This is a genomic window from Kitasatospora sp. NPDC002965 (assembly GCF_040611255.1).
In the GTDB taxonomy this organism is placed as follows: Bacteria; Actinomycetota; Actinomycetes; order Streptomycetales; family Streptomycetaceae; genus Kitasatospora.
This window is the reverse complement of the sequence record NZ_JBEXNT010000071.1, coordinates 1-48,344: the sequence shown is the minus strand read 5'-3', so window position 1 is coordinate 48,344 and position 48,344 is coordinate 1. Positions and strand designations below refer to the sequence as shown.

The window sequence follows — 48,344 nt, the reverse complement described above, 5'->3', positions numbered from 1 at the left end:
CACCTTGTCCAGGGCGACCGGCACGCGCTCGGCGGCCTTCTTCCCCGCCTTGTCGTCCGGCTTGCCCTCGGTGGACGAGCCCGGGCCGTCGAAGCCCAGCGGGCCGTTGCCCGTGGCGCCGGCGCCCGTGGACCACTCGCCGGCCTCGGAGCGCTGGTGGGCGAGCACACCGTCGATCAGTTTGCCGAAGCGGCGGCACTCGTCGGCCAGCCGGCGCAGGGTCCAGTTCGCCTCCGGCCAGAGCTGGCCCGCGGGGTCGGCGGCGAGCGTGTCGATCCGGCGGTGCAGCGCGGTCAGCGCGCCGCCCAGTTCGCTCTCCAGGACGGCGGTGAGGTGTTCGTTGCGCGCGACCAGGGCGAGTTCGCGGCTGCGGTCGGTGAAGGTCATCACCGCGCCGACCAGCTGGTCGCCGTCCCGGACGGGGGCGGTGGTGAGGTCGACGGTGACCGGCCGGCCGTCCTTGCGCCAGAGCACGGTGCCGCGCACCCGGTGCTTGCGGCCGGAGGTCAGGGTGTCCAGCAGCGCGGACTCCTCCAGCGCCAGCGGGGTGCCGTCGGCCCGGGAGTGCTGGATCAGCGGGTGCAGTTCGCGCCCGCCCAGCTCGCTGGCCCGGTACTCCAGGATGTGCGCGGCGGCCGGGTTGACCAGGACGCAGCGGCCTTCGAGGTCGACTCCGAGCACGCCCTCGGCGGCGGCCCGCAGGATCATCTCGGTCTGCTTGTGCTGGCGGCGCAGTTCCGCCTCGACGCCGAGCCGGCTGGAGAGGTCGCGGACCAGCAGCAGGAGCAGGTCGGAGGAGCGCGAGCCCTCGCGGTAGGGGTCGTAGGGCGCGAGCGGGGAGAGCGCGTAGCTGCGGCTGTCGCCGGTGCCGTCGTCGGCGAAGTCGTTGCCGGAGACCTCGACGGGGAAGGTGCTTCCGTCGGTGCGCCGCGCGGTCATCCGGACCGGCCGGTCGAGTGCGTCGTCCTCGCGGGCGGCCGGGCGCATCGAGCCGGGGATCCGGCTCGGGTCGAACTCGGGCAGGAGGTCCAGCACTCCCATCCCCACCAACGACGTGCCGGGCGTCTGGAGCGCGTGCACGGCGGCGTTGTTGGCGTCGACGACCGTGCCGTTGCTGTTCACCAGGAGCAGTGCGTCGGGCAGGGCGTCGAGTATGGCGGCGAGGCGAGCAGCGCCTCGGATCGGCCTGCTGCTCACGTCGACAGGTCTCCTCGGCTCAGGGCAGCTCTCTCCGGAGAAGGCAGTATCTCATTCTTCTTTGCGGCGGGGACGACCCGCCTAGTAACGTGGTCGGCGGTTGGTGCCGGGCCCCCGGGTTGTGGCATCATCACAGGCACAGGGAACGGGTCCGCGCACGCGGGCTTGGTCCATGTGGAGGAGGCTTCGCCTAGTCCGGTCTATGGCGCCGCACTGCTAATGCGGTTTCGGGGTTATTCCTGATCGAGGGTTCAAATCCCTCAGCCTCCGCCAGACGAAGAGCCCCGCCGACGGATCCGTCGGCGGGGCTCTTCGCGTCTCCCGGTCCGGGTCGGTCCGGTCCGTCCGGCCCCGGCCGGGCTCGCGGGAGGGCCCCGACGTGCCCGTACCCCGGTGCCCCGCTGCGGCGCCCGGATCAATCGATTTCGCCCCGCGTCGCAGGTCATGTAATGTTGTCCCCGCACCGCCCCGCTGGCACGTTCACCAGGGCGAGCGCTCATAGCTCAACGGATAGAGCACTTGACTACGGATCAAGAGGTTGCAGGTTCGAATCCTGCTGAGCGCACCAAACCCCGCAAGACCGGGTCCGCCCGGCACTTGCGCTCATAGCTCAACGGATAGAGCACTTGACTACGGATCAAGAGGTTGCAGGTTCGAATCCTGCTGAGCGCACCAGAGAGAAGCCCCCGGCCCCAGGCCGGGGGCTTCTCCCGTTCCACGGCGGGCCGGGCGGTCGGCAGGGGCGCTCACCCCAGGTCGGTCCGGTTGATCCAGGGGACGTCCCGCTGATCCAGGAACCACTCCGAGGAGGTCAGCGGTCGGGCCCGGTTGAAGGTCACCGGTGCCGGGTCGTGCCGGATCAGCGCGGGATCGGCGCCCAGTTCGGTGAGGAGCGCGGTCAGCGAGGGGGCGAGGCCCGGCGGGCCGCTGAGGTGGACGTCCCAGCCGGACCAGTGGCCGTACCGGGCGAGTGCGTCGCGGACCGGGGCGTCGGCGTCGGCGTCGTCGCGGCCCTCCCCCCGCGCCGGGGCGGTCGGCAGCACCCGCAGCCGGGCGCACCGGGCGAGCAGCCGTTCCACCGCCGGCAGGTCGTACTGCTCGGCCTGCGAACGGGCGGCCAGCACCACGGTGACGTCGCGGTCGGCGGGGCCGGCGGCGAGTTGCTCCAGCAGCGCCCGGGTCTGTCCCCAGCCGGTGCCGGCGGCCACCGCCAGCAGCGGGCGGCGTGAGTGCGGGTCGAGCACGGCGTCGCCGAGCGGGTGGCCGAGCCGCAGCAGTTCGCCGGGGGCGGCGTCGTCGACGAGTGCGGTGCTGAGCAGCCCGCCGGGCACCCGGCGGACGTGCACGTCCAGGGTGCCGTCGGAGCGCGGCGCGTTGGCGATCGAGTAGGGGCGCCAGACCTTCGGCACCCGGGGACTGCTGAGCGTGAGGTACTGGCCGGGGACGAAGGGGTACGGGCGCATCGGCATCAGGGTGAGGACGACGATGTCGGCTGCGGCCCGTCGGCGGGTGGCCACCTCGGCCTCCCACCACGCGGGGACCTCGGGCGGGACCCCGGAGGCCGCCCCGGTCATCGTCCGGGCGATCACGGTGTAGGCCTCGGTCCAGGCCTTCTCGATCTCGGGCGTCCAGGAGTGTCCGGAGAAGTGCCGCAGGGCGGCGATCAGACTGGCCCCGACGGCGGGGTAGTGCTCGGGCGCGGCCTGGAACTTGCGGTGGTCGCGCCCGAGCGCCCGCAGGTACCCGGTGAGCTGCTCGGGGTTCTCCATGCGGAGGACGATCTGGGTGAGTGCGGCGAAGAACCGGTCCCGCTGCTCGGTCATCTGGGCGGGGAAGAACGCCCGCACCCCGGGGTTGCGGGCGAACAGGTGGGCGTAGAAGTACTTGGCCATGTGGTCGGCACGGCGCTCGACGACGGCGAAGCTGGCGCGGATGACCGCGGGGTCGAAGGGCACCGCGTCGCGCCCTAGGAGTGCTGTGCGGTGGTGAGCGCCTGGCCCATGGTGTCGCTGATCACGCCGTAGACCGCGGTCCAGGACGCCTCGGTCTCCTCGGTCCACGCCTCGCCGGCGAAGTGCGCCAGGGTGGCGAGCAGGCTGGCGCCGACGGCGGGGAAGTGCTCGACGAGCGCCCCGTACCGGGCGTGCCGGGCACCGAGGTCGCGGAGGACGCCGACCAGCGTGTCGGTCTCCTCCAGATGGGAGACCACCGTGCCGAGCGCCGCCCAGAGCCGGTCCCGCTGCTCGTCGATGTGCTCGGCGAACAGGCCCCGGACCCCGGGGTGGTGCTCGAACAGGTGCTGGTAGAAGTACTCGGCGACGACGGCGCCGTGCGGTTCGACGACCGCGAAACTGCTCGTGATGAGAACGGGGTTAATGGTCACGGGCCCCGACTCTACTGAGCGGGCCGGTAATTCGAACAGAGTTGTCTGATGAATGGTCAGATACTGGTCCGTGGGAACGGGTCGGATTCGCCGGGATTCCCCGCGATACGCCGCCTAATGGATGAAATGCAGCCCTTTCGGGTACATCCCGTCCTGCCGGTCGGAGGGCCGCCAATCGGGTGTCATGCGGCCAATAGTGCAGGTGTCGCAGTATGACCGGCCCAGGATCGTGATTCCGTTTTGTCAGATCTTGTGTCCAGACTGCCCAGAGATCCCGGTGAACCCGGCGATGCCGGCAGCCGATACCGAAGGAGAGCCGGATGAGCCGACAGTTCCCGGCCGTGGCCGGCACCGCAGCGGTCCTCGCCGCCGGGCTGCTGATCGGCTGGAACCCACCGCCCTCGGCCGCCCAGCAGTCCCCCGGTACCTGGTCGGGGGAGCAGCGCGCGGTGCTGCCCTCCGGACTCTCCGTCCACCTCGATTTCGCGGCCTCCCCCGGGGCGGCCGTGATCGCCGAGCCCGGGGAATTGGCGGACCGCGCCGGCGGCGGCCGGTCCGCCGCGCTCTACACGGACGGAGTTCGGCCCGGAGATCCCGCCCAGACCTTCCGGATCTCCGAGAACCGTCCGCAGACGGACGGTTCCTGGAGAACCGTCGGGACGCTCCGGCTGACATTCTCCCGGGCCGTCCGCAATCCCCGGCTGCACGTCAGCGGACTCGCCGTCGTCGCCACCGGGAAATCCGGCTCCACCAGTACCGCGGCCCGGCTGACCCTCACCGGCGGCTCGCCCGGCGGGCCCACCCTGGTCAACCGCACGGACTGGCCCGGCTGGACGGCCGACGGCAACGTCCTGGCCCCCGCCGGTGCGGACGGCACGTCGGACGGCACGGCCGGGTCCGCCGCGGAGGGCAGCCTGGAGCTGGCCGGCACCTTCACCTCGGCGGTCTTCCGGGTCGAACAGCGCACCACCGCCCGGGCCGGTTCCACCACCGCACCCCTCCCGCTCACCCTGGCGTCCACCGTCACCCTGGACGAGGGCGTCGGCACCGCCCCGCAGGGCTACGGCAACGCCTCCCACCTGCTCTCCGACCTCTACCTCGGCGGCGACGCCGCCCAGGCGGCCCGCGCCGACCGGCGGCCGGCCTGGCTGTTCCGACGGCCCGACGCGGGCCGCGCGGGGGAGCCGACGGGAGAGCCGACGGGGGAGCCGACTGCCCCGGCCGGCGAGTCGCAGGTCCGCACCGGCCGCGGCGAGGAGGACCGCAGCGTCTGGTCCAGCCCGCCGCCGCCCCAACTCCAGCCCGGGCGGGGCGAGTACCAGGGCGCCGACCCGGCGGTCAGCTACCCGGCCGAAGCGGCGATCGGCCGCTACTACCGGCTCGCCGTCCCGGTCGCGGTCGGGGACGCCCCCGCCACCCTGGCGGGCTGGATCGACTTCGACCGCAACGGGCGGTTCGACCCGGTCGAGCGCGTGCAGGCCGAGGTCGCCGCCGGGGAGCGCAGCGTCACCCTGGAGTGGACCGTCCCCGGCAAGGCCGCGTCCGGGGAGACCTGGGCCCGGCTGCGGATCGGCCGGGACGCCACCCAGCTCGTCGAGCCCGGCGGGTTCGCCGACTCCGGGCAGGTCGCCGACCAGCGGATCCGGCTGACCGTCGGGGCCTCCCGCCCGGAGATCGCCGAACCGGTCGACGGCACGGCGGTCACCGAGACCCGCCCCCGGATCTCCGGCGACGGCGCGGTGGCCGGCGCCACGGTGGAGATCCGCGAGGGCGACACGGTGATCTGCCGGACGAAGGTGCCCCGCGGCGGCGGCTGGTCCTGCCGCCCGGACACGGCCCTGTCCGGCGGCGCGCACAGCCTCACCCCGGTGGAGACCACCGCCGGCGGCCTGGTGCTGCGGGGCGAGCCGGTCCGGATCACCGTGAGGACCGCGCCGCCCGCCGCCCCTCTCCTCGCCCTTCCCGAGTTCACCAACGACCCGGGACTCCAGCTGACCGGCACCGGCGAGCCGGGCAGCACCGTGACGATCACCGACCAGCCGGCCGACGGGCACGCCGCCGACGCGGCCGACCTGTGCAGCACGGCCGTCCGCTCCGACGGCGGCTGGTCCTGCCTGCCGGTGGAGAACCTCGCCGACGGGCGGCACCGGCTCACCCCGGCCGCCGCCGACCTCGCCGGGAACCGGACCGCCGGGAAGGCCGTCACGCTGGTCGTCGACACCGTCTCGCCGGACCGCCCGGTGCTCACCGAGCCCTCCGCCGGGGAGACCCTCCGGACCGCCCGCCCCCGGCTCGCCGGGAAGGCGGAGCCCGAGGCGCGGGTGATCGTCACCGCGCGTGCGGGCAGCGAGGCCTCGACGGAGCGGATCGTCGCCTGCGGGGCCACGGCCGCCATCGACGGCAGCTGGATCTGCACGGCCAACCGCGACCTGCCGGACGGGGACCAGTGGCTGGTCGTCACGGCGACCGACCGGGCGGGGAACGGGACGGCGGGTGACGCGGTGGCGGTGCGGGTGGAGGCGGCGGCCGTACAGCCGCCGACGGTGCCCGTCCCGACGGCGACACCGACGGCGACGGTCGCACCGACTGCTGCGCCGACCGTCGCGGTGACCGCCACGCCGACCGTCGCGCCCACCGTCGGGGAGACGGCCGTGCCCGCCGGCGGGCCGACGACGGTTCCCCCGCAGGTTCCGGCGGTCCCGGCCGTCTCCCCCGGCGCGGAGACATCGGCCTCGGCCTCGCCGTCGGCGGCGGGCTCGGCCGTCGTGCCCTCGGCCGCCGCGTCCACGGCGGTGGCCGCACCGGTGTCACCGACGCCCGCGGTGTCCACGGCCTCGGGTACCGCGTCGGCGGCCGTGCCGACCGTCGGGACTCCCGCGTCCGGCACGCCGAGTGCTTCCCGGTCGGCCGCGGCCTCGCCCTCGGTCGCCGTTCCGTCCCCCTCCGCTCCCGCTGTCCCCTCCACTCCCACCGGCTCCGCTTCGGCGGTCGCGTCCCCGGGTGCTCCTTCGCCTTCGGCCCCCGCCCCGTCGGGGGCGGCCGGATCGCCTCCGGCTGCCCCGTCGGCGGCCTCGCCCGAACCCGTCCCGGACCCCGTCTTCGACCCCGTCCCGCCGGGGCTGCTGCCGATCGTCGTGCCGCCGGTCACCGGTGTGGCCGTCAGGCCGGTGACGCCGTCCCCGACGGCCTCCGCGACGGCGGTGCCGCCGACGGCCGCCGGTGCCACCGGAACGGCGAGGACGAGCCCGACCGCCGGTCCGTCCCCGACCGCGCCCCGCCCGTCCTCCTCTCCGACCTCCCCGACCTCGCCGTCCGCCGGCCTGTCCCCGTCCCCGTCCCTGTCGCAGGTCCCGTCCCCGTCGCCGTCCTCGCTCTCCTCTCCGCTCCCGTCCCCGTCGCAGGTCGCGTCGCAGGCCCCGTCCCCGGGCCCGTCCTCGCCGTCGTCCCCGATCCCGGCCGTCACCCCGGCGCCCGCCGACACCCCGTCCGCACCTGCCACCGCGTCGGCTCCGGCCGCCGGGGCTGCGGTGGCGCGGTCCGCCGGGCAGGCGGCCACCGGGGCCGACACCACCGTCGAGGCCGGTCGCGCACTGGCCGCGCCTCCCGCGCCGGAGCAGCAGCCGTCGGCCGAGGCAGGTGGGTCGCCCGTGGCGTCCGACCGGCACCGGTCGGACGGCTGGCGCGGTGCGCTCGCCGGTGTCCTGCTGGTGCTCACCGGCATCGGACTGATCACCCGCCGGGTGCTCGTCCGGGGTTCGGGTACCCGGCGCCGCTGAACCGCTCACACCATCCGCTCATGTGCCTGCGCGTCAGGTCCGGCTTTAGATGATTCGTCAGTAAATGTCGACACGCACTAGCTCAAATGTCGCATTTGATGACGTATGAACTTAGCCTGACTCTGGCACTGCCCGTCAGATCCGGGCCGCCCGTTGCGCGACACACTGAACCTGAGGATCCGTGCATGGACGTCACCCGCGATTCTTCGCAGCGACCCGACAACCCGCCCAAGACGCTTCCGCCGGTGCTGGCGGAACGTTCCGCCTCCGGCTCCAGCCCGCTGGTCAGGGCACCGAAGCCGCCCAAGCCCGCCAGGCCGGTCGACAACGGTCCGGCCACCACCCCGCTGGCGGTGGTCCCCGGACCGGTCGGCGCCCCGGTCGACCTGCGCGATCCGCTGGAGGCCGCCGAACCGGCGGGACCGGGCGGCCCGCCGGAGACGGAGACGGTCCCGGTGGGCGCGCTCACCACCGCCACCGCGCGCCGGCCCCCGCGCGCCGACCAGGCGCTGCGCGAGCACGCCGCCGCCGCGCTGCCCGGCTGGGTCGCCCTCTTCGGGCTCCTGGCCGGTACGGCGGCCGTCCTGCTGGTGCTCCTGCGCGACGGTGTCATCCCGCACTGGGACACGCTGCCCGACCTGCGCACCGCGGCCGTCCGGGCCGCAGGCACGGCCGAGGTGACCGCCCGTTCGGTGTCCGCCGTCACCGCCGCCGGACTGCTGGTGGTCCTCGCGCTCGCCGGACTGCTGGTCAACGCGGGCGGCGAGACCCGGGTGCTCACCCGCTGGGGCCGCTACCGGGGCACCGTCCGCCGCACCGGCCTGGTCTGGGTCAACCCGTTGCTGCGCCGCCGCCGGGTGGACGTCCGGCTGCGGCACTGGCGCAGCGAGCCGGTCAAGGTGGTCGACCGCACCGGCACCCCGATCGTCGTCCGGCTGCTGATCGTCTGGCGGGTGAAGGACACCGCCCGCGCGATGCTGTCGATCGAGGACCACGAGAGCTACCTGCGGGAGCAGGTCCAGGCGGTGCTCACCCGGACCGCCTCCATCCTGCCGTGCGACAGCAACGCGGGCCCCGGGCCCGCGCTGCGCGACGGCCAGTGGTTCGCCGACGAGCTGACCCGGGCGCTGGCCGCCGAGGTCGCCCCGGCCGGGCTGGAGGTCTACTCGGCGCAGCCGCTGGCGCTGGACTACGCGCCCGAGGTGGCCGAGTCGATGCGCCGCCGGAGGCTGGCCGATCTGGACGCGGGCCTGCGCACGGTGCTGGTGGACGACGCGGTGGAGGCGGCGGCGCTCGCCGTCCGCCGGCTGGAGCGGGCCACCGCGCACGAGCTGGACGAGGCCGCCCGCAGCGCGCTGATGGAGCAACTGCTGGTCGCCTTCGTCGCCCCGGCCGGAGTCGCCGCCTCGGTACCGTCCCCGGCCGCCCGGGCCGGGCGAAAGGAAGGACGACCGGCATGAGGATAGCCACCGGCCCGGACACCGGACTCGCGTTCGACTCCTCGTTCGCGCCCGGCCAGGAGTTCGTGCCCGGCCAGGAGTTCGCGGGCGAGGCCGAGTTCGCGTTCGACCCGGACGCGGCGCTGATCGGTTTCGAGGAGGGCCTCGGCAGCACCGCCTCGATCGCGGCCTGCTCCTGCCCCGACTGCGCGGCCGCGCGGCGCACCGTCCGACCGGCGGGGCCGTCCGGTGGCGGGCGAATACACCGCGCGGTCCGGAGCACCTGCCTGGCGACCACCGTGCTGGCCGGTGCCGGGGTGGTCGGACTGACCGCCGGTGCCGGGTCCGCGCAGGCGGCGCCCGGCAAGCAGGGCTGGGACGGCTCGAAGTACTGGTTCAAGGGCAGCGGCGGCGAGTGGCGGTACACGAGCCACTACGACGTCTACCTCGGCCGCACCCGCCAGACGGGCGGCTCCGGAGGGGCGGCGCAGACCGGAGCGGCGCAGACCGGAGCGCCCCGGACCGGGGCGGGGTCCGGTTCCGGCCCGGCCTCCGGTGCCAGTGGCAAGGCGGTCGTCTCCAACGGGTCCGCGGCCGGCTCCTCCGGGACGCGGCAGGGCTGGGACGGCTCGAAGTACTGGTTCAAGAACGGCAGTGGCGAGTGGCGGTACACGAGCCACTACGACGTCTACCTGAGCCGCACCGGCCAGTCCGGTGGCAGTCAGGCGCAGGTGTCCGCGCCGCCGGTCACCCGGCCCGTCCAGGACGCCGGTCCGGCCTCGGGGCGCCTGGAGACGGCGATCGACTACGCGCTCGCCCAGCTCGGCAAGCCGTACGTCTGGGGCGGCAACGGGCCGTCCGGGTACGACTGCTCGGGGCTGGTGCAGCAGGCCTACCGGCGGGCGGGCATCAGCCTGCCGCGGGTGGCCGACGACCAGTACGCGGCGACCACGCCGATCACGGCGGGGCAGCTGCGCCGCGGTGACCTGCTGTTCTGGTCGGACAGCGGCCGGGCCTCGGGCATCCACCACGTGGGGATCTACCTGGGCGGCGGCAAGTTCGCCGAGGCACCGAGGCCGGGCAAGCCGGTCCGGGTGTCGACGATCACCAGCGGCTTCTACCCGACCCACTTCGGGCGACCCGGCGCCTAGAAGTCCCTCCCCGTCGTCCACAGGCTGTGGACGGACCCGCCGCCCCCGCGCGGGTCCGTCCACGGCCTCCGTGCTGACGGGAGAGCGCGGCGCTCAGGCGGAGGCGGCGTCCAGCAGGGCGGTCTGCGCCGGGGTGAGCTCCAGTGAGGCGGCGGCCAGCAGCGGCGGGAGCTGCTCGACGGTGCGGGCGCTGACGATCGGGGCGGCGACGGTGGGGCGGGCGGCGAGCCAGGCCAGGGCGACGGAGGCGAGCTCGACGTCCTGCTCCGCGGCGACCGTGTCCAGCGCCTCCAGCACCTTGGGTCCGCGCGCGTCGGCCAGGTAGCGGCTGGCGCCCTCGGCGCGGGCGCTGTCCACACCCTCGCCGCCCGGGCGGTACTTGCCGGTGAGGAAGCCCGAGGCGAGCGCGTAGTACGGCACGGTGGCCAGGCCGCGCTCGGCGACCAGGTCGGCCAGCGGGCCCTCGAAGGTGCCGCGCGAGACCAGGTTGTAGTGCGGCTGGACGGCGACGTACGCGGCCAGGCCCTCGCCCTCGGCGAAGGTGAGCGCCTCGGCCAGCCGCTCGGCGCCGATGTTCGAGGCGGCGACGGCGCGCACCTTGCCCTCGCGCACCAGCTCGTCCAGCGCGGTGACGAACTCCTCGACCGGGGTGTGGTCGTCCTGGTGGGTGTAGTAGAGGTCGATGTGGTCGACGCCGAGGCGGCGCAGCGAACCCTCGGCGGACGCCTTGATGTTGGCCGCGCTCAGGCCGCGGGCCTCGGGGTGGAGACCGACCTTGGTGGCGATGACCACGGAGTCACGGTTGCCCCGCTTGCGCAGCCAGTTGCCGAGGATCGTCTCCGACTCGCCGCCGGCGTTGCCGGGCACCCAGGAGGAGTAGGTGTCGGCGGTGTCGACGAAGTTGCCGCCGGCCGCCGCGTAGACGTCGAGGACGGCGAAGGACTGCGCCTCGTCGGCGGTCCAGCCGAAGACGTTGCCGCCGAGGGAGATCGGGAACACCGAGAGGTCGGACGTGCCGAGCTGCACATAACGGGGGGCGTCACTGTGGATTCCGGTCATGATCCGAGTCAACCGGATCGGCCGGGCCGGAATTCCGCGGTCCGGGCAGACTTCACAGGCTTTTCGCACGCCCGTAGCGCTGGGTTCGGCCGGAGTCCGGTACGGGCCGGTCGGGGGCCGGGGCCGGCCCGGTGCCCCTCCCGGCGTGAGCCGGGGAGGGTGCACCGGGGTGTCGGCGCGGTGCCGGGATTCGTTAGAGTCCGTGCCATGGCTGACAACGACTACGACCCCGCCGGCAGCACCCAGATGTTCCGGGCCTTCGTCGACGAGACCCCGGCACCCCAGGCGCCGGGATCCGTCAACACCTACAGCACCAACAGCAACCGCACCGGTGTGATCGCGCTGGTCGCCGTCGTTGCCCTGGTCGTTGTGGGCGCCGTCATCTGGCTGGCTGTCAAGTAACCCTCGCGCCGGAACGCCTGGCGGCTCGGCGGCCCTCCTGTCTCAGCAGGGCTTCCGCCAGGCGTCCAGTTCGAGCTTCTTCTGCATCGAGCTGAGACCCAGCGACTTGGACTGGGCGCAGAACCGGTCGGTGCCGAGCTTGTACTCGACGTGGAACACCGCCTTGCCCGCCTGGATGAAGGGGGAGAGACGGGCGCACTCGTTGAACTCGGCGCACTCCTCGTTCACGGCGAAGTCGAAGTCGGCCAGCAGGGCGGGGATCTGGTCCAGGTCGTTCTTCAGACCGATCGCGAGGCCGCGCTCGTGGGCGAGCGAGGCCAGCATGCGGTTGTAGCGGAGCTGGTCCTCGGCGGTCAGCGGGAAGCCGCTGTTCTGGTTGTACGCCTCGATGGTGTCGGGTTCGACGGCGTCGAAGCCCTTCTGCTTGCACATGTCGAAGCGGGCCGCCATCAGCGGCTTCAGCTGGTCGAGCTTGCGGATGTCGAACCACTTCTCGCCCTTCCACCCGTTGCCGGCGCCCTGCAGGGCCTTGGTGAAGGCGGCGGCGTCGGGGCGGAAGTCCTCCCAGGAACCGGCGTTGATGTAGCAGATCACCTTGCGGCCCTTGGCGTGCAGTGCGGCGACCACCGAGGCGTCGGTCTCGAAGCCGTCGATGTCGTAGACGGGGACGTCGACGGACTGGTCGACGCCGCCGCCGAGCTGCCACTGCCAGGCGAGGCCGGGGGTGGGCTGCCAACGGGCGCCGTTCGAGGTGCCGTTCGGCGTGCCGGTGCCGCCGGTGCCGCCCGTACCCGTGCCGGTTCCGGTGCCCGTACCCGGGCCGGGCGGCGTCCCCGGTGCGGTGCCCGGGGTGGTGCCCGGTGTGGTGCCGGGCTTGCCCGTCGGGGTGCCCGGCGTGCCCGGGGTGGTGCCGGTCGGGGTGCCCGGTGCGGTGGTGGCGGTGCCGGGCGCGGGCGGGGTGGTGGCCGCCGTGCCGGTGGGGGCCGACGACGAGCTGTCCGGGGCGGTCGGGCTGCCCGGGACCGGGTCGGCGGTGGCCGCCGGGGGCTGGGCGCCGGTGGCGTCGGCCGAGGAGGTGTCCTCGTCGTCCGGGCCGGAGCTGCTGCACGAGGTCGCCAGCAGGGCCGTGGCGAGGGCGAGGGCGGCCAGGAGTGGCCGGGTACGACGGGTCACGGTGCTCGAACTCCGGGTCTGGTCAGGTCCGTTCGGCAACGGGCGGGTCGGTGGCGATCGGTGGGTGTGCGGGCCGGGCGGCAGTCGGCGATCCGCTGACTGCCGGTCCGGTGGTCGGTCGGGCGGCCGGTCCGGTGGTGCCGGGTCGGCCGTGCGCGGCCGGGACCGTCACGCCGGCGACGCCAGGTCGGGGGCGGTCAGGTCGTGCGGCAGGGTGCTCCAGGGGTTGTCCCCGGCGCCCGGGACCGCGCAGCCCGCGCCGGCCCGGCGGGCGGCGATCAGTGCGGTGGCCTCGCGGGCCCGCTCGGCGGGCACGTCGTAGACCAGGTGGCAGAACCGGGCGGCGGCGTGCCGGCCGGTCCAGAGCGGCAGGGTGAGCGACTGGTAGGCCGTCCAGTCCCCTTCGAAGGTGACCAGCAGGTCGGCGAGCCCCACCTCGGCGTACCCCGGGTCGGGGTGGTCGCCGTGCCCGAACACCACCGTGGAGCACCCGGCGGCCCGGGCCGCGGTGGCGAGGCGGCGGTAGTGCGGCAGGGCGCCCGGCTGGGTGGACACCTGGTCGAGGTAGACGCCGGTGATGCTGTGCCGCTGGCGGTAGGTCAGGACGTCGTTCACCACGGCGGCGTGCGACCGCCGACCGTAGTCGGTGTCGGCGTAGCCGAGCAGCGGCAGACCGGCGGCACGGAGCTGCTCGGCGGCGTCGGAGAAGACGTGGTCCGGATCGCCGGGGCCGTCGGCGAGGTTGAGCACGACGGCGGCGATCCGCTTCGGGTCGGCGGCGGCGACCGCCTGCCAGGCCGCCGGGTCCACCGCGGGGTGGACGTACAGCGGCACCAGCAGGCGGCCGTCGTGGTGGCTTGCGCCGGTCATGCGGCGACCAGCGGTTCGGTGGAGAGCCAGAGGTCGCGCAGCGTCTCGTCGAGCCCCGTCTCCGGCCGCCAGCCGAGCGTCCGGGCGGCGGCCGACACGTCGGCCTGCTGCCAGGAGACGGCCGCGGACCGCTCGGAACCGGCGCCGCTCTCGTCGATCCGTCCGGTGAATCCGGCCGCCGTGACCAGGCCGTCGGCGATCGCCCGGACCGGCCTGGCCGTTCCGGAGGCGAGGTTGAGCACCCTGGGCAGCGGGCTCTGCGCGGTGACGGCCAGGCCGACCGCGCGGGCGATGTCCCGGGCGTCGACGAAGTCGCGGTGGGCCGAGAGGTCCCCGACCTTCACCACGCCCTCGGCGCCGTCCGGGGCGGCCCGGCGCAGTTCGGCGGCGAGCCGTCCGGGCAGCGAGCCCGCCGGGGCACCCGGGCCGACCGGGTTGAACACCCGCAGCACCACGGCGTCCAGCGGCGAGCCGGCCACCGCGAGGGAGCCGGCCAGCTTGGTGGCGCCGTAGACGCCGACCGGGCGGGCGTCGGCGTCCTCGTCGAGCGAGCTGCCGGGCGGGCAGACGCCGTACTCGCCGGCCGAGCCGATGTGCACCAGCCGGGCCTTCGGGGCACCCTGTTCGAGCGCCTCGCAGAGCACGGCCGGGCCGCGGGCGTTGACCTCGGCGAGCTTGACGGCGCTGCCGGCCACCGCACCGGCGAAGTTGACCACCGCGTCGGGGGCGAGCGCGGCCAGCTCCTCGCCGAGCGGGCCCGACCCGGCGGCTGCCAGGTCGAGGCGCAGGTCGTGGTCGGGCCGCCGTCCGGCGGTCAGCACGGTGGCCCCGGGCAGGGACCGCAGGACGACGGCGGCGTGCCGGCCGAGAAAGCCGTCGGCACCGAGCAGAAGGATTCTCACGCGGCCCGTCCGTCGTTCTCTGAACCGGCCTGGCCCACCGCGGCGGGCTGGTCGGCGACGTCCGGTGCGGTACGGGCGGCCGGGATCGGCAGCTCCTGCTCGCTCGGCACGGCGTACAGGCCCTCCGCGGCCTCGCCCGGGAGCAGCAGCGACCGGTTGAGCGCGAACTCGGCGTTGGCCCGGTCGTAGTCGTCCGGGCGTCCGATGTCGAGCCAGTAGCCGTCGAACTCGTAGGCGGCCGGCGGCGTCTTGGCGGCGAGCAGGTCCAGGACCAGTTCGTCGAAGCCGAGGGGCAGGCCCGGGGTGTACTTGGCCAGCGCCGAGCGCGAGACGCCGTACACGCCCATCGAGACCCGGTAGTCGATGGTCGGCTTCTCCTGGAAGCCGGTGATCGAGCCGGACTCGGTGGTCAGGACGCCGAAGTCGATCCTCACCTGGCGGGCGTAGGTGGCGATGGTCAGCGGCGACCCGGACGCCTCGTGGTGCTTGAGCACACCGGCGAAGTCCAGGTCGGTGAGGACGTCGCCGTTCATCACCAGGAAGTGCTCGGGCAGCCGGTCCTGCAGGGTGAGCAGCGGGCCGAGGGTGCCGAGCGGGCTGTCCTCGACGGCGTAGCCGACCCGCAGGCCCCACTGGGAGCCGTTGCCGACGTAGGCGCGGATGATGTGGCCGAGGTGGCCGATGGCCAGGGTGACGGTCTTGAAGCCCGCGGCGGCGAGCTGACGCATCACGATCTCCAGGATCGCGTGCTGGTCGCCGATCGGGACGAGCGGCTTGGGAAGGGCGGTGGTGTACGGGCGGAGGCGGACGCCCTTACCGCCGGCCAGGATCACTGCGTGCATGGTGTTTCCCCCACGGAAGTCGGTGCGACAGGGGCCTTCGATGCCGGGAGCGGACGGAAGGCGGGCTGGGTCAGACGTTGTAGATGTCGGTCTTGTAGCGGGCCAGGTTGGCCGGGTCGCGGAAGAACTCGATGGTCTGCTCCAGGCCCTCTTCGAGGGAGTACTGCGGAGCCCAGCCGGTGGCGGTGCGCAGCCGGGTGGCGTCGGCCACCAGGCGCATGACCTCGGAGTTGGCCGGACGGATGCGCTGCTCGTCCTCCTTCACCGTGACGTCGACGCCCATCAGCTTGCCGACCAGGATCACCAGGTCGCCGACCGAGATCTCGCCGCCGGTGCCGGCGTTGAAGGTCCGGCCGACCACGGTCTCGGCGGGGGCGGTGCCGACCGTGCGGAAGGCCAGCGCGGTGTCCTTGACGAACATGAAGTCGCGGGTCGGACGCAGGTCGCCGAGGGTGATCTCGGTCTCGCCGGCGGCCAGCTGGGCGATCACGGTCGAGATGACGGCGCGCATCGACTGGCGCGGGCCGAAGGTGTTGAACGGGCGCAGCGTGACGACCGGCGTCTCGAAGCTCGCGTGGTAGCTGTCGGCCAGCCGGTCCCCGCCGGCCTTGGAGGCGGCGTACGGGGACTGCGTGTTGATCGGGTGGTCCTCGCTGATCGGCACGGTCTGCGCGGTGCCGTAGGTCTCGCTGGTGGAGGTGTGCACCAGGCGGGGGATGTCCAGGTGACGCACCGCCTCCAGCACGTTGAGGGTGCCGGTCACGTTGGTCTCGATGTACGAGTGCGGTGCCTGGTAGGAGTACGGGATCGCGATCAGGGCGGCCAGGTGGTAGACCGCCTCGGTGCCCTTGACCAGGCCGTTGACCGACCCCGGGTCGCGGACGTCGCCGAGGACGATCTCGACCGAGTCCAGCACCTCCTTGGAGAGGGTCTCCAGCCAGCCGAACGACGAGAAGGAGTTGTACTGGACCATCGCGCGGACGTGGTGGCCGTCGGCCACCAGGGCCTCGACGAGGTGGGAGCCGATGAAGCCCTCGGCTCCGGTGATGGCGACGCTGCTCATACGGTGATTCGCTTTCTTCTCTCTGGGGACTGGCTTTCTGGGACCGGGCCGGGTGTGTGAACGGTGGTGACCCGGCCGGTGGTGGTTCAGCGGTGCTTGGTGGTGCGGCCGAGCACGGGCCCGGCGATGGCGGTGAGGAGCGCGGCCGAGGCCCCGCAGCCGATCAGCTGCAGGAGGGTCGGGTCCACACCGGTCAGCAGCCCGGCGCACTCGGCACCCGCGGCGGCCAGACAGATGAGGGCGGTGCTCCAGCTGAGCCCGAAGGCGTTCAGCAGCAGCGCCAGCCAGAGCGAGCCGCCCAGCAGCAGCAGCGCGCCGAGCTCCGGGACGCCCAGCGCCGGGGCGCCGGGCCAGAGCACGGTGGCGGCGGCGTCGAGGGCGGCCACGGTGGTGAGGTAGATGAACAGGCATCCGAGCAGCACGCCGCCGGTGCGGCGGACGAACTGGATCGGCGTGTGGCTGGTCCGCAGCGCGGCCACCGCCATCGCCCGGTACCGGAAGAGCAGCCACTCGGCGAGGCCGAGACTGAGCGTCAGGGCGATCATGGCCGGCCCCGTCGGGCTGGCCGAGGCGCCCTCGGCGGCTCCGGTGCGCACCGCCTCGTGCACGGTGACGCCGAGGCCGGCGATCATGGTCAGGGTGCCGACCGCCAGGCCGAACAGCAGGTGCGGCACCTCCTTGACGAGCGGCAGCCGCAACGGCACCGGCTCCGGCTCGCTGCGACGACAGCGCACCAGCTCCCGGGCGGCCAGGCCGATCGCCAGGCCGAGGGAGGCCAGCAGCACCGCGGTGCGGACCACCTGCGGCACGTCGACGGCGAGCACCACGCCGGCGCCGAGCGCGGACGGTGCCAGCGCGAGCAGCAGGAACTTCTCCCGGCCGAGCACCAGCAGCACGGTGGCCGCCGCCAGGTAGCCGGACTGCCCGGCGGCGAAGCAGAGCGCGCCCAGCGGCCCGCCGACCACGTACCCGGCGGTGGCGGAGGCCACCGCACCCAGCGGTGCCCCGATCGCGAGGCAGGCGGCGGCGGACCGGCGCCGGCCCCGGCCGAGCCAGGCGTACGAGCGGTGCGCCAGTGCCTGGTTCCAGGCCCAGCTGGCCAGGGTGGCGACGGAGAGCGCGAGCATGCCCGAGGGCAGCCCGAACCGCATCCGGTCGGCGGCGAACAGGTTGGCGCCGAGCAGGTAGCCGAGGCCGGGCAGGGCGAACACCAGGCCCCGGACCACGCAGCGCCAGGGGTCGGCCCGCCAGGGGTTGGCGAACTCGGCGCTCGGGCCGGGGTAGCGGCGCTCGACCTTCTCGAACAGCTCCGCGGCGACGGTGAAGGAGTCGGGGCGGCCGTACAGCAGGGCCGCCTGCTCGTCGGAGAGGCCGTCGGACTCCAGGAAGGCCGCGATCTCGTACGGGTGGACGGCGTCCGCGCAGACGTCGCGCAGCCGCTCGGCGAGCTCGTCCAGCGGGTCGGGGGAGAGGTCGAGCGGGTCCTCGGCCGGTTCGGGGCGCTGCTCGGGCAGGACCGGGCGGCGCCGCCCCCGCGGCGGGAGGGTGCGCAGCTGCACGGTCTGCTCGGCCCAGTCGGGTCCGGCCTCGTCGGGGACGAGACGGAGGGGACCGCTCATGCCTCCACCTCGCTGCGCTCGGCGGCCGCTTCGCGGCACGCGCACCTGCCGATGATTCGCTCGCTGCGCTCGCTCATGCCGTGACCTCGCTGCGCTCGTGCTCGGACGGCTGCTCCCAGTCCGGGTCCGGCGGGCCGTCCGTGACGGCGACCACGCCTTCCGGCAGCCAGCGGGAGGTGCCCAGCAGCTCGGTGTAGATGCCGCGGAAGCCGTCGATGTTCTGGCGGAGCGTGAACTGCTCGATCACCCGCAGCCGGGCCTGCTCACCGAGCCGGGCCCGCCGCTCCGGGTCGCGCAGCAGCTCGATCGCGGCGGCCGCCATCGGCTCGGGCTCGCGCGGCGGAACGACCAGGCCGGTGTCGCCGACCGCCTCGCGCACACCGCCGACGTCGGTCGAGACGGTGGAGCGGCCGCAGGACATGGCCTCGATCAGGGTGAACGGGAAGCCCTCGCTGATCGAGGAGAGCATCACCACGTTCCCCGCGGCGTACGCGTCGGTGATGTCCGCGACGCGGCCCTCGAAGGCCACCGAGTCGGCGACGCCGAGCTCGGCGGCCAGGGCTATGCATCCGTCGCGGTACGCCTCGCCGCCCTTGGGCGTGCCGCCGAACAACCGCAGCCGTGCCTCGGGTATCTCCTGCTGGACGATCGCGAAGGCCCGGATCAGCGTCTCCAGGTCCTTGATCGGGTCGACCCGGCCGGCCCAGCTGAGGGTGGGGGTCTCCGGCTCGGGTCCGGCGGGCGGGAAGGCCGCCGGGTCGACACCGTTGTAGACGGTCCGGATGTGCGCGGAGGGCGTGCCGCCGCGCTCCTCCCAGCGCCGGTTGTACCGGTTGCCGGGGGTGACCAGCGCGGCCCGCCGGTAGCTCTCCTCGGCGAGCATCCGGTAGAAGCCGAGCAGCAGGGCCTTGACCGGCCAGCGGTACGGGCCGGTGCGGTAGCCGAGGTAGCGCTCGCGCAGGTAGATGCCGTGCTCGGTGAGGAGAAACGGTACGCCGTACTGCTGGGAGGCGATCAGGCCGGGCAGGGTGGCGAGGCCGCCGCTGGCTGCGTGCGCCACACCGTCGCGGGGCGGCTCGACCGAGAGCGGCCGGAGGGCGTGCTCCAGCAGGTCGGTGGCGTTCAGCGCGTCGTGCAGGGTGGGCCGGGAGACGGCGGTGGAGAGGTAGTCGCGGGTCCAGACGTGCTGGAGGGTGCGCAGGGCCCGCTCGCTGCGCAGCGCCGGGCTGAGCAGCCCGCGCCGGGCGAGGTCGGCGAAGCCGTACAGCTCGGTGCCGAAGTGGGTGGTGTAGACCGGGTCCAGGATGGAGTGCAGGAAGCGCTCGTAGGCGTTGAGGAAGCGCCGCATCTCCTTGCCGCGCGGTGCCCGGCCGTCCGCGGCCGGTGCCCAGAGCGGCGCGGTGGTGACGGACCGCACGTTGGCGGGCAGTTCCCAGGCCAGTGGTTCGTGGCCGGTTCCGGTGACGGCGATGATGTCGAAGTCGACGTCCGGCATGCCCTGGACGAGCTGGTCGCACCAGACGCTGACACCACCGTGCTGGTGCGGGTACGTCCCCTCGGTGAGCAGGGTGACGCGCATCTCTGTCCCCCCTCCTGTTCTTGCGTCAAGCACCCGGCCGTGGTGGCCGGGTCGGGTGGTTCCGGTGGCGGGCCGGGAGGACCGGCCCGCCACCGGGTCACCGTTTAGCGGGTGCCGGTCTTGCCGGCGGTCTTCTTGGCGGGTTCGGCCTTCCCCCCGGAGGCCTTGCCGTGCTGCGGGGTGGTGCCCTTGCCGGCGGCCTTCCCGGCGGTACCGGTCGTGCTACCAGCAGTGGTACCAGTGACCGCGCCCTTGCCGGCCACCGGGGCCCCGCTTCCGGGGACCAGGGTCGGCGCGTCGGTGCGGTCGGTGTCGCCCGGGCCGGCCGGGACGGCGTCCGCCGTGCCCTGCGGCACGACCTTGGTGTCGCTCGGCGCCGGGGCGGTGACCGACTTGGCGGCGACGCTCGGGCTGGTGCCGGCCGGGGCGGCCGGGGTGCCCGCGGCGGGCAGCTTCAGCTGGATGCCGCTCTGCAGCTGGCCGGGCTTGACCCAGCCGGAGAGCGAACCGGCGTAGGCGGTGCCGAACGCGGTGCTGCCGATGGCGAGCTGCTGGACGGTGCCGGTCGGCATGGTGGCCTGGACCTGGACGCCGGCCGGGGCGTTCACCGTGACGGTGTCGCCGGTCCGGTAGGCGGTGACCTGGCCGGAGGAGAGCGCCGTGTTCCAGGCCGCGCGGCGCTGGAACTCGACGCCGAGGTCCTTCTGCGCCAGGTTCACGATCGGGGTGTTGTCGGCGTGCAGCGACCGGTAGGTCGAGAGGATCCGCTCCAGCACCGGGTAGACGATCCGGTCCTCGGCCAGGTTCGACTGGTGGATGAAGTGCGGCCGCGGGTCGTTGCTCAGCACGTGGCCGAGGTCGATCCGGGCCTCCAGCGGAACGATGTACGAGAGGTAGCCGGTGTTCACGTCCAGCGGCGTCGGCAGGCAGGTGGAGTTGGCGTTGTTCTCGCAGACGCCGCTGCCACCGTTGGCCGCGCTGGTGTAGATCCAGTTGTACTCGTCCGTCTGCTCCTTCGCCGTGGCGGCGTTGTAGAAGACGTTCATCGGGTAGCGCGGCACGGTCAGCGTGGACGAGCCGACGGCCCGCTGGGCGGGCTCGCGGGACGCGTCGCTGGCGGTCCACTTGACCCCGTTGGCGGCCAGCGCGGGAGCCAGGAACGGGTTGTCGCTGGTCTCCTGCGGGGCGGTCAGCAGGCCGGAGTGCTCGCCGGTGACGAGCTCCGTCTTGTCCAGCGTGAGGCCCCGGGCGGTGGCCCAGTCGAGGTTGTTCTTGATCTGCGAGCTGATGGTCGCCTGGTCGATCCAGACGGTGTTGCCCGCGCCGTCCTTGGAGCACTTCCACGGGACCACCGAGACGTCCTGGAGGCAGCCCAGGTACGGGTGGGTGTAGGTGTGGTTGACCCAGCGGTAGCTGGTCTGGTCGGCGATCATCTGGTCCACCACCGGGTCGGTGGTGGTCTCGTGGTCGACCTTCCAGTCCTCGCTGCCACCGCCGTTGAACACCATGTCCATGGTGAAGTTGTTGGTGGTCTGCCACTGCTTCGCGAACTGCGCGTCGGCGACCGACATCCGGATCGGGTTGGCCGTCTCGGGGGTGCCGGGCGGGCAGGTGACGTCACCGGGGGTGCACTTGAGGACGGTGTCCCAGCGGTCGTCGGCGAGGAAGACGTCGTCGACGTGGGCCGCGAAGTAGTTGCGGTCGTACCCGAGGTGGACACCCTGGGTTATCCAGTCGACTATGCCGCGGGCCAGCAGGCGGTACTGCTGCTGGTACTGGTTGTAGACGAAGGTGACGACCAGTTCCTTGCGGCCGTCGTGGCTGTACTCGCCGACCAGCGAGCCCTTGGCGGTGCTGCCGGGGATCGGCACCTCGACCAGCGGGGTGAAGCTCGATCCGGCCGGCAGCGTGGCCAGCGGGGTGGCCAGGTAGCCGTAGCTCTCGGAGACGCTCGGGTCGTTGTCCTCGAACGGGACGGAACCCTTGAGGTACCCGAACGGCCCCGTCAGGCCGGCCGTGGAGACCTGTCCCTGGAAGCCGTCCAGCGTGCCCATGTAGCCCGGGTTGACGGCCCAGTTCAGGCCGACCTCGGGCCGGGCGTAGGTGTAGGCGTCGACCTGGCGGACGTTGAACGCCGCCTCGTACGTGGCGATCGCGGTCATCTCGGCGGAGCCGGCCGCGAACGGGTTGTCGTTGGGCAGCACGATGCCCTGGTACTTGCCGCGCGGCTGCCCGTTCAGCGTGTCGCTGAGGAAGGCGGCGTCGATCACCGGGCGGTTGGCGTCGTTCAGGTCGACGATCTTGTACGGGGTGCCCTGGCTCTTGAGCTCGGCGGCGATCGCCGCCGTCGCCGGTCCGCCGTCACTGATGACCAGGACCGTGAGGTCGATCCGGGGCGTGGTGGTGGCACCGTGTGCGAGGGACGACTGCAGGCCACCGGCCAGCAGAACGGCTGCCGCGCAGGCGGCAACTCTTCGGGTCGCTCGACCCATGTTGTCTTTCCTCCCCTGGGCAGGGCGCTCCGCTGCTCGGCGCTCGCCTGCCCTGTCGCTGTTCGCAGGCAGCATGCTGCCCGGCGCCCATCCTGGTGGAGAGTCCGTTCCAGGTGGGACCAAATGGGCAGGAGTGCAGCGAATCTGTTACCAACGTTCATGGTCGGGCCATGAAAGCGCTGATTGTGGCCGGAACGGCACCGGCTGCGCAAATAATCAATTAAAAATTAAAACCCGAAGCCTGAGCGTTACCGCTGCTCACCCACCGTGTGGTCCGGGCGGGCGAGGTGGACCCTACACTGGCGGCGTCGCGCCTCACACTCTCGCACACCCTGCCGTTTCGATGGGCAGGTTCATGCAATATCGCGCAGGGTTGTGCCACGTCACCGTCCGAATATCCAATGGAGGCCGCCGCGTGACCGAACAGCAGACCGAGACCGCCGTTTTCCAGGCCGCCCGCAGCCTGGGTCTGTTCGGTGCCGTCAATGCCCGCGACCTCGGTGGCTATCGGACGGCCGGCGGGCGGCTCCTCCGCCCCGGTGCCGTACTGCGCAGCGACGGGCTCAACCGGCTCACCGACGAGGACCTCGCCCTGCTGGCCGCGCTGGGCCTGCGGCAGGTCGTCGACCTGCGCAGCCTGGAGGAAGTGCGCGAGGCGGGCCCCGACCGGGTGCCCGGCCTGCCGGTCGCGGTGATCGCCGACGCCGAGCACTCCGCCACCGCGATCACCGTGGAACGCGCCGCGCCCGACGGCGTGACCCTTCATCACCTGCCCGTTTTCGCGGCGGACTTCGATATTTTCGCGGCACTGCGTGAAGCGCTCGGTGACCGTAGCCCGGAGAAGCAGCGCGCCCTGCTCGGTGACGGCCGGGCCGGCGCGATGATGACGGGCCTCTACCGGTGGTTCGTCACCGACCGGATCGCCCGCGAACGATTCTCGGCCGTCCTGCGCCTGCTGGCCGCGCCGGGCGGTGCGCCGCTGCTCTTCCACTGTTCGGCCGGAAAGGACCGCACCGGCTGGACGGCGGCCGTGCTGCTCACCGCGCTCGGCGTGGACCGGGAGACCGTGTTCACCGACTACCTGCTCACCAACGAGCGGTCGGCCGCGATCGTGGCCTCGATCGTGGAGAGCTTCCGCGCCCGGGGGCTGATGCACGAGCCGGAGCTGCTGCTGCCGGTCTTCCGGGCCGAGCGCTGCTACCTGGAGGCGGCGTTCGAGGAGGTCGAGTCCGGATGGTCCGGTTTCGAGGCGTTCTGGACGGACGGCCTCGGTCTGGACGACGAGGTGCTGGCCGGTCTGCGCGCCAACCTGCTGGAGCCGTAGGGCCCGCCCGGCCCCGGCCCGCCCGGCGATCCGCCGGGTGTTCGGTCCGACCGGCGATCCGCGGGTGCCCCGGCGCCGGGTGCGCGTCCGGCGGGTGCGCGTCCGGCGGGAGCCGTCGGGCACGCACCCGGTCGGGACGGCGGAGTCACCCCTCGCTGATCAGGCCCTCGCGCAGCTGGGTGAGGGTCTTGGTCAGCAGCCGGGAGACGTGCATCTGGGAGATGCCGATCTCGTCGCCGATCTGCGACTGGGTGAGGTTGCCGAAGAACCGCAGCATGATGATCCGGCGCTCGCGCGGCGGCAGCTTGGCCAGCAGCGGCTTGAGCGACTCCCGGTACTCCACGCCCTCCAGCGCGAGGTCCTCGTAGCCGAGCCGCTCGGCCAGGGGTCCGTCGCCGTCCTCCTCGCCCGGGCTGGAGTCCAGCGAGCTGGCGGTGTACGCGTTGCCGACCGCCAGGCCCTCGACCACGTCCTCCTCGCTGACGCCGAGGCAGACGGCCAGCTCGGCGACGGTGGGGGAGCGGTCCAGCCGCTGGGAGAGCTCGTCGCCGGCCTTGGTGAGTGCCAGGCGCAGCTCCTGGAGCCGCCGGGGCACCCGGACCGACCAGCTGGTGTCCCGGAAGAAGCGCTTGATCTCCCCGACCACCGTCGGCATCGCGAAGGTCGGGAACTCGACCCCGCGCTCCGGGTCGAACCGGTCGATCGCCTTGATCAGGCCGATCGTGCCGACCTGGACGATGTCCTCCATCGGCTCGTTGCGGCTGCGGAACCGGGCCGAGGCGTACCGGACCAGCGGCAGGTTCAGCTCGATCAGCGTGTCGCGGACGTACGTGTGTTCGGCGCTGCCGGGGTCCAGGGCGGCCAGTCGCAGGAACAGCGAGCGGGAGAGCGTCCGGGTGTCCAGCCCGGCGCCGGACGGCGCCGGGGCGGCCTCCGGGACCGGTTCGGGGCCCGCCTCCGCGGTGCTCGGCCCGGCTGCCGCCGGGCCCGCCCCGGGGGGTGCTCCCGCTTCGGCGCCGGGTGGCGCGGCCGGGCCCCGCCGGAACGGGATCCGGTCGACGGCGAACGTCGCTCCTTCGGCCTGACCAGCGTGGATCTCCGCAGTGCCCAGCTCTCCGGACATGCACCCACCCCCTTGTGACTGACAGTTGAACGGGTGCCGTCGCCCGGCGGTTCCCGAGCGATGCCTTCCCCCTCCATACCGGAACACGGTCTCCGGCAAACCAGGGGGTCGCAAGACGTCACGCGCCGGTAACGCGGAGCGATCCCGCCGTCGCACGGAGCGCCGTCCTGCTTTGTCGGGGAATGTGACGGTCAGTCTTCCCAGGAGTTGCCGGTCCGAAGCCTGGTCAGGATCCGGGAGAGCAGCCGGGAGACGTGCATCTGGGACATGCCCAGCTCGGTGCTGATCTGGGACTGCGTCAGGTTGGCGAAGAACCGCAGCATGACGATCCGTCGTTCCCGCTCCGGCAGCTGCACCAGGAGGTGACGGACCATGTCCCGGTGCTCCACCTCGGCCAGCGCGGAGTCCTCGTAGCCGAGCCGGTCGAGGAGGGCCAGCCCGCCCTCGTGCTCCTGCGCGGCCTCCAGTGACGCCGCGTTGTACGCCCGGCCGGCGTCCAGGCAGGCGCGGACGTCCTCCTCGGGGATGCGCAGGCTGGCGGCGATCTCGGGGACCTTGGGGGCCCGGCCGTGCGTCACCGTCAGCTCCTCCATCGCGCCGCTGACCTGGACCCAGAGCTCCTGGAGCCGGCGCGGGACGTGCATGGTGCGGACGTTGTCCCGGAAGTAGCGCTTGATCTCGCCGAGGATGGTCGGCAGTGCGTAGGTCGGGAACTGCACGCCCCGGGTGGGGTCGAACCGGTCGATGGCGTTGATCAGGCCGATCGTGCCGACCTGGACGACGTCCTCCATCGGTTCGCTGCGGCTGCGGAACCGCGTGGCGGCGTACCGCACCAGCGGGATGTTGACCTCGATCAGTGCCGCCCGGACCCGCTCCCGCTCGGGGGCGTCCGGGGGCAGCTCGGCGAGCCGCTCGAAGAGCACCCGGGTCAGGGTCCGGACGTCCACCGTCGGACGGCCTCCGGGGCCGCGCAGGCCGTCCGGGCGGAGTTCGCCGGCCGGGCTGATCACGGTGGCCAGCACCTCGTCGTCCGGCACGCTCCCTGGTGTCCGCACGGACACGTCACCCCTCCCAAAGTCGACAACGGTGAGACCTGTGGACCGGGTGTCGTCGGGTTTCGTGCACCACCTAGCGATGTCCGGCAAAACCGGTCATAGCATCACAAGGCGGGCGCACGTCGGGCAAGCACCGCGCGGAGGTGTGTTGGTGCCGCGCCGGAGGATCCGCCGGGCCCTCCGGTGGCACGGCGGCGGATCGTTCCGGGACAGAGCAAGGCGCCCCGTCCGGGTTCCGGGCGGGGCGCCGCGGCCGTCCGGGGGACGCGCCGGGGGTGCGTCGGGACGGCCCTCCGGGCTCAGACCTCGATGTCGGCGATCACCCAGGTGGCGAACTCGCGCCACTGGCCGGCCGCGGCCTGGTGGGCCGGGTGGGTGAGGTACGCCTGCAGGGCCTCGCGGTCCTCGACGAGGCTGTTGATCGCGTAGTCGTGGGCGATGTCGCGCTCGGTGGTGTTCCAGCCGCACTCCCACTCGCGGAGCTCGGGAACGACCGGGCCGAGCTCCTCGAAGGCCTTGGCGCCGGCGAGCGCGCGCTCGTCGTCCTTGCTGACGCCTTCGTTGAGCTTGAACAGGACCAGGTGCCGGATCACGATGCCGCTCCTCGCGGACGGGGGGTGAGAGTCAGGGCCCACCGTAGCCGGTGGGGTCCGGGCTACTTCACCAGCCCGGACATGAAGGTGCCGACGGCCTTGGCGGCGTTCGAGATGCCTTCGAAGCCGAGCTGGACCAGCTCGGCGGCGCGGGCCGGCGAGGTGATGATCGTGTAGAGCACGAAGACGAGTAGGAGGACCATTCCGATCTTCTTCGCCTGTGCCATCCGGTGACCTTCCTCCTTGCCGTGGGCCGCCGCCATCCGGTCCCCGAGCGGTCCTCTGCACTGGGCAGCTTATCCACCCGGACGGCCCATCAGGTGTGCGACGCGTTCACCCGGTGGGACGAAGGTCCCCGTGACAGGGGCCTTTCTCCGGGTGCCCGCTCGCGGATCGGACGGCAGGATGGGGAACGTACCGAGGATCTGGCAGGAATCCCCGGTGCGTGGATCCGGAGCTCCCCGCTGTGGGACCGGGTGTCGCGACTTCCCCCCCGACGCGACCCCGGTTGTGGGACTCCGTCGGGGGAGCGGTCAGTCCCCCCGAGCCGCTCCCCCCTTCCAGGCTCCGTACTCGACCGGGCGTTGGTGGTCATCGGCCCCCGAGTGCGGAGCCCATTTCCGTGTATGAGGGTGCGCGGAAACGCCGAGGGCCCGTCCGGACTTCCGGACGGGCCCTCGGGCTTTCTGGCGGTAGCGGTGGGATTCGAACCCACGGTGAAGTTGCCCCCACACACGCTTTCGAGGCGTGCTCCTTTGGCCGCTCGGACACGCTACCGAGGGGAACTCTACCGGACGGGTGGCACCGTCACGAAATCTTTGTCGGGGAAGGGCCTGCGGCGGTCCGCGGCGCGGTGCGCGGGGGCCTTCGGCGGTGCGCCGGGCGGTGGTGCCGACGGCGGTGTCCGCGGCGGTGTCCGCGGTGGTGTCAGCGGCGGTGTCAGCGGTGGCCGTCGAAGAAGGCGCGGAGCTGTTCGCCGCACTCGTCGGCGAGGACGCCCGGGACCACCTCGGGGCGGTGGTTGAGCCTGCGGTCGCGCATCACGTCGAAGAGGGAGCCGGCCGCGCCGGCCTTCTCGTCGAGGGCGCCGTAGACCACGCGGTCGATCCTGGAGAGCACGATCGCCCCCGCGCACATGGTGCACGGCTCCAGGGTGACGACCAGGGTGCATCCGCCGAGGCGCCACTCCCCGATCTTCCCGGCGGCCTGGCGGATGGCGACCACCTCGGCGTGGGCGGTCGGGTCGCCGACGGCCTCGCGCTCGTTGTGTCCGCGGCCGAGGACCTCGCCGTCCGGACCGAGGACGAGCGCCCCGACCGGGACGTCTCCGGTGGCCGGCGCCAGCGCGGCCTCGGCGATGGCGAGGCGCATCGGCGCCGCCCAGCGGTCACGGACCGGGTCGGGGCGGACGGGGGCGGGCAGCGGCGGGATCGGGCGGGCGGACTGCATGGCATCCAGTGTCGGGCATGGCGGGCATCCGGCCGTCCGGACGGCGGACACGGACCGTTACCGGACCGCCTCCAGGACCTCGCCGCAGCCGAGCGCCTCGGCGATCTCCTCCAGGGCGTCGCCCGGCACCGCGCCCTCGCCGCTGAGGGCGAGCAGCCGGTCCGGGGCGAGGCCGAACTCGGTGAGCAGGTGGGCGTCGCCGAGCGGGCCGACCGGGACGCTGCCGCGGTCGCCGGACTCCTCGTCGTCGTCCTGCTCCCCGGCCTCGCCGCCCTCCTCCAGTTCGGCGACCAGGTTGTCGAGGTCGCCGAACTCGCTCTCGCCGGCCTGGTCGACCAGCTCGTCGGTGAGGACGGACCCGTAGGAGCTCCGGGCGGCGGCGGCGCCGTCCGACACGAAGATGCGGGGATCCTCCTCGCCGTCCACCCGGACGACGGCGAACCAGGCGTCCTCCTGTTCGATGAAGACCAGGACGCTGTCGTCGTCCTGGGTCGCCTCGCGGGCCAGGTCTGCCAGATCGGCGAGGGTTTCGACGTTGTCGAGTTCCGTCTCGCTCACATCCCACCCGTCCTCGGTGCGAGCAAGCAGTGCAGCGAAGTACGCCACCAGGGACACTCCCAAGATCTCGGTCTCGGCTGTCGGCGCTCTCGGGCAACGCGGAACTGGCCGCCCCCGCGCCAGAGGCGGTCCGCCGTTCGGACCGTCCCATCGGAATCGTGACAGAAAGCCCGGCTCTGCGGGGGGTGTTCGGCAGCGCGTCTTTGCAGGTCGTGTCGGAAGGGTTGGCTGCCGGACGGCGAACGGGGGACGGGGTGGGAAGAGGCATGTGGAGAAGCCGTGGAGGGCTTGTCAGATCCGGAAGGTTCGCATCCGCATCGCTTCGCGCATGCGGCGTTCCTTGGTCCGGCGTGGCTGGACCCGCTCGCGCAGTTCGCGCGCCTCGGTGAGCTCGCGAAGGAAGACGGCACGCCGTTTGCGGCGTTCCGCCTCGGTCTCCGGGCGGTCCGGGGGCGGGCCGAAACGGCCGTCCGACGAGGTCGCGGCCTCGTCCGCCGAGCCGTCCCCGGTGTTCGGGTTGCTCGTCATAAGACGTGACCTTCCCAGATCGGCCCGGTTGATACCACAGGAAGCGCATCCGTCCGGACGTTCGCGGTGCGTCACGGCGTGTCACTGTCCGGCAGGGGGCGGACGGAGGGCGGCGCGCCCGGGTCTGGCACGGCGTGTCGTACGGGCGTCCGGGCGCGGGCTAACCTCGATGCATGCGGACCCACGTCGTCGACCACCCCCTGGTCGCCCACAAGCTCTCCACCCTGCGCGACGAGCGCACCGACTCGCCGACCTTCCGTCGCCTGACCGACGAGCTGGTGACCCTCCTCGCGTACGAGGCCACCCGGGACGTCCGCACCGACGAGGTGGAGATCACCACCCCGGTGGCGGTCACCACCGGCACCCGGCTGTCCTACCCCCGCCCGCTGGTGGTGCCGATCCTCCGGGCCGGCCTCGGCATGCTGGACGGGATGACCCGGCTGCTGCCGACGGCCGAGGTCGGCTTCCTCGGCATGGTGCGCAACGAGGAGACCCTGGAGGCCTCCACCTACGCGACCCGGATGCCGGACGACCTCTCCGGCCGCCAGGTCTACGTGCTCGACCCGATGCTGGCCACCGGCGGCACGCTGGTCGCGGCGATCCGGATGCTGATCGAGCGCGGCGCCACCGACGTCACCGCCGTGGTGCTGCTGGCCGCGCCCGAGGGCGTCGCGGTGATGGAGAAGGAGCTGGCCGGCCTGCCGGTCACCGTCGTCACCGCCGCCGTCGACGAGCGGCTGAACGAGAACGGCTACATCGTTCCGGGCCTCGGCGACGCCGGCGACCGGCTGTACGGCACGGCCGGCTGAGCAGCCCCGTACGTGCGACGAGAGCCCCCCGGCACCGCGCCGGGGGGCTCTCGTCGGTCGACCGGGCGGGCGGCCCGCCGGCTGTCGGTGGTTCAGCAGCTGCCGGTGGTGCTCGGAGCCGGCGTGGGCTTGGTGGCCAGGGCCAGCGCGGCGGCGGCCTGGGTCTCGTCGAGCAGCGCGTTGTAGCTGTCGCCGATCACGAAGTCCACGGTGCCGTCGGTGCGGGCGTCGGCCGTGCTGGTGGCACCGGCGATCACCGAGCCGACCAGGGTGGACGCCCCGGCGCCGGCCGGGCCGGCGACCACCTGGGCGGTACCGGGCACCTTCTTGTCCAGTTCGGCGGGCGCGTTGCCGACCTTGCCGATGGTGAAGCCGCGCTTCTTGAGCTCCTCGGCGGTCCGCGCGGCCAGCCCCGCCTTGGCGGTGGCGTTGTAGACGTTCACGGTGACCGACGCCGGCTGCGGGATCGCCTGCGGGTCGACGGGGGCGCCGGGCGCTCCCGGGGCGGTCGCGGCGCCGTCCGGGGTGGGAGCGGCCAGTGGTTTGCCGGAGGGGGAGGCGCAGGCCTGGGCCGAGGCGTGCTTGCCCTTGCCGCTGAAGATGTCCCAGAGCTGGACGCCGCCGAGACCGATCAGCGCCAGCGCGAGCAGCGCGCCGATCAGGGCGAACACCTTGCGGCTCTTCTTCGGTGGTCGGCCAAGCCGCGGATAGGCGTTGCCGGTGATGCGGTACTGCTTCCCCTTCAGGCCTTGGGGAGTCAACATGCTCACGGTTTGTCTCCCCCTCGTGCCGGGGCGGGGATCGGGTGACGGGCCGGCCGGGGCGCGGTGTCGGAACGGGGCCGCGGCCGTAGTCAGCAGATTAGTGCCGTACGGCTGCGAAGGTACTAAACGATCATCATCTGGAGTATCCCGGCACCCGAAAGGGGGTATCCGGGTGCGAACGGACCGCCCTCCGGGTGGTGACCGGAGGGCGGTCCGACGTCGCGTGAGGGGCCGGCTGCCCCGACATCTCCGCCGGCGTTCCGGTCGACTCCGTCGACTTCTCCGCCGGTGGCCGGTCCGTCATTCCATTTCGAGGACACGGGCGTGCAGCACCTGGCGCTGCTGCAGCGCGGCGCGGACCGCGCGGTGCAGCCCGTCCTCCAGGTACAGGTCCCCGTGCCACTTCACGACGTGCGCGAAGAGGTCCCCGTAGAAGGTGGAGTCCTCCGCCAGGAGGGTTTCCAGATCCAGCTGGCCCTTGGTGGTCACCAACTGGTCGAGTCGCACCGGGCGTGGGGCGACGTCCGCCCACTGGCGGGTGCTGGTACGGCCGTGATCCGGGTACGGCCGCCCATTGCCGATGCGCTTGAAGATCACACGGAAAGCCTACCGTTTGGGCGGCGGATGGCGCAGCAGCCGCGGCGCCGCCACGCGCTCGGGTGCGAGCTGCGGGCGGCGGATTGGGGCTGTTTCATGGGAAATGTCGCGAAGGTCTATCTGTAGTTCTGCCCAGGAGTGTGCCCGATGTCCGCTGCCGAGCCGCCGTCCCCCTCTCTCTCCTCCTCCGGCGTGTCCCCCGGAGACGTCGTCCCGGCCGCCGTCCGGGAGATCGCCGACGGCTACGCCTTCACCGGCCCCGCCCTCGACCTGGGTGCGGTGCTGCTGGACGGCACCGCCTACCCGGCCGCCCAGGTGCGGGTGCCGCTCGGGGTGCTCAACCGGCACGGGCTGGTGGCGGGCGCCACCGGCACCGGCAAGACCAAGACCCTCCAGCTGATCGCCGAACAGCTCTCCGCCCAGGGAGTGCCGGTCTTCCTGGCCGACGTCAAGGGCGACGTCTCCGGCGTGGCCGCCCCCGGCACGCCCGGCGAGCGGACCGCCGCCCGGGCCGCCGAGGTCGGGCAGGACTGGCGGGCCCGGGGCTGTCCCGCCGAGTTCTACGCACTCGGCGGCCTGGGCGCCGGCATCCCGATCCGGGCGACGGTGACCAGCTTCGGCCCGCTGCTGCTCTCCAAGGTGCTGGACCTGAACGAGACCCAGGAGTCCTCGCTCGGGCTGGTCTTCCACTACGCCGACCGGAACGGCCTGGAGCTGTACGACCTCAAGGACCTCACCGCGGTGATCACCTTCCTCGCCTCGCCCGAGGGCAAGGAGGAGCTGAAGGGCATCGGCGGCCTCTCCGCCGCCACCGCCGGGGTGATCCTGCGTTCGCTGACCACGCTGGAGAACGAGGGCGCCGGCGCGTTCTTCGGCGAACCGGAGTTCGACACCGCCGAACTGCTGCGGACCGTGGAGGGGGGCGGCTCCGGCCCGGAGGGCGGAGGAGGCCGGGGCATGGTGTCGGTGCTGGAACTGCCGGCGGTGCAGGACCGGCCGCGGCTGTTCTCCACCTTCCTGATGTGGCTGCTGGCCGACCTCTACCAGGAGCTGCCCGAGGTGGGCGACCTCGACCGGCCCAAGCTGGTCTTCTTCTTCGACGAGGCGCACCTGTTGTTCAGGGGCGCGTCCAAGGCCTTCCTGGAGGCGATCACCCAGACCGTCCGGCTGATCCGGTCGAAGGGGGTCGGGATCTTCTTCGTCACCCAGACGCCGAAGGACGTCCCGGCCGACGTGCTGGCGCAGCTGGGCAACCGGGTGCAGCACGCGCTGCGCGCCTTCACGCCGGACGACGCGAAGGCGCTCCGGGCGACCGTCTCGACCTTCCCGAAGTCGCCCGCGTACGACCTGGGGGAGGTGCTGACCTCGCTCGGTACGGGGGAGGCGGTGGTCACGGTGCTCTCCGAGAAGGGCGCGCCGACGCCGGTCGCGGCGACCAGGCTGCGGGCACCCCAGTCGCTGATGGGCCCGATCGAGCCGGCGGCACTGCAGGCGGTGGTGGACGGGTCGGCGATCGTGGCGAAGTACCGGGACGCCGTCGACCGGGAGTCGGCGTACGAGAAGCTGGCGGCGCGGGCGGCCCGGCCGGAGGCGGAACCGGCGCCGACGGGGGAACCCGACCGGGAGGAGTCACGCACCGGGCCGTCGGACGGCGGTGCGGTGCGGGGCGGTACGACGCGGGACCGTGCGCCGGGAGAGAAGGAGAGCGGCGGGCTGCTCGGATCGTTGCTGAGCAACCCGGCGCTCAAGTCCTTCGCCCGGTCCGCCGGGACGCAGCTCGGGCGGGAGATCTCCCGGAGCCTGTTCGGGACGTCCCGGCGGCGGAGGTGAGCCGACCGCGGCAGCGGCCTCTCCGGGAGCCGGAGGGGGGAAGGGGAGGGGGAGGGGAAGATCAGGCGAGCGCGGCGCCGATCCGGTCGAGCGAGGAGAGCCGCATCAGGCCGTAGTTGTAGAACTCGACCTCCGGCACCCCCAGCTCGCGGAGGACGGCGATCTTGGCCGCGAGGTTCGCCGGGCCGTCGCAGTCCGAGGCCATCGGCCGCAGGATCACCGCCATGTCCTGCGGGCGCACCCCGTGCAGGGCGAAGGCGGCGATCTTCTCGCGGACCGCCTCCGGGGTGCGCGCGTAGCCGAGCGTCTCGATCTGGTGCGCGGCCCCGGCCAGGCCCGGCAGGTCGATGCCGGAGAGCCAGCCGGTGCCCGGACCGCCGCCGTCCATGAAGCTCAGCCGCATGCCGTGCTGCTCCGCCGCCCCGGCGACCTCGGCGGCCAGCGAGGTCACGGTCGCGGCGGAGGCGTCCACGTAGGCGGCGACGGCGCCACCGGCCAGCTCGTCCAGCGCCGCGGGCTCGGCGGCGGCCGCGTCGTCGGCCAGCCGGCGGCGCAGCTCGGTCCGGACCGCCCCGGCCACCTCGTCCGCCGGTACGCCCGCGCGGACGGCGGCGGCGCGGCAGTGGTCGCAGAAGCAGAGGCCGAGCAGCGCCTCGGCGGCCGGGCCCAGCTCCTCGAAGTAACGCTCGTGGTGGTAACCGTGGCGCAGGCCGTGGAAGTGCAGCGACTCGGCCCGGATCGCGTCCACGCCGTACCGGGCCAGCTCGGCGACCAGGGAGACGGCGTACTCGCGGACCTCCGGATTGGCCGGACAGAGCTCGGTGAGGTGCCGGTCGCCGAAGGCGTTGGCCGGGGCGCAGTCCGGGTGCTCGAAGCCGAGCCGGTCGTTGTGGCAGAAGACCGTCCAGGCGTGGAGCTTCATGCCCCGGCGGCCGGCCTCGGCGGCGGCCTCGGCGAACGGGTCGCGGTCGCCGATCGCGGTGGACGCGACGGGCCGCAGCCGCCGTCCGGACCAGAGGGCCGGGTCGGGGCGGAAGTAGGCGGCGCCCGGCTCCAGGTAGCGGATCACCCGGCGCGGGTTGTGCGGGAAGACGTCGCGGGCCTCGTGGTAGACCGACGCGAGGGTGACGCCGCCGACCCCGGCCCGGTCGGTGAGGTTGCCGAAGAAGGTGTCGGCCCCCTCGTCGATCAGGTCGGTGGCGAAGGCGAGGACGGACGACTCCACGGTGCGGCTCCGGAGCAGGGGGCAAGGTGCCTGCTCACGCTAACCGCAGTGAGGGGAATGGTCTATACCTGACGTGACCGGCCGGTACGGCTAGATGCCCAGGTCGTCGAGTTCCCTGAGCAGGGCGGAGCCGGGTCCGGCGGGTGCGGGCGCGGGGGCGGCAGCCGTCTTCGGGGCCCGGTCTCGCAGCAGCCAGGCGCCGGCGAGCCCGCCGATCAGACCGCCGAGGTGGCCGAGCCAGCTGACTCCCTGGGCGCTCGGCAGGACACCCAGCAGGAGGTACGAGTACAGCGCGCCGACGACCACGCCGATGGCGGTGTCCACCAGGTTGCGGTCGAAGATCCCGCGCAGCACCACGTAGCCGAAGTACCCGTAGACCAGGCCGCTGGCCCCGGCCGTCACGGCGTCCGGGCGCTCGAAGAGCCAGACGGTGAGCCCGCCGGCGACCACGATCAGCAGCGTCGCGAGCAGGAACCGCTTGACCCCCCGGTACGCGGAGAGGAAGCCGAAGGCGAACAGCGGCCAGGAGTTCGCCTGGATGTGGTCCCAGCCGAAGTGCAGCAGCGGCATGGTGAACACGTCCGGCAGCTCGTCCAGCCGTCCGGAGCTCATGCCGTACTCGTAGGAGAGCCGGTAGTCGTCGAGCCAGTTCGCCACCTGGACGGCCCAGATGACGGCCAGTACGCCGAGCATCGTGAACAGTGCGAGGCGGGAGTCGCGGAGCAGACGGGCGAATCGCGGGGCCATGACTCCGACTGTAGGGCCGGGCCACCGCCGCGGACACCCCACTAAGGTGAATCGCGTCGATCAACCCGCGCCCCGGTCGGGGCCGTTCCCGGCTCGTCGAGAGGTGACCCGCCCCATGAGTGTTCGTCCCCCGCTTCCGTACGAGTTCCTTCCGCAGGTCCCGTCCTTCGAGCTGACCAGCGAGGACATCACCGAAGGCGGCACGCTGGCCGAGGAGTTCATCCACGCCGGGGGCAACCTCTCGCCGCAGCTGGCGTGGTCCGGCCTGCCCGAGGGCACCCGGTCGATCGCCGTCACCTGCTACGACCCGGACGCGCCGACCGGCTCCGGTTGGTGGCACTGGCTGGCCCTCGGCCTGCCCGCCGACACGACCGGCCTGCCGCGCGGCGCCGGCTCCTCGGACGCCGACCTGCCGGGCGGGAACTCCTTCCACGGCCGCAACGACTTCCCCGGCAACAAGTACGACGGTGCCGCCCCGCCGCCCGGCGCGGCCCACCGCTACGCCTTCGCGGTGCACGCGCTGGACGTGGACGCCCTGGACGTCGCCGCCGACCTCCCGCCGGCCCAGATCGGCTTCAACATCACCTTCCACACCCTGGCCCGCGCGGTGCTCACCGCCGAGTACGGGATCTGAGCGGTCTTCCGTTCCGTCCTGTTCTCCCTGCTGTTGCTGTTGCTGTTGCTGTTGCTGTGCTGTCGCCGCCGTCCGCTCGTCTGCGGGCGGCGGCGTTCCGCGTTCCGGCGGCTCCGGGTGCGTCGGTGCCCGGGGCCCGGGTGGGTTCGGGGTCAGTGGCCGGCGTCGGCCGCGCGGGCGGCCCGGCCGGCGAGGGCGCGGAGGTGGGCGTGCATCTCGGGGGGCTCGTGCACCTCGAACTCGCAGCCCAGCATCAGCAGGCGCATCGCCAGCCACTCCAGGGAGTCGGCGCGGGAACGCAGCCGGCAGGTCCGGTCGTCGACGGCCTCGACCTCGGAGTCGCCGTTGTGGCTCAGCCAGCGTTGGACCTCGGCGGCGGGCACGTGCAGGGTGGCGTCCAGGGTGTAGACCGGGGCGAGGCGGCGCAGCTTCTCCGCCACGTAGGCGGCCGCGTCCTCGGCGGGGAGCGGACGCGGGGTGAACCGGGCGCCGGTGGCGAAGGGGTCGGCGAGCCGGTCGACCCGGAAGATCCGCCAGTCGTCGCGGTCGAGGTCGAAGCCGACCAGGTACCAGCGGCGGCCGGCCGAGACCAGCCGGTCCGGCTCCACCTGGCGCCGGGTCTCGGCGCCGTCGCCCGCCCGGTAGCCGAAGCGGAGGCGTTCGCGGTTGGCGACGGCGTTGGCGAGCACGGTGAGGTCCTCGGGGTCGACGGTCGGCCCGTCGCCGCTGAGCAACGGGAGGGTGGCCTTGTCGAGGGCGGCGACCCGGTGGCGCAGGCGCGAGGGCAACACCTGGAGCAGCTTGCCCAGGGCGCGGACCGAGGCCTCCTCGATGCCGACCACGGCGTGTCCGGCCGCCGCCCGCAGACCGACGGCGATGGCCACCGCCTCCTCGTCGTCCAGCAGTAGCGGCGGCATCGCGGTGCCGGCGACCAGCCGGTAGCCGCCGATCGGGCCCATGGTGGCCTCGACCGGGTAGCCGAGCTCCCGGAGCCGGTCGATGTCGCGGCGGATGGTGCGGGGGCTGACGTCGAGGCGCCCGGCCAGTTCGCTGCCGGGCCACTCACGGGGGGTCTGGAGGAGGGAGAGCAGGCTCAGGAGTCGTGCCGGAGTGTCGGTCATGGCATCCAGGGTGCCGGAAGTCCAGGACAGGACCTGGCCTAGATGCCTCCTAATGTCGTCGACGTGTGGAGGAACGGCGACGAGGAGCAGGCAGTGGGTACGGTTTCGGACCGGGCGGCGGACCGGCGGAGGTGGATCGCGTTGGCGATCGTGATGACGGCCTCGTTCATGGACCTGGTGGACGTCACGATCGTGAACATCGCGATCCCGAGCATCCAGGAGTCGACGGGAGCGTCGTTCTCCGCCGTGCAGTGGGTGACCGGCGGGTACGCGCTGGCCTTCGCGATCGGCCTGATCACCGGCGGTCGGCTTGGTGACATCTACGGTCGGAAGCGGCTGTTCCTGATCGGGATGGGCGGGTTCACGCTCGCCTCGGCGCTGTGCGGCCTGGCCGGCGGGGCCGAGATGCTGGTCGCGATGAGGATCCTGCAAGGCGGGACGGCGGCGCTGATGGTGCCGCAGGTGCTGTCGATCGTCCATGCGACCTTCCCGGCGGAGGAACGCGGCAAGGTGTTCGGCCTGTACGGCGCGGTGATCGGGCTGGGCGCGGTCACCGGTCCGATGATCGGTGCGGTGCTGACGGAGTGGGACCTGTTCGGGCTGGGCTGGCGTCCGATCTTCCTGATCAACCTGCCGGTCGGCGTGGCCGGACTGCTGCTCGGCCGGGCCTTCATCGGCGAGTCGAAGGCCGAACGGGCCCTGAAGCTCGACCTGGTCGGTGTGGCGCTGGCCAGCGCCGGACTGCTGATGCTGATCTACCCGCTGACCCACGGCCGGGAGGCCGGCTGGCCGCTCTGGGGGTACCTGACGATGGCCGGCAGCCTGCCGGTGTTCGCCCTGTTCGTCGCCTACGAGCGGGTGAAGGCGCGGCGGGACGGCTCCCCGCTGGTGGAGCTGTCGCTGTTCCGGGTCAAGAGCTTCGCCGCCGGGATCGGCGTGCAGCTGACCTTCGGGGTGGTCTCCGGGATCTTCTTCCTGGTCTGGACGCTCTACATGCAGCTCGGGCTCGGCTGGAGCCCGCTGAAGGCCGGCGCGACGGGCATCCCGTTCTCGCTCGCCGTGTCGACCGCGGCCGGGATCTCGGTGCAGCAGCTGGTGCCGCGGTTCGGGCGGAAGGTGCTCCAGGCGGGGGCGCTGGTGATGGCGGCCGGCGTGCTGCTCTACATCGCTGAGGCCGAGCGGTACGGCACGGAGGTCACGCCCTGGCAGATGGCCCTGCCGCTGGTGGTGATGGGCGCGGGGATGGGCCTGATCGTCGCGCCGATCACGGACGCGGTCCTGGCGGAGGTGCCCCGCGAGCACGCCGGGTCGGCGTCCGGGCTGATCAACACGGTGAATCAGGTCGGGCTGGCCCTGGGGCTCGGACTGGTCTCGGTGGCGTTCTTCGGGGCGATGCCGGCTGCGGCCCCCTCGGTCGGGGACGCGTTCGGGGCGGCGTTCGTGCACGCGATGTGGTGGGTGCTGGGCGTGCTGGTGGTGGCGTTCCTGCTGATGTTCGCGATGCCGGCGCGAAAGGCGTCGGGTGGGGATGCCGGTGCGGACACCGGTGCGGGTGGGGGTGCGGCTCCGGTGGCCCGGGAGCCGGTGCTGGTCTGAGCGTCCCCCCCCGGCAGGAGGGCGGACCCCGGTCGCGCGGTGCGGCCGGGGTCCGCCGGCATGTCCGCCGGTGCGCCCGTCGGTGGTGCGTTCCGTCCGGGGCGGGTCGCCGGGGCTGGTCGGCCGGATCGGCGGCCGGATCGGCGGGTGGGGCGCGACGGCGGGGCGCGACGGTGGGGCCCGGAAAAGTTCTTGGGCGCGGCTGTCACACACGCGCGGTGCTGCGGGTCAGGGAAGCGAGAACGCAACGAACACCCACCGCACGAGGAGCCCTCCGATGTCCACCGCCTTCATCGTCGTCACCGTCCTCGCCGCCGTCATGGCGGGCTTCTCGGGCGGATCGATCTTCGCCCGCGCCGCCTTCGTGGTGGAACCGCTGACCGAGTACGGCGTGCCGCGCTCGTGGTGGAACTGGCTCGGCGCGGCCAAGGCCGCCGGGGCGCTGGGGCTGCTGGTCGGCCTGTTCGTACCGGTCGTCGGGGTGCTGGCGGCAACCGGCCTGGTGCTCTACTTCGGCGGCGCCGTCATCACGGTGGTCCGCGCCCGCTCCTACGCCCACGTCGCCTTCCCGCTCGTCTACCTGGCGCCGGCGGCTGCCTCACTGCTGCTGATCTGAGCGGTGCGGCGGAGGAATTCCGTCACCGCCGGTGGCCCGGCACTCGCATCGGAGTGCCGGGCCACCGGCGGTGATTGACATTCAGAACTACTGGGACGTGCGGGTGTTCAGGCCCGGACCTTGGCCTTCGCGTCGGCCGCCACCTTGGCCTCCTTGGCGACCCGCTTCACCTCCTGTTTGTGGGCGCGGACCTGCTCCAGGGACTCCGGGCCGGTGATGTCGGCGACCGAGTGGAAGGCCCCCTCCTCGCCGTACGTACCCGCCGCCTCGCGCCAGCCGTCCGGCTGCACGCCGTACTGCTTGCCGAGGAGGGCCAGGAAGATCTGCGACTTCTGCTTCCCGAACCCGGGAAGGGCGTTGAGCCGGCTGAGCAGTTCCTTTCCGGTCGTGGCGCTCCGCCAGAGGGCGGCGGCGTCCCCGTCGTACTGGGCCACCAGGAACTGGCAGAGCTGCTGCACCCGTTTGGCCATCGCCGCCGGGTAGCGGTGCACGGCCGGCTTGTCGGAGAGCAGCGCGACGAACGCCTCCGGGTTGTACGCGGCGATCTCGTGCGCGTCGAGGTCCTTGTGTCCGAGCCGCTGTGCGATGGTGAGCGGCCCGGCGAACGCCCACTCCATGGGCACCTGCTGGTCCAGCAGCATTCCGACGAGCGCGGCGAGCGGGCTCCGCCCGAGCAGTTCGTCGGCCTCGGGCTGTTGCGCCAGCCGCACGGTGACGTTCATGGGGATGACCTCCTCGGAGCATGGACTCGGGTCGCCGCCCAGTCTGCTGGACGGGGGAGGAGGCGACGGCGTCAACACGCCAGAAGGGATGGATTGCTTGGCGCAAGCGGATGGTTCGTCAGCGGAATTGTTTCGGTGTCGACGAGCGGGGCAGCGGCGCCCCGGTGGGGGGCCGCCGCGCGGCGTCGTTCACGCCAGGCCGAGGGCCAGGTGGGGGTAGCCGAGGTGGACCCGGGGGCCCAGTGGGATGCCGAGGGAGGCGATGAACGCCTCCAGCCGGGCGGTGGCGTCCTCGACCGTGTCGGCGTCACCCTTGAACTCGAACTCCACGAAGTCGCCGAGCCCGGCCACGGTGTCGAAGGCGACGGCGACCTCGTCGGCCCGCCACTCCTCGCGGACCTTGTCGACCACGGTCAGTTCGGCGAAGTCGAGGGCGTCGAGGAGGCGGCGCACCGCCTCGGCGTCGGCGACGGTCGTCTCGTACTCGTCGCAGTGGGTCTTGACCGGCTCCGGGAGCGGGTGGAAGCGCTTGAAGTTGAGGGAGGACGAGCCGTCCTCGACGCGGACGCGGAGCCATTCGGAGACCACCCGGTTGTCGAGGAAGTCCCGGTGCGGGGCGTTGTAGTACGTGTCGACCTGGCGGCTCGGACGGCCCGGGGCGGCGCCGCGGGCGAGGAGGATCGCCTTCAACTCCCCGGGAGAGTAGGGGAGTCGGAACTTCTGCTCGATCTCGGTGTACTGCACGACGGGTACCCCCAGGGTGCGGTTCGGGCTCCGGTGGGCGGAGCGCCGGCGCCGCCCGGGTGATCGGTCACCCGTCACTCTCCCATCCGGTGCCGGTCGGCGGCGCCGGTCGGTCGGCTCGTAGGCCGGTCAGCCAAGCGCCCGTTCAGCGGTTCGCTCGTTCGGCCGTTCGGCCGTTCGGCCGTTCAGCGTTCAGCCGTTCAGCGTTCAGCCGTTCAGGCCCAAGGATCGTACGAGCGCGCCGAGTTCCTGGTCGAAGAGCTTTCCGGGGCTGACGGTCTGTCGGCTCAGGTGCCCGTAGACCTCCAGGGAGACCGTGCCGTGCAGGGAGCCCCAGATGCGAAGGGCGAGCGCCACGCCGGCCGGCGGCAGGTCGGGGTACGCCGGGCGGACCTTGGCCAGGAGGCCGGGGTCGAAGTCGGACCAGTCGAAGCCGGGCGACTCCGGCCCGTGGTCCGCGTGGCGCGGGCCGGCGTGCGGCCAGGCGGCGTCGGCCAGGCCCGCGAGCCCGGTGCAGACGCGGTGCGCCGCGTCCGGTGCGGCGCCGCCCTCGGGGGCGCGGTAGCCGGGCACGGGGTCGCCGTAGATGAGCCGGAAGCCCTCCGGATTGCCCAGCGCCCAGTCCCGGAAGGCGCGCGCCCAGGCGCGGATCCGGGTGGCCGGTGGATCGGCGGGCGTGGCGGCCCACGCGGCGTCGACGGCATCGGCCAGCGCGGTGTAGACGTCGTCGATCAGTGCGGTGACGAGGTCGTCGCGGGTGGCGAAGTAGCCGTAGATGGCGTTGGCGGTCATGCCCATCTCCCGGGCGATGGCCCGCAGGGTGATGGCGTCCGGTCCGCCCGAGGCCATCAGGGCCAGCGCGACGTCCTTGATCTCCGCCGTCGTCTCGGCCCGCAGTCGTTCGCGGCGTCCCCGGGTGCTTCTCGTCGTCGCGCTCTCCACGCCGGTCACTGTACAGCGCCTCGTTTCTGATTGCCGTATCAAAACTTCACGCCGTATAGTTTCGCAACGCCGTATGGCGATCATGTCGGACGTGCCGGAACAGGGGAGAGCCATGCACATCGGAGTCATCGGAGCGGCCGGGACCATCGGCAGCCGCGTCGTCACCGAAGCCCTCGCGCGCGGGCACCGGGTGGCCGCGTTCAGCAGGGACGCCGCCCGGATCCGCGAGGGGCGGGAGAACGTCGACTGGAGGAGCGTCGACGTCCTCGACGCCGGCAGCATCGCGGCCGTCCTGCCCGGGCTGGACGTGCTGATCAGCGGTTACCAGCCCGGCAACGCCGCCCAGGACATGGCCGACACCCTGCGCCGGTCGATCGCCGATCCCACCGTCTACGCCACCGCCGCCCGGGCGCTGCTGAAGGCGCTGGAGTCCCACCCCCGCACCCGGCTCATCGTGATCGGCGGCGCCGGCAGTCTGGAGGCCGAGCCGGGCCTCGTCCGGGCCGACTCGGACGAACTCCTGTACGACACCCTCGACGGGGTCGGCCTGCCCCGGGAGTACGCCGCCGCCGTGCGCGGCCACCGGGACGCGCTGAACGTCCTGCGCACCTCCAACCGGCTCTGGACGTACTTCAGTCCGGCGGAGTCCATCGCCCCCGGCGAGCGCACCGGCCGGTTCCGGATCGGTGGCGACCAGCCCGTCCTGGACGCCGACGGGCGCAGTCACATCTCCGCGGAGGACGCCGCGGTCGCCCTCGTCGACGAGGCCGAACTGCCCCGCTTCGTCCAGCGCCGCTTCACGATCGGCTACTGACCCCGAGCCCCCCGCCCGCCGGACCCTCGGCCGGGGCGGGGGCGGATGGGGGGCGCCCCGCGTGGCTTGGTCACACGAAGTGACTTGTCGTCAATTCCCTTTGTCAGCAGACCGGATAATCGTCGAATCGGCAATGGCGGGCGCTACGGAAAGAGGAAACGGGAAACACCGCCAACCCCTGCTCGCCCCTGCCTTCGCGTGCCAATATTCATGCGGAGGCAGGGGATGGGGCCGCTTCCGGACCAAGGTGGAGTCGCCGGTCGGACGGTTTCTGAATGGGGGTTGGCATGAACACATCCAGCGAGTTCGGGCCAGAGCTGCGGAGGCGGCGGCTCGCCGCCGGACTGACGCTCACTCGGCTCGCCGAGTTGCTCAACTACAGCAAGGGCCACCTCAGCAAGATCGAATGCGGCCGCAAGGTTCCGCCACCCGACTTGGCTCGCCGCTGCGACGCCTGCCTCGGCGCCGGTGGCGAGTTGGAGGTACTGGCGCCGTCCGGCACGGCCAACGGGCGCGAGACGGGGGTGGACGGCGGCCCGAGCGGTGACGAGTCCCCGCTGCTCCGAGTCGACCGGGACGGCGTCCGCTGGCCCGGAGGCCTCGGGCGGCGCCAACTGCTCGCGGCCGGGGCGACGTCGGTGCTGGGGCTCGGCGTGGCCGGAATCGGCGCGCCGAGACCTGGCGACAGCGCGGTCGCGGCCGGAGTGATGTCGGACGGAGCGCCGACGGACCTGGCGCCGGTCGGGATCTTCCGGGCGCAGTTCGACCAGATGCGACTGCTCGGCCAGAGCGTCGATCCCGTGCTGCTGCTGCCCATGCTCACGGTCCAGACTCACACACTGCGTGAACTCGCGGTCCAGGCCGCCACGGCGGAGCGGACGGAACTGCTGACGCTGGCTGCCCGGTACGCCGAGTACGCGGGCTGGATGGCTCAGGAGTCCGGTGACGACCAGTCGGCGCTCTGGTGGACGGCCCGTGCGGTAGAGCTGGCCGAGGCCGGCGGTGACCGCCATCTCGCCTCGTACGCGCTCGTTCGAAGGGCCCTCGTCACGTTCTACGCGGGCGACGCGTCCCAGACCGTCGAACTCGTCGCCGCCGCCCAGGACGGCCGCCTGCCGCCGCGTATCCGCGGCCTCGCCGCCCAACGTGAGGCCCAGGGGCACGCCTTGGCCGGCGACCGCACTGCCAGCTTCCGGAGCCTCGACCGCGCACGCGAGTTGCTGGCACGGGCGGCGGCCGACGACGGCACGGGTGAGCCCGTGCTCGGCACCGGCAATCTGGCCGATCCGGCAGCGATGGTCACCGGGTGGTGTCTCCACGACCTCGGCCATCCCGCACAGGCCGCCGAGGTACTCGACCGCGAATGCCCGCGGATTCCCCCGTACGCCGTCCGCAGTCGCGCCCGGTACGGCCTGCGGCGGTCCCTCGCGCACGCGGCTGCGGGGGAAGTCGAGCACGCCTGCGCGCTGGCGGCCGAACTGCTCCCGAGTGTCACGGTGCTGAGGTCGGCGACGATCACCACTGACGTGGCTCGTCTGGCTCGTGAGCTGACCCGGTTCCGTGCCAACCGGGCTGTGCTCGACCTGCAACCCGCGCTCGCCGGGGCGCTCCACCCGCGACAGCCGTAGGGCTGCCGCGCATCGGACAGAGCCGCTGTCCGCCTTCCTCCGTGCCTCATCGGCCGGAACCGAACCCTCACTCACCGGAGAGGTGATCCGTCATGCCCGACATCTTCGTGAACTACCGCACCATCGATGAGGACACCGGCGCCGCCCTGATCGAGCGCGAACTGTCCCGGCGGTTCGGCAGCGAGCGGGTGTTTCGCGCCAGCAAGTCGATCAAGGCGGGCCGGCGCTTCCCGCAGGAACTGCTTACCGCCGTCCGGCGCAGCAGCGTGCTGGTCGCCGTCATCGGTGACCGCTGGGCCGACGCCCGGAGTGCCGACGGCCTCCGCGCGCTGGACGACCCGGAGGACTGGACCCGTCGGGAGATCGTCGAGGCATTCGAGAGCGGAGCCCTGGTCGTGCCCGTGCTGATCGGTCGGGCCACCCGGCTCAATCGGCGGGATCTCCCGCCCGAACTGGCCGAGTTGGCCGATTGCCAGTACCTCCGACTGGACACCCGCAACGCTGAGGCCGACCTCGCCCGGATCGGCGACGATCTGGCCGAGGCACTGCCCCAACTGGCCGAGGCGGAGCGCCAGATCTCGCGGACCGACGGGGAGGCGGGCGCCGGTGCCGGCGTCGGTATCGGCAACGGGCCCGGCGGGTCGGACGGCGGTGTCGTCCGGGCCCGGGAGTACCACCATCTGCAGGACGGCGGAGTGAGCAACGTCAGCAACTCCGGGACGTTCATCAACACTGCCAACGGCCCCTTGCACACGGGCAGCGGTGATCAGAACAACGAGATCCGGCACGGCAGCCGTGTCACGTTCAACGGCGACGGCGGCAACTACATCGAGCGGGGCACGGCACAGCAGCGGTTCGGCGGTCGTGACGGCGACCGCGAGGACCGTGGGCGGTGAGCGAGGATGGAGGAGACGTCCGGTTCGAGACGGCGAACGGACCGGTTCACAGCGGCTCCGGGAACATCTTCATCGGTGCCGACGTCTATCGGGAGCGCAGGACGACGGCCGAGCCTTGGCAGGTGGCGCTGGATCAGCGGCTGAACCTCGCCGAGTGCTTCGTGCCGCCGCCCGGCTACGGGGCGGTGGTCGAGAGGCTCGGGTCGGCCGGTGCGACCGTGCTGTTGGCCGGTTCGCCGGGGGACGGACGCCGAACGGCCGGGCTCATGGCCCTGCACCGGGTCGGCGGCGACGACAGGTTGTTCCGGGAGTCGTCGCTCCCGGGCGACCGGGAGCGGCTTCCCGACCCGGAACCGGGCGAGCGGCTGTTGCTGAACCTGTCCGGGCTGGCCGAGGCGGAGTACGCGCGTGCGGCCGGATTCCTGCTCCGGTGGCGGGGCAAGATCGCGGAGGCCGGAGCCAGGATGGTCGCCGTGCTGCCCTCGACCGACGAGGCCCTGGTGGACTCCGCACTCCACCCGCTGCTGCTGGAGATCGGCAGGCCGAGGGAGCAGGCGGTGCTCCGCCGGCACCTGGTCAGTGCGGCCGTACCGTTCGACCTCGATGACCTCCGGGCGGAGACGCCGCCCGGGCGGCTCGGTGGCCTTGCCATGCGGGACATGCGGCGACTGACCGTCCTGGTGGGGCAGGCCCGGTCGGCCGACCGCCACGGCCGGGGCATTCGTGGGTGGCTCCAGGACACGCTCTCTGCCCTGAGCGACCGCAGCGACGACGTGGCCGTCCAGGTGGCGGCGCTCGACTCGGGTGCACAGCGGGCACTCCTGCTGTCGGCGGCGATGCTGGAGGGCGCGCCCGCGGATGCGGTGTTCCACCACACCGACCGGCTGCTCGCGATGGTCGAGCACACTCCGGACGGCAGGCCCCCGCTGGAGCGCGCGGATCTCGCCGAGCGGCTCGGCAAGTTGCCGTTGAAGGTCGTCGACGGCCGGATCCGGTTCACGGCGCTGGCCTACGACGGCGCGGTGCGAGCTCACTTCTGGACGTACTTTCCGGGCCTGCGAGAGCAGTTCGGCACGTGGGTGGCCGGGACGGTCGAGAAGCCGGTGGCCATGCCGAACGTCGACGATCGGACCAGGCTGGTCGGCCGCTTCACGGAACAGAGCCTGCGCACGGGGGAGTGGGCGTTGCTCCAGCGGCTGGCCGGAACGTGGGCCGACGATCCCCGGCACGGCGAGGAGGCGTACGTCGTCATCCGGCTCGGGCTGGAGGACGAACGGTACGGCGCCGGGTTCCGCGGGTGGCTCTACGACCAGTCGACCAAGGGCGGGCTGCAGCCGAGCGCGGTCCGGGTGCTCGCCCGGGTCTGCGCCGAGGTCCTCGCCCGGACTCACCCGGACCAGGCGCTGGTCCGGCTGCACCATCTTGCGAGGGGAACCGTCGGCAGCGGCGTCACCGAGGCCCGGGACACGCTGTTCGCACTGGTCCGGCGTGACCGGCGGCTCTACCGGAAGCTGCTGGCGCGGGTGGCCGATCAGCTGGAGGCGGGCCGGGACGGCGGGCCGGACGCAGAACTGTTCCTGAGGTTGATCACGCCGGTGGAGTTCGGCACCGAACCCGACGTGGAGGCCCGCTGTCTGCGCGGGGTGGTGGGGTCTGACCTGTCCTCGCGGTCGCGTGCCGGAGTGGAGCAGTGGCTGGCGGCGGCCGTAGTGGCACCACCGGGGGAGGACGAACGTCTGCTGGACACCTTGGTGGGCGTTGCAGAGGGCCGGGCCGAACTGCTCGGCCGGCTCTACCTGGGGGCCTACGCCTGGACCGCCGCCGTGCAGCCGGCGGATGTCCGGATTCAGCGGGCGGAGATGGCGTCGCGGCTGTGGCAGAAGATCGATATCGCGCAGGGCATCGAGCCGGTGGGTTCCGTGCGGGCGCGGCAGAGTGGGGAGAGGACCCGGTGAACTCCATGGAAAAGGGTCGGACAGCGGCGCTCGTCGTCGCGGCTGCGGTGGTACCCGTCGCCCTCGGGTCGTGGGCCGGGTGGCCCGTCTGGCTCTGGGTGGCGCTGGCCGTCGGGATCGCGCTGCCGGTGCTGCTGACGACGGCGACGCGGGTCCGGCCGTCAGTGGGTGTTCCGCCGTACGTCCCGCCGTACGTTCCCTCGGACGTGTCGGCGGCGGTGCCGCCGCCGGCCACGGCGGCTCCCGCCGAACTGCCCTACCAGGAGACCTCGGTGGTGGGTGTGGCGCTGCCGAGCGCCGTGCCGGACTACGACTTCGTCTTCTCGGCCACGGTCTGGTGGCGTCCGGTGCCGAACGGGGGTGGTCTGGTGCACGCCGCGCCGGGAAGCCTGGCGATCGAGACGGTCCTGGCCCGCGCGCGGGCCGTGACCGAACGGGAGCACCCCGGTCGGCTGGACCTCGTCCGCCACCGGCTGGACGGCGTGCTCGGCACGCAGAGCCCCGACACCTCGGGGTTGGTGGTGGCGATGGCCGGACGGGTCGGGTTGGGTCTGTCCGAAGCGGACCGGGACCGGCTGGGGAAGCTCGCGGAGGTCCGGAAGGCCGAGGAGGTCTGGGAGCACGAGCGGCGGTACGAGCGGAGCAAGCGGGCGTACCTCGGGGAGGACGTGCTCAGTTCACCGGGCAGCGCGGTGGTGTGGTGGCTGGCCCGGCACGACGAGGAGGTCCGCGGAGCGGTCGACATGATCGGGCCGCTGGCTCAACTGGCGGCGGCGGCCAACGACCAGGCCGTCGAGGCGCTGTACGAGCATCTGGTGCCTCGGCCGGGGTCGCAGGCGATCCCGTTCCTGGACGATGTCGCCCCCGGGGCCGGTGACGGTCGCGGTGAGGGGCCTGAGGAGAGCGGCGGAGGTGTGTCGCCGTCCGGGCGTGCGGGCCCGGGCGGGCCGGGGCGGGGGCCGTCGGTGATCGGGCCGTTGAGCGAGTTGATGAACGACGTCGCCTTGGCGGACGAGGCCGAACGCCTCGTCTTCACGCACCGGGTGGCCCGGTTGGCCGAGGCGGTGGGCCGGCCGGAGGCGGCGGCGTTGATCCTGGAGAGTCTCGGCGGGCCCGGCCCGGCAGCGCCGGATCCGGCACCGGACTCGGCGGCGGGCTTCGCCCCGGGGCGGATCCGTCCTGTCGAGGCCGACGGCGACGACGGCGACGGCGAGGACGACGAGGACTTGGTGACCGCCGTCTGGGAAGCGGGACCGGGGGCGTCGGGGCCGGGGCCGGTGGCACATGACTGGGGTGGGGCCGATCAGTCGTACAGGTGATCCAGTGCGGGGGTGGTTTTTGGGCGGGTGTTCGAACCGGTCGGGTTATCTCATATGACTGTTCCTGTTCGTCGGTCGAGATCGTCGGTGACGGGTAATGCTGAGCCGACCGGGTGGCGGCGCCGTGCAACGGAGCTCCGTTTCGTCGTGCCGGTCGGCCCCGTCGACGCGTCCAGAAAGGCTCGCCCGGTGACACAGCCGTTCGAACTGCCGTCCTTCTACGTGCCGCACCCGGCGCGTCTCAGCCCCCATCTCGAACAGGCCCGGGTCCACTCCCGCGAGTGGGCCCGGGAGATGGGCATGCTGGAGGGATCGGGCATCTGGACCCAGGCCGACCTGGACGCCCACGACTACGGACTGCTCTGCGCCTACACCCACCCCGACGCCTCCGCCGAGGCGTTGTCACTGGTCACGGACTGGTACGTCTGGGTGTTCTTCTTCGACGACCACTTCCTGGAGATCTACAAGCGCACCAACGACCGGAAGGGCGGCAAGGCGTACCTGGACCGGCTGCCGCTCTTCATGCCGGCCGACCCGGGTGCCTCGCTGCCCGAGCCGACCAACCCGGTCGAGGCCGGCCTGGCCGACCTCTGGCGTCGCACCGTGCCGTCGATGGGCGAGGACTGGCGGGTCCGGTTCGCGGAGAGCACCCGGAACCTCCTCAACGAGTCCCTCTGGGAGCTGGCCAACATCAACGCCGGCCGGGTCAGTAACCCGGTCGAGTACATCGAGATGCGCCGCAAGGTCGGTGGCGCGCCCTGGTCGGCCGGGCTGATCGAGTACGCGGCCCACACCGAGGTGCCGGCGG

41 protein-coding genes, 4 tRNA genes and 2 pseudogenes are annotated in these 48,344 nt (G+C 72.9%); 19 read left to right on the top strand and 28 right to left on the bottom strand.

Features of this window, described 5'->3' with window-relative positions; translation table 11 throughout:
• Positions 1–1,197: PAS domain-containing protein (locus tag ABZY91_RS25310; RefSeq protein ID WP_355405357.1), on the bottom strand; the 1,197-nt coding region annotated here is incomplete at its 3' end.
• A 179-nt stretch (positions 1,198–1,376) separates the two neighbouring features.
• Between ABZY91_RS25310 and ABZY91_RS25305 the strand changes: the two genes are divergently transcribed.
• From ABZY91_RS25305 to ABZY91_RS25295, 3 genes are all read left to right on the top strand, one after another.
• A tRNA-Ser gene (locus tag ABZY91_RS25305) sits at positions 1,377–1,470 on the top strand.
• Positions 1,471–1,689: 219 nt separating this feature from the next.
• Positions 1,690–1,765 (top strand) — tRNA-Arg (locus tag ABZY91_RS25300).
• Between the two features lie 31 nt (positions 1,766–1,796).
• Positions 1,797–1,872: transfer RNA gene (locus ABZY91_RS25295), tRNA-Arg, on the top strand.
• 71 nt (positions 1,873–1,943) lie between these two features.
• Here ABZY91_RS25295 and ABZY91_RS25290 read toward each other — a convergent pair.
• Entirely contained in the window at positions 1,944–3,152 is a 1,209-nt protein-coding gene (locus ABZY91_RS25290) for a globin domain-containing protein (RefSeq protein ID WP_355405356.1), read from the bottom strand.
• Positions 3,153–3,163: 11 nt separating this feature from the next.
• Positions 3,164–3,580, bottom strand: coding sequence for a globin domain-containing protein (locus tag ABZY91_RS25285; RefSeq protein WP_329884924.1), 417 nt, complete (start codon positions 3,578–3,580; stop codon positions 3,164–3,166).
• Between the two features lie 320 nt (positions 3,581–3,900).
• Between ABZY91_RS25285 and ABZY91_RS25280 the strand changes: the two genes are divergently transcribed.
• From ABZY91_RS25280 to ABZY91_RS25270, 3 genes are all read left to right on the top strand, one after another.
• Positions 3,901–7,356, top strand: a complete 3,456-nt coding sequence (locus ABZY91_RS25280) for an Ig-like domain-containing protein (protein ID WP_355405355.1) — start codon at positions 3,901–3,903, stop codon at positions 7,354–7,356.
• 185 nt (positions 7,357–7,541) lie between these two features.
• Complete coding sequence (locus tag ABZY91_RS25275) at positions 7,542–8,816, top strand: SPFH domain-containing protein (RefSeq protein WP_355405354.1); 1,275 nt, start codon at positions 7,542–7,544, stop codon at positions 8,814–8,816.
• Positions 8,813–9,946 carry a C40 family peptidase gene (locus ABZY91_RS25270; protein WP_355405353.1) on the top strand — a complete coding sequence of 378 codons (1,134 nt, stop codon included), beginning with the start codon at positions 8,813–8,815 and terminating at the stop codon, positions 9,944–9,946. The genes ABZY91_RS25275 and ABZY91_RS25270 overlap by 4 nt, the downstream gene beginning before the upstream one ends.
• A 93-nt stretch (positions 9,947–10,039) precedes the next feature.
• Here the strand turns inward: ABZY91_RS25270 and ABZY91_RS25265 are convergent, their stop codons facing one another.
• Positions 10,040–11,005: an aldo/keto reductase gene (locus ABZY91_RS25265; protein ID WP_355405352.1), complete on the bottom strand. Its 966-nt coding sequence runs from the start codon at positions 11,003–11,005 to the stop codon at positions 10,040–10,042.
• A 207-nt stretch (positions 11,006–11,212) separates the two neighbouring features.
• Here ABZY91_RS25265 and ABZY91_RS25260 point away from each other — a divergent pair, with 207 nt between their 5' ends.
• Positions 11,213–11,407, top strand: a complete 195-nt coding sequence (locus ABZY91_RS25260) for a hypothetical protein (protein ID WP_329884929.1) — start codon at positions 11,213–11,215, stop codon at positions 11,405–11,407.
• Positions 11,408–11,449: 42 nt separating this feature from the next.
• On the opposite strand, the gene ABZY91_RS25255 is transcribed toward ABZY91_RS25260, so the two are convergent.
• From ABZY91_RS25255 to ABZY91_RS25220, 8 genes and pseudogenes are all read right to left on the bottom strand, one after another.
• Entirely contained in the window at positions 11,450–12,580 is a 1,131-nt protein-coding gene (locus tag ABZY91_RS25255) for an endo alpha-1,4 polygalactosaminidase (protein WP_355405351.1), read from the bottom strand.
• Between the two features lie 168 nt (positions 12,581–12,748).
• Positions 12,749–13,450 carry a spherulation-specific family 4 protein gene (locus tag ABZY91_RS25250; RefSeq protein ID WP_355405350.1) on the bottom strand — a complete coding sequence of 234 codons (702 nt, stop codon included), beginning with the start codon at positions 13,448–13,450 and terminating at the stop codon, positions 12,749–12,751.
• Positions 13,447–14,352, bottom strand: a complete 906-nt coding sequence (locus ABZY91_RS25245) for an NAD(P)-dependent oxidoreductase (RefSeq protein ID WP_355405349.1) — start codon at positions 14,350–14,352, stop codon at positions 13,447–13,449. Before ABZY91_RS25245 ends, ABZY91_RS25250 begins: the two co-directional genes overlap by 4 nt.
• A 134-nt stretch (positions 14,353–14,486) precedes the next feature.
• Positions 14,487–15,194 (bottom strand): annotated as a pseudogene (locus tag ABZY91_RS25240) (sugar phosphate nucleotidyltransferase); the annotation flags it as partial.
• 70 nt (positions 15,195–15,264) lie between these two features.
• On the bottom strand, positions 15,265–16,257 hold the full coding sequence (locus ABZY91_RS25235; RefSeq protein WP_329884933.1) for an SDR family NAD(P)-dependent oxidoreductase: 993 nt from the start codon (positions 16,255–16,257) through the stop codon (positions 15,265–15,267).
• Positions 16,258–16,343: 86 nt separating this feature from the next.
• Positions 16,344–17,876 carry a hypothetical protein gene (locus ABZY91_RS25230; RefSeq protein ID WP_355405348.1) on the bottom strand — a complete coding sequence of 511 codons (1,533 nt, stop codon included), beginning with the start codon at positions 17,874–17,876 and terminating at the stop codon, positions 16,344–16,346.
• A 73-nt stretch (positions 17,877–17,949) separates the two neighbouring features.
• Positions 17,950–19,455, bottom strand: coding sequence for a GT4 family glycosyltransferase PelF (pelF, locus tag ABZY91_RS25225; RefSeq protein ID WP_355405347.1), 1,506 nt, complete (start codon positions 19,453–19,455; stop codon positions 17,950–17,952).
• A 104-nt stretch (positions 19,456–19,559) separates the two neighbouring features.
• A complete protein-coding gene (locus tag ABZY91_RS25220; protein ID WP_329884936.1) occupies positions 19,560–21,947 on the bottom strand; it encodes a hypothetical protein in 2,388 nt (795 codons plus the stop codon).
• 415 nt (positions 21,948–22,362) lie between these two features.
• Here ABZY91_RS25220 and ABZY91_RS25215 point away from each other — a divergent pair, with 415 nt between their 5' ends.
• The gene (locus ABZY91_RS25215; protein WP_355405346.1) at positions 22,363–23,271 is read left to right on the top strand and encodes a tyrosine-protein phosphatase; all 909 of its coding nucleotides are present in this window, start codon (positions 22,363–22,365) and stop codon (positions 23,269–23,271) included.
• Between the two features lie 145 nt (positions 23,272–23,416).
• Here the strand turns inward: ABZY91_RS25215 and ABZY91_RS25210 are convergent, their stop codons facing one another.
• The 8 genes from ABZY91_RS25210 to ABZY91_RS25175 form a co-directional block, all read right to left on the bottom strand.
• On the bottom strand, positions 23,417–24,394 hold the full coding sequence (locus ABZY91_RS25210; protein WP_355405345.1) for an RNA polymerase sigma factor SigF: 978 nt from the start codon (positions 24,392–24,394) through the stop codon (positions 23,417–23,419).
• 191 nt (positions 24,395–24,585) lie between these two features.
• Entirely contained in the window at positions 24,586–25,368 is a 783-nt protein-coding gene (locus tag ABZY91_RS25205; protein WP_355405359.1) for an RNA polymerase sigma factor SigF, read from the bottom strand.
• 380 nt (positions 25,369–25,748) lie between these two features.
• A complete protein-coding gene (locus ABZY91_RS25200) occupies positions 25,749–26,042 on the bottom strand; it encodes a Dabb family protein (RefSeq protein WP_329948779.1) in 294 nt (97 codons plus the stop codon).
• Between the two features lie 62 nt (positions 26,043–26,104).
• Positions 26,105–26,269, bottom strand: a complete 165-nt coding sequence (locus ABZY91_RS25195) for a hypothetical protein (protein WP_355405344.1) — start codon at positions 26,267–26,269, stop codon at positions 26,105–26,107.
• A 460-nt stretch (positions 26,270–26,729) separates the two neighbouring features.
• Positions 26,730–26,819, bottom strand: a tRNA-Ser gene (locus tag ABZY91_RS25190).
• Between the two features lie 162 nt (positions 26,820–26,981).
• On the bottom strand, positions 26,982–27,491 hold the full coding sequence (tadA, locus tag ABZY91_RS25185; RefSeq protein ID WP_329884942.1) for a tRNA adenosine(34) deaminase TadA: 510 nt from the start codon (positions 27,489–27,491) through the stop codon (positions 26,982–26,984).
• A gap of 57 nt (positions 27,492–27,548) precedes the next feature.
• Positions 27,549–28,097 carry a hypothetical protein gene (locus ABZY91_RS25180; RefSeq protein ID WP_355405343.1) on the bottom strand — a complete coding sequence of 183 codons (549 nt, stop codon included), beginning with the start codon at positions 28,095–28,097 and terminating at the stop codon, positions 27,549–27,551.
• A gap of 243 nt (positions 28,098–28,340) precedes the next feature.
• On the bottom strand, positions 28,341–28,577 hold the full coding sequence (locus tag ABZY91_RS25175; protein ID WP_329884944.1) for a hypothetical protein: 237 nt from the start codon (positions 28,575–28,577) through the stop codon (positions 28,341–28,343).
• A gap of 173 nt (positions 28,578–28,750) precedes the next feature.
• On the opposite strand from ABZY91_RS25175, the gene upp reads away from it, so the two are divergent.
• Entirely contained in the window at positions 28,751–29,386 is a 636-nt protein-coding gene (gene upp, locus ABZY91_RS25170) for a uracil phosphoribosyltransferase (RefSeq protein WP_329884945.1), read from the top strand.
• Positions 29,387–29,478: 92 nt separating this feature from the next.
• Here the strand turns inward: upp and ABZY91_RS25165 are convergent, their stop codons facing one another.
• Both ABZY91_RS25165 and ABZY91_RS25160 read right to left on the bottom strand, forming a co-directional pair.
• A complete protein-coding gene (locus tag ABZY91_RS25165) occupies positions 29,479–30,150 on the bottom strand; it encodes a LytR C-terminal domain-containing protein (protein ID WP_329885014.1) in 672 nt (223 codons plus the stop codon).
• Positions 30,151–30,450: 300 nt separating this feature from the next.
• Complete coding sequence (locus ABZY91_RS25160) at positions 30,451–30,747, bottom strand: type II toxin-antitoxin system VapB family antitoxin (RefSeq protein WP_030061387.1); 297 nt, start codon at positions 30,745–30,747, stop codon at positions 30,451–30,453.
• Positions 30,748–30,894: 147 nt separating this feature from the next.
• On the opposite strand from ABZY91_RS25160, the gene ABZY91_RS25155 reads away from it, so the two are divergent.
• On the top strand, positions 30,895–32,577 hold the full coding sequence (locus ABZY91_RS25155) for a helicase HerA-like domain-containing protein (protein ID WP_355405342.1): 1,683 nt from the start codon (positions 30,895–30,897) through the stop codon (positions 32,575–32,577).
• Between the two features lie 61 nt (positions 32,578–32,638).
• Here the strand turns inward: ABZY91_RS25155 and ABZY91_RS25150 are convergent, their stop codons facing one another.
• Entirely contained in the window at positions 32,639–33,802 is a 1,164-nt protein-coding gene (locus ABZY91_RS25150; RefSeq protein WP_355405341.1) for a hypothetical protein, read from the bottom strand.
• Between the two features lie 90 nt (positions 33,803–33,892).
• Positions 33,893–34,549, bottom strand: a complete 657-nt coding sequence (locus ABZY91_RS25145; RefSeq protein ID WP_355405340.1) for a rhomboid family intramembrane serine protease — start codon at positions 34,547–34,549, stop codon at positions 33,893–33,895.
• Between the two features lie 115 nt (positions 34,550–34,664).
• On the opposite strand from ABZY91_RS25145, the gene ABZY91_RS25140 reads away from it, so the two are divergent.
• Complete coding sequence (locus ABZY91_RS25140; protein ID WP_355405339.1) at positions 34,665–35,183, top strand: YbhB/YbcL family Raf kinase inhibitor-like protein; 519 nt, start codon at positions 34,665–34,667, stop codon at positions 35,181–35,183.
• 152 nt (positions 35,184–35,335) lie between these two features.
• Here ABZY91_RS25140 and ABZY91_RS25135 read toward each other — a convergent pair whose 3' ends face one another.
• Positions 35,336–36,304, bottom strand: coding sequence for a YafY family protein (locus tag ABZY91_RS25135; RefSeq protein ID WP_355405338.1), 969 nt, complete (start codon positions 36,302–36,304; stop codon positions 35,336–35,338).
• A gap of 153 nt (positions 36,305–36,457) precedes the next feature.
• On the opposite strand from ABZY91_RS25135, the gene ABZY91_RS25130 reads away from it, so the two are divergent.
• Both ABZY91_RS25130 and ABZY91_RS25125 read left to right on the top strand, forming a co-directional pair.
• Positions 36,458–37,900, top strand: coding sequence for an MFS transporter (locus tag ABZY91_RS25130; protein ID WP_355405358.1), 1,443 nt, complete (start codon positions 36,458–36,460; stop codon positions 37,898–37,900).
• 277 nt (positions 37,901–38,177) lie between these two features.
• A complete protein-coding gene (locus tag ABZY91_RS25125; RefSeq protein WP_355405337.1) occupies positions 38,178–38,516 on the top strand; it encodes a DoxX family protein in 339 nt (112 codons plus the stop codon).
• A gap of 107 nt (positions 38,517–38,623) precedes the next feature.
• Here ABZY91_RS25125 and ABZY91_RS25120 read toward each other — a convergent pair whose 3' ends face one another.
• The 3 genes from ABZY91_RS25120 to ABZY91_RS25110 form a co-directional block, all read right to left on the bottom strand.
• Complete coding sequence (locus ABZY91_RS25120; protein WP_329948774.1) at positions 38,624–39,238, bottom strand: HhH-GPD-type base excision DNA repair protein; 615 nt, start codon at positions 39,236–39,238, stop codon at positions 38,624–38,626.
• A 189-nt stretch (positions 39,239–39,427) separates the two neighbouring features.
• Positions 39,428–39,982: a class IV adenylate cyclase gene (gene cyaB, locus ABZY91_RS25115; RefSeq protein WP_355405336.1), complete on the bottom strand. Its 555-nt coding sequence runs from the start codon at positions 39,980–39,982 to the stop codon at positions 39,428–39,430.
• A 207-nt stretch (positions 39,983–40,189) separates the two neighbouring features.
• Entirely contained in the window at positions 40,190–40,924 is a 735-nt protein-coding gene (locus tag ABZY91_RS25110; protein WP_355405335.1) for a TetR/AcrR family transcriptional regulator, read from the bottom strand.
• 73 nt (positions 40,925–40,997) lie between these two features.
• On the opposite strand from ABZY91_RS25110, the gene ABZY91_RS25105 reads away from it, so the two are divergent.
• From ABZY91_RS25105 to cyc2, 6 genes and pseudogenes are all read left to right on the top strand, one after another.
• Complete coding sequence (locus tag ABZY91_RS25105) at positions 40,998–41,738, top strand: NAD(P)H-binding protein (protein ID WP_355405334.1); 741 nt, start codon at positions 40,998–41,000, stop codon at positions 41,736–41,738.
• 287 nt (positions 41,739–42,025) lie between these two features.
• The gene (locus tag ABZY91_RS25100; RefSeq protein ID WP_355405333.1) at positions 42,026–43,366 is read left to right on the top strand and encodes a helix-turn-helix transcriptional regulator; all 1,341 of its coding nucleotides are present in this window, start codon (positions 42,026–42,028) and stop codon (positions 43,364–43,366) included.
• 92 nt (positions 43,367–43,458) lie between these two features.
• Positions 43,459–44,262, top strand: a complete 804-nt coding sequence (locus tag ABZY91_RS25095; protein WP_329948769.1) for a toll/interleukin-1 receptor domain-containing protein — start codon at positions 43,459–43,461, stop codon at positions 44,260–44,262.
• Positions 44,259–46,217: a hypothetical protein gene (locus tag ABZY91_RS25090; protein WP_355405332.1), complete on the top strand. Its 1,959-nt coding sequence runs from the start codon at positions 44,259–44,261 to the stop codon at positions 46,215–46,217. The genes ABZY91_RS25095 and ABZY91_RS25090 overlap by 4 nt, the downstream gene beginning before the upstream one ends.
• Positions 46,214–47,536, top strand: coding sequence for a hypothetical protein (locus tag ABZY91_RS25085; protein ID WP_355405331.1), 1,323 nt, complete (start codon positions 46,214–46,216; stop codon positions 47,534–47,536). Before ABZY91_RS25090 ends, ABZY91_RS25085 begins: the two co-directional genes overlap by 4 nt.
• A gap of 189 nt (positions 47,537–47,725) precedes the next feature.
• Positions 47,726–48,344: pseudogene (cyc2, locus tag ABZY91_RS25080) on the top strand (germacradienol/geosmin synthase Cyc2); the annotation flags it as partial.

What these genes read in the sequence shown, in the direction of transcription:
- ABZY91_RS25235 (WP_329884933.1), bottom strand. Translation starts at nt 16,257, where the DNA reads ATGAGCAGCGTCGCCATCACCGGAGCCGAGGGCTTCATCGGCTCCCAC.
- ABZY91_RS25140 (WP_355405339.1), top strand. Translation starts at nt 34,665, where the DNA reads ATGAGTGTTCGTCCCCCGCTTCCGTACGAGTTCCTTCCGCAGGTCCCG.
- ABZY91_RS25125 (WP_355405337.1), top strand. Translation starts at nt 38,178, where the DNA reads ATGTCCACCGCCTTCATCGTCGTCACCGTCCTCGCCGCCGTCATGGCG.
- upp (WP_329884945.1), top strand. Translation starts at nt 28,751, where the DNA reads ATGCGGACCCACGTCGTCGACCACCCCCTGGTCGCCCACAAGCTCTCC.
- ABZY91_RS25130 (WP_355405358.1), top strand. Translation starts at nt 36,458, where the DNA reads ATGACGGCCTCGTTCATGGACCTGGTGGACGTCACGATCGTGAACATC.
- ABZY91_RS25145 (WP_355405340.1), bottom strand. Translation starts at nt 34,549, where the DNA reads ATGGCCCCGCGATTCGCCCGTCTGCTCCGCGACTCCCGCCTCGCACTG.
- ABZY91_RS25230 (WP_355405348.1), bottom strand. Translation starts at nt 17,876, where the DNA reads ATGAGCGGTCCCCTCCGTCTCGTCCCCGACGAGGCCGGACCCGACTGG.
- ABZY91_RS25270 (WP_355405353.1), top strand. Translation starts at nt 8,813, where the DNA reads ATGAGGATAGCCACCGGCCCGGACACCGGACTCGCGTTCGACTCCTCG.
- tadA (WP_329884942.1), bottom strand. Translation starts at nt 27,491, where the DNA reads ATGCAGTCCGCCCGCCCGATCCCGCCGCTGCCCGCCCCCGTCCGCCCC.
- ABZY91_RS25155 (WP_355405342.1), top strand. Translation starts at nt 30,895, where the DNA reads ATGTCCGCTGCCGAGCCGCCGTCCCCCTCTCTCTCCTCCTCCGGCGTG.
- ABZY91_RS25260 (WP_329884929.1), top strand. Translation starts at nt 11,213, where the DNA reads ATGGCTGACAACGACTACGACCCCGCCGGCAGCACCCAGATGTTCCGG.
- ABZY91_RS25100 (WP_355405333.1), top strand. Translation starts at nt 42,026, where the DNA reads ATGAACACATCCAGCGAGTTCGGGCCAGAGCTGCGGAGGCGGCGGCTC.
- ABZY91_RS25250 (WP_355405350.1), bottom strand. Translation starts at nt 13,450, where the DNA reads ATGACCGGCGCAAGCCACCACGACGGCCGCCTGCTGGTGCCGCTGTAC.
- ABZY91_RS25275 (WP_355405354.1), top strand. Translation starts at nt 7,542, where the DNA reads ATGGACGTCACCCGCGATTCTTCGCAGCGACCCGACAACCCGCCCAAG.
- ABZY91_RS25135 (WP_355405338.1), bottom strand. Translation starts at nt 36,304, where the DNA reads ATGACCGACACTCCGGCACGACTCCTGAGCCTGCTCTCCCTCCTCCAG.
- ABZY91_RS25210 (WP_355405345.1), bottom strand. Translation starts at nt 24,394, where the DNA reads ATGTCCGGAGAGCTGGGCACTGCGGAGATCCACGCTGGTCAGGCCGAA.
- ABZY91_RS25220 (WP_329884936.1), bottom strand. Translation starts at nt 21,947, where the DNA reads ATGGGTCGAGCGACCCGAAGAGTTGCCGCCTGCGCGGCAGCCGTTCTG.
- ABZY91_RS25265 (WP_355405352.1), bottom strand. Translation starts at nt 11,005, where the DNA reads ATGACCGGAATCCACAGTGACGCCCCCCGTTATGTGCAGCTCGGCACG.
- ABZY91_RS25105 (WP_355405334.1), top strand. Translation starts at nt 40,998, where the DNA reads ATGGCGATCATGTCGGACGTGCCGGAACAGGGGAGAGCCATGCACATC.
- ABZY91_RS25165 (WP_329885014.1), bottom strand. Translation starts at nt 30,150, where the DNA reads ATGTTGACTCCCCAAGGCCTGAAGGGGAAGCAGTACCGCATCACCGGC.
- ABZY91_RS25280 (WP_355405355.1), top strand. Translation starts at nt 3,901, where the DNA reads ATGAGCCGACAGTTCCCGGCCGTGGCCGGCACCGCAGCGGTCCTCGCC.
- ABZY91_RS25120 (WP_329948774.1), bottom strand. Translation starts at nt 39,238, where the DNA reads ATGAACGTCACCGTGCGGCTGGCGCAACAGCCCGAGGCCGACGAACTG.
- ABZY91_RS25095 (WP_329948769.1), top strand. Translation starts at nt 43,459, where the DNA reads ATGCCCGACATCTTCGTGAACTACCGCACCATCGATGAGGACACCGGC.
- pelF (WP_355405347.1), bottom strand. Translation starts at nt 19,455, where the DNA reads ATGCGCGTCACCCTGCTCACCGAGGGGACGTACCCGCACCAGCACGGT.
- ABZY91_RS25175 (WP_329884944.1), bottom strand. Translation starts at nt 28,577, where the DNA reads ATGACGAGCAACCCGAACACCGGGGACGGCTCGGCGGACGAGGCCGCG.
- ABZY91_RS25195 (WP_355405344.1), bottom strand. Translation starts at nt 26,269, where the DNA reads ATGGCACAGGCGAAGAAGATCGGAATGGTCCTCCTACTCGTCTTCGTG.